The organism is Gordonia sp. AC31, from assembly GCF_031844505.1.
In the GTDB taxonomy this organism is placed as follows: domain Bacteria; phylum Actinomycetota; class Actinomycetes; order Mycobacteriales; family Mycobacteriaceae; genus Gordonia; species Gordonia hongkongensis.
Genome location: NZ_JAUZVK010000026.1, coordinates 1 through 49,965, shown reverse-complemented (window position 1 = coordinate 49,965; position 49,965 = coordinate 1). Strand labels below are relative to the sequence as shown.

48 protein-coding genes and 3 tRNA genes are annotated in these 49,965 nt (G+C 67.0%); 23 read left to right on the top strand and 28 right to left on the bottom strand.

Annotated features, from left to right (window positions below):
- Positions 1-738: 738 nt before the first annotated feature.
- The 5 genes from Q9R39_RS21585 to rpmH are packed head-to-tail and all read right to left on the bottom strand — an operon-like array spanning position 739 to position 3,762.
- Positions 739-1,443: a R3H domain-containing nucleic acid-binding protein gene (locus Q9R39_RS21585; RefSeq protein WP_311278224.1), complete on the bottom strand. Its 705-nt coding sequence runs from the start codon at positions 1,441-1,443 to the stop codon at positions 739-741.
- A gap of 45 nt (positions 1,444-1,488) precedes the next feature.
- Positions 1,489-2,694 (bottom strand): membrane protein insertase YidC, encoded by a 1,206-nt coding sequence (yidC, locus tag Q9R39_RS21580; protein WP_269554170.1) that lies wholly within the window; start codon positions 2,692-2,694, stop codon positions 1,489-1,491.
- 27 nt (positions 2,695-2,721) lie between these two features.
- Positions 2,722-3,144, bottom strand: coding sequence for a membrane protein insertion efficiency factor YidD (yidD, locus tag Q9R39_RS21575; RefSeq protein ID WP_311278223.1), 423 nt, complete (start codon positions 3,142-3,144; stop codon positions 2,722-2,724).
- Entirely contained in the window at positions 3,144-3,572 is a 429-nt protein-coding gene (gene rnpA, locus Q9R39_RS21570) for a ribonuclease P protein component (protein ID WP_311278222.1), read from the bottom strand. Before rnpA ends, yidD begins: the two co-directional genes overlap by 1 nt.
- A gap of 46 nt (positions 3,573-3,618) precedes the next feature.
- Positions 3,619-3,762: a 50S ribosomal protein L34 gene (rpmH, locus tag Q9R39_RS21565; protein ID WP_004020968.1), complete on the bottom strand. Its 144-nt coding sequence runs from the start codon at positions 3,760-3,762 to the stop codon at positions 3,619-3,621.
- 498 nt (positions 3,763-4,260) lie between these two features.
- Here rpmH and dnaA point away from each other — a divergent pair, with 498 nt between their 5' ends.
- The 9 genes from dnaA (at position 4,261) to Q9R39_RS21520 (ending at position 15,637) form a co-directional block, all read left to right on the top strand.
- The gene (gene dnaA / locus Q9R39_RS21560; RefSeq protein WP_311278221.1) at positions 4,261-5,769 is read left to right on the top strand and encodes a chromosomal replication initiator protein DnaA; all 1,509 of its coding nucleotides are present in this window, start codon (positions 4,261-4,263) and stop codon (positions 5,767-5,769) included.
- 654 nt (positions 5,770-6,423) lie between these two features.
- Entirely contained in the window at positions 6,424-7,593 is a 1,170-nt protein-coding gene (dnaN, locus tag Q9R39_RS21555; protein ID WP_058252995.1) for a DNA polymerase III subunit beta, read from the top strand.
- 42 nt (positions 7,594-7,635) lie between these two features.
- Positions 7,636-8,835, top strand: a complete 1,200-nt coding sequence (recF, locus tag Q9R39_RS21550) for a DNA replication/repair protein RecF (protein WP_078113877.1) — start codon at positions 7,636-7,638, stop codon at positions 8,833-8,835.
- Positions 8,828-9,412, top strand: coding sequence for a DUF721 family protein (locus Q9R39_RS21545; RefSeq protein WP_058252997.1), 585 nt, complete (start codon positions 8,828-8,830; stop codon positions 9,410-9,412). Before recF ends, Q9R39_RS21545 begins: the two co-directional genes overlap by 8 nt.
- A gap of 342 nt (positions 9,413-9,754) precedes the next feature.
- The gene (gene gyrB, locus Q9R39_RS21540; RefSeq protein WP_058252998.1) at positions 9,755-11,821 is read left to right on the top strand and encodes a DNA topoisomerase (ATP-hydrolyzing) subunit B; all 2,067 of its coding nucleotides are present in this window, start codon (positions 9,755-9,757) and stop codon (positions 11,819-11,821) included.
- 44 nt (positions 11,822-11,865) lie between these two features.
- Positions 11,866-14,355: a DNA gyrase subunit A gene (gyrA, locus tag Q9R39_RS21535; RefSeq protein WP_058252999.1), complete on the top strand. Its 2,490-nt coding sequence runs from the start codon at positions 11,866-11,868 to the stop codon at positions 14,353-14,355.
- Positions 14,356-14,472: 117 nt separating this feature from the next.
- Complete coding sequence (locus Q9R39_RS21530; RefSeq protein WP_078113907.1) at positions 14,473-15,363, top strand: DUF3566 domain-containing protein; 891 nt, start codon at positions 14,473-14,475, stop codon at positions 15,361-15,363.
- 66 nt (positions 15,364-15,429) lie between these two features.
- A tRNA-Ile gene (locus Q9R39_RS21525) sits at positions 15,430-15,503 on the top strand.
- A 61-nt stretch (positions 15,504-15,564) separates the two neighbouring features.
- Positions 15,565-15,637, top strand: a tRNA-Ala gene (locus Q9R39_RS21520).
- 30 nt (positions 15,638-15,667) lie between these two features.
- Here the strand turns inward: Q9R39_RS21520 and Q9R39_RS21515 are convergent.
- Positions 15,668-17,314 carry a DNA glycosylase AlkZ-like family protein gene (locus Q9R39_RS21515; protein WP_265969069.1) on the bottom strand — a complete coding sequence of 549 codons (1,647 nt, stop codon included), beginning with the start codon at positions 17,312-17,314 and terminating at the stop codon, positions 15,668-15,670.
- Positions 17,315-17,629: 315 nt separating this feature from the next.
- Here Q9R39_RS21515 and Q9R39_RS21510 point away from each other — a divergent pair, with 315 nt between their 5' ends.
- The gene (locus Q9R39_RS21510) at positions 17,630-18,562 is read left to right on the top strand and encodes a saccharopine dehydrogenase (RefSeq protein ID WP_311278220.1); all 933 of its coding nucleotides are present in this window, start codon (positions 17,630-17,632) and stop codon (positions 18,560-18,562) included.
- 8 nt (positions 18,563-18,570) lie between these two features.
- Here the strand turns inward: Q9R39_RS21510 and Q9R39_RS21505 are convergent, their stop codons facing one another.
- Entirely contained in the window at positions 18,571-19,137 is a 567-nt protein-coding gene (locus tag Q9R39_RS21505; protein WP_280360328.1) for a dihydrofolate reductase family protein, read from the bottom strand.
- Positions 19,138-19,211: 74 nt separating this feature from the next.
- On the opposite strand from Q9R39_RS21505, the gene Q9R39_RS21500 reads away from it, so the two are divergent.
- Together Q9R39_RS21500 and Q9R39_RS21495 are read left to right on the top strand one after the other, a co-directional pair.
- Positions 19,212-19,781 carry a TetR/AcrR family transcriptional regulator gene (locus tag Q9R39_RS21500; protein WP_137809129.1) on the top strand — a complete coding sequence of 190 codons (570 nt, stop codon included), beginning with the start codon at positions 19,212-19,214 and terminating at the stop codon, positions 19,779-19,781.
- Positions 19,782-19,848: 67 nt separating this feature from the next.
- Complete coding sequence (locus Q9R39_RS21495; RefSeq protein ID WP_165629298.1) at positions 19,849-21,126, top strand: serine/threonine-protein kinase; 1,278 nt, start codon at positions 19,849-19,851, stop codon at positions 21,124-21,126.
- A 19-nt stretch (positions 21,127-21,145) separates the two neighbouring features.
- On the opposite strand, the gene Q9R39_RS21490 is transcribed toward Q9R39_RS21495, so the two are convergent.
- On the bottom strand, positions 21,146-21,403 hold the full coding sequence (locus tag Q9R39_RS21490; protein ID WP_165629297.1) for a type B 50S ribosomal protein L31: 258 nt from the start codon (positions 21,401-21,403) through the stop codon (positions 21,146-21,148).
- A gap of 37 nt (positions 21,404-21,440) precedes the next feature.
- On the bottom strand, positions 21,441-22,790 hold the full coding sequence (gene mrf, locus Q9R39_RS21485; RefSeq protein ID WP_311278219.1) for a ribosome hibernation factor-recruiting GTPase MRF: 1,350 nt from the start codon (positions 22,788-22,790) through the stop codon (positions 21,441-21,443).
- A gap of 104 nt (positions 22,791-22,894) precedes the next feature.
- On the opposite strand from mrf, the gene rpmB reads away from it, so the two are divergent.
- The 4 genes from rpmB to rpsR are packed head-to-tail and all read left to right on the top strand — an operon-like array spanning position 22,895 to position 23,892.
- Positions 22,895-23,131, top strand: coding sequence for a 50S ribosomal protein L28 (gene rpmB, locus Q9R39_RS21480; protein WP_311278218.1), 237 nt, complete (start codon positions 22,895-22,897; stop codon positions 23,129-23,131).
- Positions 23,131-23,295 (top strand): 50S ribosomal protein L33, encoded by a 165-nt coding sequence (gene rpmG, locus Q9R39_RS21475; RefSeq protein WP_058253004.1) that lies wholly within the window; start codon positions 23,131-23,133, stop codon positions 23,293-23,295. The genes rpmB and rpmG overlap by 1 nt, the downstream gene beginning before the upstream one ends.
- Positions 23,295-23,600: a 30S ribosomal protein S14 gene (rpsN, locus tag Q9R39_RS21470; protein ID WP_165629295.1), complete on the top strand. Its 306-nt coding sequence runs from the start codon at positions 23,295-23,297 to the stop codon at positions 23,598-23,600. The genes rpmG and rpsN overlap by 1 nt, the downstream gene beginning before the upstream one ends.
- A 28-nt stretch (positions 23,601-23,628) precedes the next feature.
- The gene (gene rpsR / locus Q9R39_RS21465; RefSeq protein WP_311278217.1) at positions 23,629-23,892 is read left to right on the top strand and encodes a 30S ribosomal protein S18; all 264 of its coding nucleotides are present in this window, start codon (positions 23,629-23,631) and stop codon (positions 23,890-23,892) included.
- Between the two features lie 233 nt (positions 23,893-24,125).
- Here rpsR and Q9R39_RS21460 read toward each other — a convergent pair whose 3' ends face one another.
- The 3 genes from Q9R39_RS21460 to Q9R39_RS21450 form a co-directional block, all read right to left on the bottom strand.
- A complete protein-coding gene (locus tag Q9R39_RS21460) occupies positions 24,126-24,845 on the bottom strand; it encodes a type 1 glutamine amidotransferase domain-containing protein (RefSeq protein ID WP_311278216.1) in 720 nt (239 codons plus the stop codon).
- Between the two features lie 107 nt (positions 24,846-24,952).
- A complete protein-coding gene (locus Q9R39_RS21455) occupies positions 24,953-25,801 on the bottom strand; it encodes an SDR family NAD(P)-dependent oxidoreductase (protein ID WP_137809125.1) in 849 nt (282 codons plus the stop codon).
- On the bottom strand, positions 25,791-26,042 hold the full coding sequence (locus tag Q9R39_RS21450) for a hypothetical protein (protein ID WP_137809124.1): 252 nt from the start codon (positions 26,040-26,042) through the stop codon (positions 25,791-25,793). The genes Q9R39_RS21455 and Q9R39_RS21450 overlap by 11 nt, the downstream gene beginning before the upstream one ends.
- Positions 26,043-26,120: 78 nt before the next feature.
- Here Q9R39_RS21450 and Q9R39_RS21445 point away from each other — a divergent pair, with 78 nt between their 5' ends.
- Positions 26,121-27,605 (top strand): DHA2 family efflux MFS transporter permease subunit, encoded by a 1,485-nt coding sequence (locus tag Q9R39_RS21445; RefSeq protein WP_311278215.1) that lies wholly within the window; start codon positions 26,121-26,123, stop codon positions 27,603-27,605.
- Between the two features lie 133 nt (positions 27,606-27,738).
- Here Q9R39_RS21445 and Q9R39_RS21440 read toward each other — a convergent pair whose 3' ends face one another.
- Positions 27,739-27,984 (bottom strand): DUF4190 domain-containing protein, encoded by a 246-nt coding sequence (locus Q9R39_RS21440; RefSeq protein ID WP_137809197.1) that lies wholly within the window; start codon positions 27,982-27,984, stop codon positions 27,739-27,741.
- A 920-nt stretch (positions 27,985-28,904) separates the two neighbouring features.
- On the bottom strand, positions 28,905-29,084 hold the full coding sequence (locus tag Q9R39_RS21435; protein WP_211540287.1) for a hypothetical protein: 180 nt from the start codon (positions 29,082-29,084) through the stop codon (positions 28,905-28,907).
- Positions 29,085-29,194: 110 nt separating this feature from the next.
- Here Q9R39_RS21435 and Q9R39_RS21430 point away from each other — a divergent pair, with 110 nt between their 5' ends.
- Both Q9R39_RS21430 and Q9R39_RS21425 read left to right on the top strand, forming a co-directional pair.
- Positions 29,195-29,716: a peptidylprolyl isomerase gene (locus Q9R39_RS21430; protein WP_058253011.1), complete on the top strand. Its 522-nt coding sequence runs from the start codon at positions 29,195-29,197 to the stop codon at positions 29,714-29,716.
- A 209-nt stretch (positions 29,717-29,925) separates the two neighbouring features.
- Positions 29,926-30,639: a rhomboid family intramembrane serine protease gene (locus Q9R39_RS21425; RefSeq protein ID WP_311278214.1), complete on the top strand. Its 714-nt coding sequence runs from the start codon at positions 29,926-29,928 to the stop codon at positions 30,637-30,639.
- Positions 30,640-30,652: 13 nt separating this feature from the next.
- Here Q9R39_RS21425 and Q9R39_RS21420 read toward each other — a convergent pair whose 3' ends face one another.
- Together Q9R39_RS21420 and crgA are read right to left on the bottom strand one after the other, a co-directional pair.
- Positions 30,653-31,156, bottom strand: coding sequence for a PH domain-containing protein (locus tag Q9R39_RS21420; protein ID WP_311278213.1), 504 nt, complete (start codon positions 31,154-31,156; stop codon positions 30,653-30,655).
- Positions 31,157-31,271: 115 nt separating this feature from the next.
- Positions 31,272-31,562, bottom strand: a complete 291-nt coding sequence (gene crgA, locus Q9R39_RS21415; RefSeq protein ID WP_010843022.1) for a cell division protein CrgA — start codon at positions 31,560-31,562, stop codon at positions 31,272-31,274.
- A 149-nt stretch (positions 31,563-31,711) separates the two neighbouring features.
- Here crgA and Q9R39_RS21410 point away from each other — a divergent pair, with 149 nt between their 5' ends.
- On the top strand, positions 31,712-32,371 hold the full coding sequence (locus Q9R39_RS21410; protein ID WP_078114064.1) for an aminodeoxychorismate/anthranilate synthase component II: 660 nt from the start codon (positions 31,712-31,714) through the stop codon (positions 32,369-32,371).
- A 78-nt stretch (positions 32,372-32,449) separates the two neighbouring features.
- Here the strand turns inward: Q9R39_RS21410 and pknB are convergent, their stop codons facing one another.
- The 7 genes from pknB to Q9R39_RS21375 form a co-directional block, all read right to left on the bottom strand.
- The gene (gene pknB, locus Q9R39_RS21405) at positions 32,450-34,396 is read right to left on the bottom strand and encodes a Stk1 family PASTA domain-containing Ser/Thr kinase (RefSeq protein WP_311278212.1); all 1,947 of its coding nucleotides are present in this window, start codon (positions 34,394-34,396) and stop codon (positions 32,450-32,452) included.
- Between the two features lie 90 nt (positions 34,397-34,486).
- Positions 34,487-35,854, bottom strand: coding sequence for a protein kinase domain-containing protein (locus Q9R39_RS21400; protein ID WP_058253015.1), 1,368 nt, complete (start codon positions 35,852-35,854; stop codon positions 34,487-34,489).
- Positions 35,851-37,350 (bottom strand): penicillin-binding protein 2, encoded by a 1,500-nt coding sequence (locus tag Q9R39_RS21395; protein ID WP_311278211.1) that lies wholly within the window; start codon positions 37,348-37,350, stop codon positions 35,851-35,853. The genes Q9R39_RS21400 and Q9R39_RS21395 overlap by 4 nt, the downstream gene beginning before the upstream one ends.
- Complete coding sequence (locus Q9R39_RS21390; protein ID WP_311278210.1) at positions 37,347-38,780, bottom strand: FtsW/RodA/SpoVE family cell cycle protein; 1,434 nt, start codon at positions 38,778-38,780, stop codon at positions 37,347-37,349. Before Q9R39_RS21390 ends, Q9R39_RS21395 begins: the two co-directional genes overlap by 4 nt.
- On the bottom strand, positions 38,777-40,291 hold the full coding sequence (locus tag Q9R39_RS21385) for a PP2C family serine/threonine-protein phosphatase (RefSeq protein ID WP_068971405.1): 1,515 nt from the start codon (positions 40,289-40,291) through the stop codon (positions 38,777-38,779). The genes Q9R39_RS21390 and Q9R39_RS21385 overlap by 4 nt, the downstream gene beginning before the upstream one ends.
- Positions 40,288-40,752, bottom strand: a complete 465-nt coding sequence (locus Q9R39_RS21380) for an FHA domain-containing protein (RefSeq protein ID WP_058253019.1) — start codon at positions 40,750-40,752, stop codon at positions 40,288-40,290. Before Q9R39_RS21380 ends, Q9R39_RS21385 begins: the two co-directional genes overlap by 4 nt.
- A gap of 222 nt (positions 40,753-40,974) precedes the next feature.
- Positions 40,975-42,303, bottom strand: coding sequence for a DUF3662 and FHA domain-containing protein (locus Q9R39_RS21375; RefSeq protein WP_311278209.1), 1,329 nt, complete (start codon positions 42,301-42,303; stop codon positions 40,975-40,977).
- A 277-nt stretch (positions 42,304-42,580) separates the two neighbouring features.
- Between Q9R39_RS21375 and Q9R39_RS21370 the strand changes: the two genes are divergently transcribed.
- Positions 42,581-42,666, top strand: a tRNA-Leu gene (locus tag Q9R39_RS21370).
- A 65-nt stretch (positions 42,667-42,731) separates the two neighbouring features.
- On the opposite strand, the gene Q9R39_RS21365 is transcribed toward Q9R39_RS21370, so the two are convergent.
- On the bottom strand, positions 42,732-44,033 hold the full coding sequence (locus Q9R39_RS21365) for a DUF1254 domain-containing protein (protein ID WP_068970526.1): 1,302 nt from the start codon (positions 44,031-44,033) through the stop codon (positions 42,732-42,734).
- A gap of 52 nt (positions 44,034-44,085) precedes the next feature.
- Positions 44,086-44,466, bottom strand: a complete 381-nt coding sequence (locus Q9R39_RS21360; RefSeq protein WP_068970527.1) for an SHOCT domain-containing protein — start codon at positions 44,464-44,466, stop codon at positions 44,086-44,088.
- 507 nt (positions 44,467-44,973) lie between these two features.
- Between Q9R39_RS21360 and Q9R39_RS21355 the strand changes: the two genes are divergently transcribed.
- Positions 44,974-47,670: a LuxR C-terminal-related transcriptional regulator gene (locus Q9R39_RS21355; RefSeq protein ID WP_311278208.1), complete on the top strand. Its 2,697-nt coding sequence runs from the start codon at positions 44,974-44,976 to the stop codon at positions 47,668-47,670.
- Positions 47,671-47,691: 21 nt separating this feature from the next.
- Here the strand turns inward: Q9R39_RS21355 and Q9R39_RS21350 are convergent, their stop codons facing one another.
- Positions 47,692-48,123 carry a DUF6325 family protein gene (locus Q9R39_RS21350; protein ID WP_311278207.1) on the bottom strand — a complete coding sequence of 144 codons (432 nt, stop codon included), beginning with the start codon at positions 48,121-48,123 and terminating at the stop codon, positions 47,692-47,694.
- A gap of 113 nt (positions 48,124-48,236) precedes the next feature.
- Here Q9R39_RS21350 and Q9R39_RS21345 point away from each other — a divergent pair, with 113 nt between their 5' ends.
- Positions 48,237-48,671 carry a DUF309 domain-containing protein gene (locus Q9R39_RS21345; protein WP_311278206.1) on the top strand — a complete coding sequence of 145 codons (435 nt, stop codon included), beginning with the start codon at positions 48,237-48,239 and terminating at the stop codon, positions 48,669-48,671.
- Between the two features lie 6 nt (positions 48,672-48,677).
- On the opposite strand, the gene Q9R39_RS21340 is transcribed toward Q9R39_RS21345, so the two are convergent.
- Together Q9R39_RS21340 and Q9R39_RS21335 are read right to left on the bottom strand one after the other, a co-directional pair.
- Positions 48,678-49,226 carry a dihydrofolate reductase family protein gene (locus Q9R39_RS21340; RefSeq protein WP_311278205.1) on the bottom strand — a complete coding sequence of 183 codons (549 nt, stop codon included), beginning with the start codon at positions 49,224-49,226 and terminating at the stop codon, positions 48,678-48,680.
- Between the two features lie 79 nt (positions 49,227-49,305).
- Positions 49,306-49,734, bottom strand: coding sequence for a nitroreductase family deazaflavin-dependent oxidoreductase (locus Q9R39_RS21335; RefSeq protein ID WP_311278204.1), 429 nt, complete (start codon positions 49,732-49,734; stop codon positions 49,306-49,308).
- Between the last annotated feature and the right edge of the window lie 231 nt (positions 49,735-49,965).

The following is a 49,965-nucleotide window of genomic DNA, read 5'->3' as shown; positions in this document are numbered from 1 at the left end:
CGAAGCGAGCCTCGAAGGGTCTGATGACGACCGTTTCGATTGACACTCCGGTCCCGGAAGGAAGCGTCACGTGACAATTCGACCGGTTTGCATCCGGAACCGAGCAGCGAGCGGTGTCGTTGGCCAGTGGCGACGCGTGGCGCGGGTATGCCAACCCGCCGGAGAGTCACTGCCGCGGTCCGCGCTGCCAACACCCGGAACTGCCCTGGCGTCACAGCGGCCGCCGAGACTGCAACTCGGCAGCCGCTCGACCGACCGGGCCTCGACCCGGTCCGGGCAATGAACGGCTTCGGGCTCTCTCGTCCCGTCCGGCACACGTGGCCATCCACCGCGCTACGAGGACGTCCACGGTGCGAGTTGGCGCTACCGCCATGTGCAGCAACGTCGCCGACTGAGTCGGCCACCGGGCGCGGGGGATCGAGGCATCCGAAGGTGACGGTTACGCATTCCGCCGGCGACATCCCGGGACGCTCGGCCGCAACCCGAGTTGCAAGGGGCGCCGACCGTCGACTCGATCGTGCACAGCAACGCCCCGCGCGCATCCGTTCTGTTCGCCGACTCAACGGACGGGTCGTGTTTCACGTGAAACAACAACCGTGTAACTAGCCCACAGCGCGCAACGCCGACGAAGCGCCACCCGCTATCGCGGCACACAACCCAAGCAGTACCCGGAGACGAAGCAGGCCCCGACCGAGACGGTCGGGGCCTGTTCAGCTCCGTGGGGGAGGGGAGTACTTGCTACGAGGGGAGGACCACCACGCGACGTTTCGGCTCTGCACCCTCGCTCTCGCTGACGACGCCGTCGACGACCGCGACCGCATCGTGCACGATCTTCCGCTCGAACGGGGTCATCGGATCCAGCGCTTCGCGCTCGCCGGACGACAGGACTCGCTCGGCGACCTCACGACCGAGGCGTGCCAGCCGATCGCGGCGATCAGCCCGCCAGCGGGCGATGTCGAGCATCAGGCGGCTGCGTTCACCTGTCGCCTGCTGGACCGCAAGGCGGGTCAGCTCCTGGAGCGCGTCGAGGACCTCGCCCTTGCGCCCGACGAGCTTCGTCAGGTCGTCGCCGCCATCGATGCTGACGACTGCTCGGTCGCCATCCACATCCAGGTCGATGTCGCCATCGAAGTCGAGGACGTCGAGCAGCTGCTCGAGGTAGTCGCCGGCGATCTCGCCTTCTTCGACCAGACGGTCTTCGTCGTCTTCGTCCTCATCCGAGCCGTCGTCATCGGTCTCGTCGTCATCGGTCTCGTCGTCGACGTCGGTCGCGGCCGCCTCGTCATCGTCGGCGTCGCTATCCGCCGCTTCCGTGACGGCGTTGTCCGCCACCGCACCGTCGTCGCCGACAGCCGACGAAGACGTATCGGCCTGGTCCTCGGTCTGGGGTCCCGCCGTGGTCTCGGCGTCCGTACCGGCTTGAGTTGCAGTCTCTGCTGTCATCTCATTCACCTAACTTCTGTGCTTCATCGAACAAGTCTGGGGCGGTCATCGTTTGCCACCGCGTTTGTTTCCGCGTTTGGCTGTCGAACGGCTTCCGCGGTTGTGGTTCTGCTTCTTGCCCGGTGCGGCGCCGGCGCCGGGACGTGTGGGCTTCTGACCCGGCTTGGGTTTGGCTCCCGCCCCGGTGTCCGCTGCGGCCGTCGTCGACTCGTCGGGCGACGCATCTGCGTCGACACCGTCGGACCCGGCCTTGTCCGACGATCCATCCTTCGAGAGGGAGACGCTCGTCGAGTCGGCGCCGTTGGTGTTCGTCGCGGCGGGCTTCTTCTTCCGGTCGGGTCGCGCGCCCGGCTTCGGCGCATTGGCCTTCAGCTTCTCCTGCTTGAGGAGCTTGGCCTCTTCCTCTTCCTTGGCGATGTGCCCGAAGACGATGTGCTGCTGGCCGTAGGTCCAGATGTTGTTGCTCATCCAGTACAGGAGGATGGCGACCGGGAAGAACGGACCGGTGACGAGGATGCCGATCGGGAAGACGTACAGCGCGAGGTTGTTCATCATCCGGGTCTGCGGATTCTCCAGCGCCGCTTCGGGCTGACGGGCAACCGACGCACGCGAGTTCAGGTGCGTCGCGATGGAGGCGACGATCATCATGGGGATGACGACGAACGCGATCTGCGGGCGCGTGAAGTCGATGGGGGAGCCGGGCTCGACGAAGGCCTGGAACTCGGTCGCCGGCTCGACGAGGTAGGACGACAGCGGGACACCGAAGAGGCGGGCGTCGAGGAAGTTCTGCACTTGTTCGGCGCTGAACACGTAGTTGCCCTGGGACCGGGTCTCTGCCGCACTCATGCCGAGCTGACCCATGCCGGTGCCCATACGGTTGAACGAGCGCAGCACGTGGAACAGACCGATGAAGACCGGGATCTGGAGCAGCATCGGCAGGCAGCCGAGCATCGGGTTGAACCCGTGCTCCTTCTGCAGCTTCTGCATCTCCTCGGTCATCTTGACCCGATCCTTGGCGTACTTCTTACGGATCGCCTGGAGCTGCGGGTTGATCTCCTGCATCTTCTTCGTGGTGCGGATCTGCTTCACGAAGGGCTTGTAGAGAATCGCACGCAGGGTGAACACGAGGAACACCACCGACAGGGCCCAGGCGATGCCGTCGCCACCGGGGGAGTTCGGTGTGACATGGCTGAAGAGCCAATGCCAGACCCACATGATCCCGGAGACCGGGTAATAGATGAAGTCGAGCACGGGTCAGTTACCCCTCACTTGTTGTACTCACAGAGCACGCGTCTCGCCGGACGCGTGCTGATGGTTTCGAGGTCGGTGTGTGCCGGTCGCCGAGCGCCACAGGTCGCGGCACAGTTCGCCGAAGCCGCGTTCGGGAACCGGGTCGTAACCGGGTTTGTGCCAGGGCCCGCACTTCGCGAGCCGGATGACCGACAGCACCGAGCCGTAGAGGAAGCCGTGCCGGTCCAGTGCCTCGACCGCATATCCCGAGCAGGTGGGTTCGAACCGGCAGGACGGCAGACGCATCGGCGACACCCAGGTGCGATACAGCTCGATGAGGAAGATGACGGTGCGGCGGGGGAGGAGGCGGAGTCCGCGCCACAGGCGCGCGCCCGTTCCGCTCGAGGCCGCGTGCGGAGTTGTCGAATCCGCCTCGGTCTCAGGTGACGGCGTGGTGTCGGTGTTGCCCATCACCGCGGTCCCGCTCCGTCGGCCGACGCCGCGACGGCCTCGGACAGGGCGAGGACACGACGACTGGTGAACGCGTCGCGGAGCTGGTCGGCGAGCTCGTCGCTGGATCGCTCGGCCGCGCTTCGGCGGGCACGGACGACCACATAGGTCTCGTCGGGAAGCAAATGCGATGCGCCGGCGAATGCCGCGCGCAGTCGGCGGGCGACGAGATGGCGCGTCACCGCATTGCCGACGGATTTGCTGACCACGAGACCGAACCAGGGACCACCGGACATCGCCACGTTCCGTCGAAGGCCGCGGGGGTCGGGCCATTCACGACCGACCATCGCGAGATGGACGACGAAGTCACGACTGTTCACCCGCGCACCGGACTTGAGGGTGCGAGAGAAGTCGGATCCCCGTGAGATCCGATGAAGGGGCGCAGTCATCGAACAGCTGACCGGGCCCCGTACGGGACCCGGTGAGAGCCGACGATCAGGCGGTGAGCTTCGCGCGGCCCTTGGAACGACGGCCGCTGACGATCGCGCGTCCGGCGCGGGTCCGCATGCGCAGACGGAATCCGTGCACGCGCGCGCGACGACGATTGTTCGGCTGGAAAGTACGCTTGCCCTTGGCCACGGTGACTCCTTGTGCTCCCTGTGGGCACGCCGGTTACCCGGGCATGACCCACATGTTGTCGTTGGTCTGTTGATCCAGGACGGTGCCGAACTGGTGTCGGTGATGACTCGGCGAACACGGAAGTTCGCCGCGCAAATCCGCAACCTGGATGACCAGTCGAGACTACTGACACCGGGCGTCCAAATCAAACGACGACGTCCGTTCTCGGTGACCGTTCGCGACCAGTGTGTTCTGGGCCACGAAGGCAAGATTGTCAGCAGAATCGAGTCAAACGTCCCGATCGCTTTGTGGCCCTCCCCGACCTCTGTTACGTTCACTCACAGCGTCGGCCACCCCTCCCGTCGAGGTAGATCCTCGAGGACCTGGCTCCGACCGAAGTCCCCAGTTCGTCACCTTTGTACACAGGTGTGGATAACCCTGTGGAGAGACGGGGACTCCGGCGCAGATGCCACCGCTCTCGCGAACGCTGGTAGTTTTCCGGACCAGGAGGCCAGCCCCGTGACTTCAGACCGAGACACTTTCGGCGAGGTGTGGCAACAGGTCGTCGCCGAACTCAACGACGACGAAGCCGCACGCGACCACGAACCACTGACACGCCAGCAGAAGGCGTGGCTGTCACTGGTTCGACCCCTGACCCTCACCGAAGGCTTCGCCCTGCTGACCGTGCCGACGGCGCTGGTCCAGGAACAGATCGAGCGCAATCTCCGAGAGACCATCCGCTCGGTCCTCAGCCGCCACCTCGACGAACCCGTCGATCTCGGCGTCCGTATCGCCACCCCGCCCAACGACGAGCCGGTGGCGGAAACACCCGTTCCCGACGTACGGCCCATCGCCGGAGCGGCCGCAGCGGTCGACTACACGGCCGCCCCCGTCGGCGCGGGCCGCGCGCCGTCCCCGGTGCCGGAGTCGACGCGCCCGTCCGGCGACTGGGCGTCGTACTTCGCCGAGCGGCCGACCTCGACGCCGCCGGCCACCGGCGCAAACCTCAACCCCAAGTACACCTTTGACACCTTCGTCATCGGCGCGTCGAACCGGTTCGCGCACGCCTCGGCGGTGGCGGTCTCGGAAGCCCCCGCCCGGGCCTACAACCCACTGTTCATCTGGGGAGAGTCCGGACTCGGCAAGACGCACCTGTTGCACGCCGCGGGCCATTACGCGCAGCGCCTCTTCCCGGGCATGCGGGTCAAGTACGTGTCCACCGAGGAATTCACCAACGACTTCATCAACTCGCTCCGCGACGACCGGCGGGTGGCGTTCAAGCGCCGGTATCGCGACGTCGATGTGCTGCTGGTCGACGACATCCAGTTCCTCGTGGGCAAAGAAGGTATCCAGGAAGAGTTCTTCCACACCTTCAACACCCTGCACAACGCGAGCAAGCAGATCGTCATCTCCTCTGACCGGCCGCCGAAACAGCTTGCGACACTGGAAGATCGGCTTCGTACGCGGTTCGAGTGGGGCTTGATCACCGATGTCCAGCCGCCCGATCTGGAGACCCGGATCGCGATTCTGCGCAAGAAGGCGCAGATGGACAACATCGCGGTTCCCGACGACGTTCTCGAACTCATCGCGTCGAAGATCGAGCGCAACATCCGTGAACTCGAGGGTGCACTCATCCGCGTGACGGCGTTCGCGTCGCTCAACGACGCCGCTCTCGACAAGTCACTCGCCGACGTCGTCCTGCAGGCCCTGCTCCCCAACTCGGGGACCCTGGAGGTCAGCGCGGCGAGCATCCTCGCGATCACCGCCGAGTACTTCGACATCTCTGTCGAGGAACTACGAGGTCCCGGTAAGACACGGTCGATCGCCCAGGCCCGCCAGATCTCCATGTACCTGTGTCGTGAGCTCACCGACCTCTCGCTGCCGAAGATCGGCGAGACCTTCGACCGCGATCACACGACGGTGATGTACGCCGAACGGAAGATCCGCAAGGAGATGGCCGAGCGCCGCCGGGTGTACGACCACGTCCAGGAACTCACCGCCCGCATCAAGCAGCGCGCCGTGGGCTGACACGCGCACACCTACAGCTCTCCGCACCCCCGAGGCCACGACGGCCCGGGGGTGCGGTCGTCCGGGGGTGTTCCGCCGCCCGCAGTGGCATCCGATGGCGACTGCGATGGCCCCTTCGAATGCCAAGTCTGGTCCTCGGGTCGAGAGTCTTCGCCGCCGTGGACCGCCTTCCCACAGTCGGATTCGGCCGACATCGACCCTGCTCACGATCGATCACCAGCTGTGCACAATCCTTGGGATAACCGGGGTCGGCATGTGCATCGCCGGTGGACGCCGCGCGAACAACATGAGAACTCCACATCCCCGGACGGATCCGCTCGACGTTGCTCCACCGGTCATGCACACGTCCACACCCGCCCGGACTGGCCCGATGTCATGGTTGTCCACAGATTGCACAACTCCTATTACTGAGATGGATCCCTCTAGAAAGAGATTCTTTTGTAAGAAGGTCTGTGCACAGACCGTCGCCGATCGGGTCGCCCGCGGCCGGCTCCGACGACGGTCTGACTTGGCCCCAACCACTCCGGCTCGGGCGGCGGCGTTCTACAGTGGGATTCCCGGATGCGGGATCCCACTCCAGGCCGGCCGACCCGCTGCGGCGCCGACCCGGCGATCCAGGCGGGAACGAGAACGAGAGAAGGGCAACCTCCCAGCATGAAGTTTCGTGTCGCGCGTGACGAGTTCGCTGATTCCGTCGCCTGGGTGGCCCGCAGTCTCCCGTCTCGTCCGCCCGTCCCGGTTCTCGGCTGTGTGGTGCTCAACGTCGGCGAAACGGGCCTGACCGTCTCGGGTTTCGACTACGAGGTCTCGGCCCAGGAAAATCTGGGCGCGGAGGTCGCCGAGCCCGGACAGGTCCTGGTCTCCGGTCGGCTCCTCGCCGACATCACCAAGGCCCTGCCGAACAAACCGGTCGATGTGACCCTCGACGGTGCACGCGTCGCGATCACCTGTGGCAGCGCGAAGTTCTCGCTCCCGACGATGCCGGTCGAGGACTACCCGCAGTTGCCCGACGTGCCCTCCGTCACCGGAACGATCCCGTCGCAGCTCTTCGCCGAGGCGATCTCGCAGGTGGCCGTGGCGGCCGGCAAGGACGACACCCTGCCCATGCTCACCGGTGTCCGCGTCGAGATCGAGGGCAACTCCGTCGTCCTCGCCGCTACCGACCGTTTCCGCCTCGCGGTGCGTGAATTGCAGTGGGAGCCTTCCGATCCCGACACCAAGGGGGCCGTACTGGTGCCCGCGAAGACGCTCTCGGAGAGCGCCAAGACCGCAGGTGCCGAGGGCACCGGCGTCGTCTCGCTGGCGTTCGGTGGTGGCGCGGCCATCGGATCCGACGGCATCCTCGGCATCCTGGGAGAGACCAAGAAGACCACCACCCGCCTGCTCGACGCGGAGTTCCCGAAGTTCCGTCAGCTGCTCCCGGCCAGCCACACCGCCGTCGCCACCATCGACAGTGGCCCGCTGATCGAGGCGATCCGGCGTGTGGCCCTGGTCGCCGAGCGCGGCGCGCAGGTCCGGATGGAGTTCTCCGAGGGATCCGTGCTGCTCACCGCGGGCGGCGACGAGGCCGGCAAGGCCGAGGAAGAGCTGCCCGTGTCGTTCCAGGGTGAGCCCCTCACGATCGCGTTCAATCCCGGGTACCTGCAGGACGGGTTGTCGGCGATCAACGCCGACGCGGTGGACTTCGGATTCACCACCCCCAGTCGGCCTGCCGTCCTCCGCCCGGCCAGCGGAGAGGATCCGGTCGCGGACGAGTCCGGCGCCTTCGTCGCTCCCGAGAGCGCGTTCAGCTACCTGTTGATGCCCGTCCGCCTCCCGGGCTGACGGCCGCCACGGCCTCACCGTCCTCAGGATCGACGCCGACTCGTGTTCGTCCGTGAGCTGCATCTGCGCGATTTCCGATCGTGGCGGGCCGTCGACCTCGATCTGGCACCCGGGCCGACGGTCTTCACCGGCCGCAACGGCTTCGGCAAGACCAATCTGCTCGAGGCGCTGTTCTATCTCTCGACGCTGCGCTCACACCGGGTGAGTTCCGATGCACCGCTCGTACACGCGGGATCGGCGTCGGCGTCGGTAACCGCGACGGTCGAGAACGACGGCCGTGAGCTGACCGCCGAGCTGCGGATCAATGCCGAGGGCGCCAACAAGGCGACCATCAACCGCAGCCCGGCGCGGCGGCCCCGCGACCTGCTCGGCATCCTCCGTACGGTGCTGTTCGCGCCCGAGGACCTGTCCCTGGTGCGTGGTGACCCGAGCGACCGACGACGCTTCGTCGACGAGCTCGTCGCGCAGCGGGGTCCCCGATTCGCCGCCGCCCGCGCAGACTACGACCGGGTCCTGCGTCAGCGGTCGGCCTTGCTCAAGACTGCCGCCGCGGCGCTGAGACGTGGTGGGCAACAGGCAGATTCGGTGGTCAGCACGCTCGATGTCTGGGACGGTCAGCTCGCGGATCTCGGCGGTCAGGTGATCGCCGCGCGGTTGTCGGTGCTCGCCGAGCTCGAGCCGCACTTCACCGGCTCGTATGCGTCGATCGCGCCGCATTCACGGCCGGCCGTGCTCCGGTATCGTCCCGCCGGCGGTGTGGAGATCGAGGAACACACACCCGAGGCGATCGCCGACGTGCTGGCACTACGCCTGACGGAGTTGCGCGACAAGGAGATCGAGCGGGGCTTGTGTCTCGTCGGTCCGCATCGCGACGACATCGACATCGTCCTCGGCAGCGATATCGCGAAAGGCTTTGCCTCACACGGGGAATCCTGGTCGTTGGCACTGGCTCTGCGCCTCGGCTCCGTCGAGCTCACCCGCGCCGAAGGTGTCGAGCCGGTGATCATGCTCGATGACGTGTTCGCCGAACTCGACGCCAAGCGGCGCGCGCAACTCGTCGATTTCACCGCCGACGCCGAGCAACTCCTCATCACCGCCGCCGTCGCCGAGGACATCCCCGGGCGGATCGGTGGCCGGCGGATCGGCGTCGATGTGGTCGACGACGATGCGGGCCGGCGGTCGCACATCGTCGACTCTGCGCTCGACGATGTGACGGCAGCGGGGGAGGAAGCCCATGAGTGACGATCGCCCGTCCGGGTCCCCGGATCCTGCCGACCCCGCACCACGGCCGACACCGCCCGGCGAACTCGGCGGGTACGAGCGTGCCCGCAAGGCGCTCGAGGAGGCCCGGGCCCAGGCCCGCGCCGCGGGTAAGTCGGTCGGCAGGGGCCGGGCGTCACCCGTCCGTCGGGTCCCGCGCGGATCCCAGGGGCGTCGACGCTGGTCCGGCTCCGGTCCGGATCCGCGGGATCCGCAGCCCTTCGGCCGGCTCGTCGGAGGTCTGGCGAAGGATCGCGGGTGGCAGGAGAAGATCGGCGAAGGCACCCTGTTCGGGATGTGGGAACAGATCGTGGGTTCGGACATAGCCGCTCATGCGAAGCCGGTTGCGTTGCGCGACAACGTCCTCCACGTGCAGGCCGAGTCGACGGCATGGGCGACGCAACTTCGCTACATCCAGGCCCAGATCCTCGCCAAGATCGCGGCCGCCATCGGCAACGGCCAGGTCACCTCGTTGCGGATCAGCGGTCCGAAGGGCCCGTCGTGGCGTAAGGGTGAACGGCATGTGCGCGGGCGCGGCCCACGCGACACCTACGGCTGACGCGCCGCTAGCAGACTCGACCGCACTTTACTAGTTGCAGAGCCTCGTGGGCCGTTTTCCATCCCCAAGCCACGATCGAACCGGGATCGAGGCAAAAAAATCGTTCTGAGGGCCTGTTAGCGGCCCCGGATGCGCGTTCCAGGGCGAGTCAGGCAGTACACTGTGGAGAGTTGTCCCGACAGGGGTGCACAACAGCAGACAGACAGCGCCTCCAGGCTACCCGGATGTACCCACCGGGTATCCCTGTGCGCGCAACCGCCGTGTGCCCCGTCGAGAAGGATCGACGACGGATCCGGAGACCACCTGATCCGTCGATGAGCAGAACAGGAGCGGACGCACCTCGTGGCCGACACCAACGACACCGGACCGAAGAAGAACAAGAAGAAGCCGTCAGAGTATGGCGCCGATTCGATCAACATCCTCGAAGGTCTGGAAGCCGTCCGCAAACGGCCCGGCATGTACATCGGATCCACCGGTGAGCGAGGGCTGCACCACCTGATCTGGGAAGTCGTCGACAACTCGGTCGACGAGGCGATGGCCGGCTTCGCCTCGCGCGTCGACGTGACCCTCCTGGCCGACGGCGGCGTCCAGGTCGTCGACGACGGCCGCGGCATCCCGACCGGCATGCACCGCACGGGCGTGCCGACGGTCGAGGTCGTCATGACCCAGCTGCACGCCGGCGGCAAGTTCGACTCCGACGCCTACGCGGTGTCCGGTGGTCTGCACGGCGTCGGCATCTCGGTGGTCAACGCGTTGTCCACCAAGGTGGAGCTGGAGATCCAGAACGACGGATTCAACTGGGAGCAGACCTACACCTACGCGACACCCGGCGCCCTCGAGAAGGGGACCCCGACGCGCAAGACCGGCACCACGGTGCGGTTCTGGCCGGACCCCGAGATCTTCACCGAGACCACACGATTCAACGCCGAGACCGTGGCGCGTCGTCTGCAGGAGATGGCCTTCCTGAACAAGGGCCTCACCATCACGCTGACCGATCAGCGTCCACAGGCCATCGAGCCGCCGGGTGACGCCGACGGTGACGAGGAGAGCGGCACCACCGAGGCCGCCGAGGCGGTGAAGTCCGAGGAGGAGAAGGCCGCCGCCGCGGCCAAGCCGAAGACTCGGACCTATCACTACCCCGACGGGCTCGTCGACTACATCAAGCACCTCAACCGGACCAAGCAGTCGATCCACACCACCGTCGTCGGCTTCACCGGCCAGGGCACCGGCCACGAGGTCGAGGTCGCGATGCAGTGGAACGCAGGCTATTCCGAGTCGGTCCACACCTTCGCCAACACCATCAACACCCACGAGGGTGGTACCCACGAAGAGGGTTTCCGCGCCGCGCTGACCCTCACCGTGAACAAGTACGCGGTGGACAAGAAGCTCATCAAGGACAAGAAGGAAGACCGCCTCTCGGGTGACGACATCCGCGAGGGCCTCGCCGCGGTGATCTCGGTGAAGGTCGGTGATCCGCAGTTCGAGGGCCAGACCAAGACGAAGCTGGGCAACACCGAGGTCAAGGGATTCGTCCAGCGCGTTTGCAGTGAGCACCTCGGACACTGGTTGGAGGCCAACCCGGCCGAGGCGAAGACGATCATCAAGAAGATCGTCGAGTCGCAGCGGGCCCGGATGGCAGCACGCAACGCCCGCGATCTGGTGCGCCGCAAGACCGCCACCGACATCGGTGGCCTCCCCGGCAAGCTCGCCGACTGCCGCAGCAACGACCCGAGCAAGTGCGAGGTCTACATCGTGGAGGGCGACTCGGCCGGCGGCAGCGCCAAGTCGGGCCGCGACTCGATGTATCAGGCGATCCTTCCGTTGCGCGGCAAGATCATCAACGTCGAGAAGGCGCGCATCGACCGGGTGCTCAAGAACACCGAGGTCCAGTCGATCATCACCGCCTTCGGCACGGGCATCCACGACGAGTTCGACATCAGCAAGCTCCGCTATCACAAGATCGTGCTGATGGCCGACGCCGACGTCGACGGTCAGCACATCTCGACCCTCCTGCTCACCCTGCTGTTCCGCTTCATGCGGCCGCTCATCGAGCACGGTCACGTGTTCCTCGCGATGCCGCCGCTGTACAAGCTCAAGTGGCAGAAGTCGGCTCCGGAGTTCGCCTATTCCGACCGCGAGCGGGACGGACTGCTCGAGGCCGGTCGTGCGGCGGGCAAGAAGATCAACACCGACGACGGCATCCAGCGGTACAAGGGCCTCGGCGAGATGAACGCCAAGGAACTGTGGGAGACCACCATGGACCCGGCCGTGCGTGTCCTGCGCCAGGTCACCCTCGACGATGCCGCGGCCGCCGACGAACTGTTCTCCATCCTGATGGGTGAGGACGTCGCCGCCCGACGCAGCTTCATCGCCCGCAACGCGAAAGACGTTCGCTTCCTCGATGTCTGATCGCGGGTTCCTGCGATTCCGCTCCGATCGGAGAAAGTACACACATGACTGACACCACCCTTCCGCCCGCCGGCGGTGAAGGCGATCGCATCGAGCCCGTCGATCTCGGGCAGGAGATGCAGAAGAGCTACATCGACTACGCGATGAGCGTCATCGTGGGCCGCGCTCTTCCCGAGGTCCGCGACGGTCTCAAGCCGGTGCACCGCCGCCTCCTCTACGCGTCCTTCGACGCGGGGTTCCGCCCGGACCGCAGCTACGTCAAATCGGCGAAACCCGTTGCGGAGACGATGGGTAACTACCATCCGCACGGCGACACCGCGATCTATGACGCCCTGGTGCGCCTCGCCCAGCCGTGGTCGATGCGGTACCCGCTCATCGACGGTCAGGGCAACTTCGGCTCGCGGGGCAACGACGGCGCCGCGGCGATGCGTTACACCGAGGCCCGGCTCACCCCGCTGGCCATGGAGATGCTGCGCGACATCGGCGAGGAGACAGTCGATTTCGTCCCCAACTACGACGGCAAGACGAATGAACCGACGGTCCTGCCGTCGCGTATCCCGAACCTGCTGATCAATGGTTCCGGCGGTATCGCCGTCGGTATGGCGACGAACATGCCCCCGCACAACCTCAACGAGGTTGCCGATGCGGTGTTCTGGGCGCTGGAGAACCACGACGCCGACGACGAGACCACCCTCGCCGCGTGCATGGAGTGCATCAAGGGACCCGACTTCCCCACGGCCGGACTGATCGTCGGCAGCCAGGGGATCAAGGACGCCTACACCACCGGGCGCGGCAGCATCCGGATGCGCAGTGTCGTCGACATCGAGGAGAACAAGGGATCCACCACGCTGGTGGTCACCGAGTTGCCCTACCAGGTCAACCCGGACAACCTGATCCAGTCGATCGCCGAGCAGGTCAACGAGGGAAAGCTGAAGGGCATCAGCCGGATCGAGGATCAGTCCTCGGACCGCGTCGGCATGCGGATCGTGGTGACGCTGCGTCGCGACGCCGTCGCCAAGGTCGTCCTGAACAACCTGTACAAGCACAGCCAGTTGCAGACCAGCTTCGGTGCGAACATGCTGTCCATCGTCGACGGCGTGCCCCGCACGCTGCGTCTGGACCAGATGATCCGCTACTACGTGGCGCATCAGATCGACGTCATCGTGCGACGGACGCGGTACCGGTTGCGCAAGGCCGAGGAGCGCGCCCACATCCTGCGCGGTCTGGTGAAAGCCCTTGACGCGCTTGACGAAGTGATCGCGCTGATCCGCCGCTCGGCCAACACCGAGACCGCGCGTACCGGCCTGATCGACCTCCTCGACATCGACGAGATCCAGGCCGATGCCATCCTCGCGATGCAGTTGCGCCGTCTGTCGGCCCTGGAACGTCAGAAGATCGTCGATGAACTCGCCGAGATCGAACTCGAGATCGCCGATTACAAGGACATCCTCGACCGGCCCGAGCGTCAGCGCGCCATCGTGCGCGACGAGCTCAAGGAGGTCGTCGAGAAGTACGGTGACGAGCGTCGGACCAAGATCATCGCGGCCGACGGCGATGTGAGCGACGAGGATCTGATCGCCCGCGAGGACGTCGTCGTCACGATCACCGAAACCGGATACGCCAAACGCACGAAGACCGACCTGTACCGCAGCCAGCGTCGCGGCGGCAAGGGTGTGCAGGGTGCCGGGCTCAAGCAGGACGACATCGTCAAACACTTCTTCGTGTGCTCGACCCACGACTGGATCCTGTTCTTCACCACCAAGGGTCGCGTCTACCGCGCCAAGGCCTACGAGCTGCCCGAGGCTAACCGCACCGCCCGTGGTCAGCATGTCGCCAACCTCCTGGCCTTCCAGCCGGAGGAGCGGATCGCCCAGGTCATCCAGCTGAAGACCTACGAGGATGCGCCGTATCTGGTGCTCGCCACCCGCAACGGCCTGGTGAAGAAGTCGCGACTGGTCGACTTCGACTCCAACCGCTCCGGCGGCATCGCGGCGATCAACCTGCGTGGCGAGGACGAATTGGTCGGCGCCCAATTGTGCAGCGCCGACGATGATCTGCTCCTGGTGTCGCAGAAGGGACAGTCGATCCGGTTCCACGCCGACGACGAAGCCCTGCGGCCGATGGGCCGGCAGACCTCCGGCGTCCAGGGCATGCGGTTCAACACCGACGACACGCTGTTGTCACTGAACGTCGTCCGCGAGGGCACCTACCTGCTGGTCGCCACGTCCGGCGGGTACGCCAAGCGGACCGGTATGGACGACTACCCGGTGCAGGGTCGCGGCGGCAAGGGTGTGCTGACGATCGCCCACGATCGTCGACGCGGTGAACTGATCGGCGCGCTCATCGTCGACGACGACTCCGAGCTCTACGCCATCACCTCGGGGGGCGGCGTCATCCGCACCACGGCGAAATCGGTGCGCAAGGCCGGACGCCAGACCAAGGGTGTCCGTCTGATGAACATCGACGAGGGCACCACGGTCATCGCCATCGCCCGCAACGCCGACGAGCCGGACGAGACAGAGGTCTCTTCCTAGGCGTTAGGGTGAAGGCCACTGTTGCTCGACCCGTCGCGAGTCGACGGGTCGGGAACGGTGGGTTCGGACCCGGCGCCGAGCGAGCAACGTCAGGAACGCCTGAGTGAGGGAATGTCTGTGAGCACACCGAACGAGCCGCATCAGGACCAGAACGGGCGCCCCGCCGGGGGACCGGCGGGACCCGGAACGGGAACCCCGACCGGGGGACTGGTGCCGCCGTGGCAGCGGGGGCCGGCCGACGATCCGTCAGCCGCCCCGACCGAGACGTTCAACCGCGACGCCGCCCAGCGTCCGAGCACCGGTGAGGGCCCGGCAGGCCCGCCGCTGAACAACCCGGGCGGCCCGCCGCCGCGTGGCGTCGTGACGAACAGCGGCACCGCTGCCGCCAGCATGAGCGGCCAGCAGGCCCCGGTGACCAAGCTCGAGAGTCCGCGACGGGCGGGTGCCGCGACGGCGACCGAGGAACCCGGCTTCGTCGAGTCTCCCACCAGCACCATCGATCGGGGACACCTCCCGGAGAACGACCTGCCCGACCTCGATCAGATCCACCACACGGCGGACCTGAAGCGACCCGAGACGGCACAGGCGCCGGGATCCAAGCCCTCCGCACCGCGGTCGGCGCCTCGCCAGGTACTCGCCGCCGGGACCGCGCTGCGCGCCTCGGTGCAGGTGCGTCGGATCGACCCGTGGGCGACGTTCAAGGTCGCGGCCGTGCTGTCGGTGGTCGGGTTCTTCATCTGGATGATTTCCGTCGCCGTGCTGTACCTCATCCTCGACGGCATGGGCGTGTGGGATCAGGTGAACAACAGCTTCGGAACGCTCATGGCGGAGGAATCGGCCGCGAGTAACGACGTGATCGGGGCGGGCACCGTCTTCGGCGCCGCGGCGCTCCTGGGCGCCATAAACGCGATCCTGCTGACCGCGCTCGCGACGATCGGCAGCTACATCTACAACATCTGTGCCGACCTCGTCGGCGGCGCCGAGGTGACTCTCGCCGACCTCGATTGAGCGAGCCCCTGACCAGCCGTTTTGTTTGTTGGGGCATCGGTCGGGTAATCTCACTCCTCGGTTCAAGGGCCTATAGCTCAGGCGGTTAGAGCGCTTCGCTGATAACGAAGAGGTCGGAGGTTCAAGTCCTCCTAGGCCCACTGCGACAGATGTTTTCGGACATCGGAATCTCGCATCCCGCCGAACCGATCGGTACGGCACGGGGCCTTAGCTCAGTTGGTAGAGCGCTGCCTTTGCAAGGCAGATGTCAGGAGTTCGAATCTCCTAGGCTCCACAAATGCTGGCCCGCGGAGTTATCGCTCATTCAGTCTGGTAGCACATAGCGTGAACCGCGACGTTGCCCTACCAGAATCAGTCGGCCGTCTTCCACCAGCCGCTTCAGTACCGAGCGGGCTTGAGGCGGGATGGTCTGGCAGAGCTCGGCGGCCTGACTACGGGTTATCGAACCGTACGCGGTCACATAGTCTAGGATCATTCGTTCCTGCTGGAGCGGATCGACGCCTTTCACACGCACGTAGGCGTTGCGATCTTGCGCAAGATCGTAGAAGCGCGCGGTCAGGTGGTATTTCCGACTGCGACCGACACCGCGAGACTCGAGGATGCCCCTCTCGACGAGCTGCCCAAGGCTAGTCCTGGTGCTCGCAGGAATGAGATGCAACTCCTCAGCGACTTCGCTACTCGTCGCCGAGCCCGAAGTCTTCACCTCGTGGACAATCCGCAACTCGTCGAGGCTCAGTGGTTGCTGGTGTTCGTTCTCCCATGTGAGTAAGAAACGAACCAGATCCAGGTCTGCGTTTCCGAGGGGGACGGTGACCACAACCGAGTCGCTGGTGCTGTGTGAGTAGTCAGGGACGTCTCGTCCGGCCCTTAGCTGCTGTTCGAACATGTCATTGACACCCTTGCCCTTCCTCTCGACCAAGCCGGCGCGTTTGAACGCTCCAGCGAGAATCAGGCTTCGAGGTCTGGACTGGTCAAGAATGTTCTGCGTGGTGACGCCCGGTGGAAATCCGCCCGGACTGGAGACCACGAAACTGCCGTCCGTCAGCTGCAACCGTATGGGACCAACAGCGGTGTAGTCGCGGTGTACCAACGCATTCGCGACAGCTTCCCGACGAGTGATCGATGGGATGAGTGGAACTTCAACACGCAGGAGCCCAGCCATGACTTCCGTGACTGTGTTCTGTGCATCTACGAGGTCGCGCAGCTTCTCAGCCGTCTTTAGTAGTGGTTCCACCATTTGGATGTTTGTGGGTGGGTGCCCGCTGCGTACGTCTTGGAACAACACTTCAGCGTTTGGGACCCATCGTTGCACCGCGGACCCAGTTCCGAAGAGAAGGACTGCCCCGATGCTGACCGGGGCGGACAAAGGTACGAGCCCGAGAGCCCGGAGTATATCTGGGTCGGAGAGGTCTGCAAGATCGTCTCCCGACGCAAGGCACATCCGACGAAAACGATTGAACTCAAACGGATCGAGGTCAGTCAGGGTTGCGTCCCACGCTGCAGAGGCTGCGAAATCCTGACCGCGGGTGATCATGCCCATGCTGACAATCTCATGCGCGGTCATAGGGGCGCATTCTGGCTCGCCCGTAGACTTGATCACGCGCTTGGTGAAGACTCCCAACTTCGTGCCGACGGGGCCAGGGTCGGCGCGGGGAACATCAATCCGGATGATCTCTTGACCGTCGACGCTCTCCAACCGAACGCCCACCGCGAGCGCAGGCTCGGTATTGGCTTGGATGTATGCACCAACCCGCGCCGGGTCGGTAGTCCGGCCGTGACGCGGTTGTGCACCAACCACGATGCCGTTGTCGTCTACGCCAACCAACAGAACGCCTCCGTCGCCGTTGGCGAGACAGGCGACAGCCTTCGTGAGCTCCTTGTCGTTGATATCCGAACGCTTGAACTCAGTGGTGAAGTTCTCGCCGTCGGCTATGAGAGCGCGCGTGTCCATAAGAAGATTATGCATAAGTATGACATGGGAGAGCCTGTACCTACTGGAGTCATAACTTTTAAACGCTATGGCGCGCCGTACAGACCGCCCTTCCGAAAGGACGACACCGTGCCGTTAGCTCTACTTCCATCGACAAAGCGCGACCCCGGCCGGTCGCGGTACGACCAAACAGATGCAGGATCTCGACCGGGTTGTCGTCAGCCGCTCCGTACCAGTAAGGAGTCGTCGGATCGAACTGGGCCGTCTCGTCGGGTCCTAGGACGTGCTCGGCGTCGAGCATGATTGTCAGGCAATCGCGAACTGGAAGTGGTGTCTATGAGCGAATCGAACAACCGTGAGGACCTGCGGGTCCTCCTGCTCGGCGGGCGCGGTGCGGTGGGCGCCGTCGTAAGACGCGAGCTCGAGGTGGATGGCCATCTCGTGACCACGACGAGCCGAGCAGCGAGCGCCGATGTTCGGCTCGATCTACGCGAGGATCTCGCGGCACTACGCGACCTCGCCGCTGGACATGACGTCGTCGTCAATGCGTCCGGCGTCGAACGCGCGGAACTCGGCACCGCGATCGGACCAACGCCGCTCGTGGACATCTCGGCGTCTGGCGCCTACCTCGATGCGTTGCGTGCGACCGCGGCCGGACCCATCGTCCTGGGGGCAGGCCTCGCGCCCGGGCTCAGCACGATCCTGACCGCCGCACTCGATTCTCGGCCCGGCGACGACCTCGACGTGCTCGTGATGCTGGGGGCGGGGGAGAAACATGGCCCGGCGGCGGTCGCGTGGACGGTCGGTCTGATCGGCACCGATGTCCACCGCCCGCCCGAAGGCGGGAAAGTCCGCAACCTCGGTGAGACCCGGCGCGCCACCGGACCCGACGGACATGGCAGACGATATCTGCGCGCGGACTTCCCCGACCATGTCCTTCTCGACAACCGGCCGGGTCACATCCGCTCGTATCTCACTCTCAGCTCGGCCCCGATGACCGCGGCGCTCGGCCTGATCGGGCGGGTGCCGGCGTTGCGCGGCACGCTGACGTGGGCGCCTCCCCTTGGTTCCGATGCCTGGCACGTCATCGCCGAGAATCGGCGCACCGGTGAGCGTCGGGAGGCCTCGGGGGCCGGACAGTCCGACGCCACGGGCCGACTGACGGCGCTGGCCGCCATCCGCGCCGCGACGGAACTCCATGGCGCCAAGAGAATAGTGACGATGGCCGACCTGGTCTCACTCGACGACGCGCTCACGGTGCTGAGGTAGGTCCGCTCCTACGCTGCGGCGTATTCGACGATCGACACGCCGGTGTCGAAGTCGTGTGCGCTGACGCGTCGAAACCTCCTGGGCGCGTACCGGCCGGGCGCCATCAGCGGAATGCCGCTCCCGAACATCACCGGCTGACGCTTGAGGACAAACCGGTCGATCTCGTCGGCCAGTTGAGTCGCGAGATCGCCGCCTCCGCAGAGCCAGATGTCTTTTCCCTTGCGCTGTTTGAGCTCACGCACCACCTCGACCGGGTCGCGATCCGTGAACGTCACGCCGTCCACCGGGTCGCGTCGACGATGGGTGAAGACGTACTGGTCGAGGTGGCGATACGGACTCGTCACCTCTGGCAACCCGGCGGCATAGGTACCGGCTCCCATCAGGACGGTGTCGAAAATCCCTGTGCTCTGGTCGATCCCGAGTGCGGCGGCGTAGTCCGTCGGGATGGTGTCGGCGAACCGCTCGTTGATGCCGTCCATGTGATCGCCCTCCATCAGAAAGGCGTCGAACTGGCCGTCCGGTCCGGCGATGTACCCGTCGAGACTCACGGCCACGTAGTACACGAGTTCACGCATGCTGATCCCCAATCACTTCAGATGTAGTGGTTGAGAAACTACAGCACATGTAGTGGTTGCGCTATCGTTTTCTCATGGCCCGTAACGACGACCGTCGACGCGCCCTGGCCGATGCGGGTCTCGAAGTGCTCGCCGACGCCGGCGCGCGGGGGCTCACCCACCGCGCGGTGGACCGTGCCGCCGGCGTGCCCCTCGGTACGACGACGAATTACTTCCGTTCTCGCTCAGCACTTCTCACCGGATTGGTGGAGCGCATCTACGAGCGACTGGCACCGAGTGACGAGTTCATCGCCGAGCGAGCCGGACGCACACCGACGCGGGAGCTCTTCGCCGAGTATCTCCGCAACATCGTCGAGCGTCTGATGGCAAACCGGACTGTCACCATCGCACTGATCGAACTCCGGTTGGAAGGAATTCGACGCCCCGAGGTCGCGGAGATCATCGGCGAATGGCGTCGGACCGGGTTCACCGGGGACGTGGCGTTCAACGAACAAGCCGGCCTGCCGGGGACGGCCCGGGAGATCGCCCTCTTCCACTACGCCGTCGACGGACTCCTCCTCGACCAGCTGACCGGCCCACTGCTCCCGGATGTGCCTGTCGACGACATCGTCGACGCGCTGGTCGACGGGTTGCTGCCGGGCTGAGATCACGCCGTTCGACTCCGGCTCCGGGTCGACGATGGCCGGGAATGGCACCCGCTACCGTGAACAAGTGGACCGAGACCTGCTCGACGGACGCTACGAGATCCGGGGAGTTCTCGGACGCGGTGGCATGGCGGTGGTCCACGACGGGTGGGACCGGCGACTCCACCGGTCGGTCGCCATCAAGCTACTGCGCTCAGAGCCGGAGACCCCGACGGTCGCACGTGACCGGTTCATTGCGGAGGCGCGGGCGGCCGCCGCGCTCAACCACCCCAACATCGTCGCCGTCCACGACTTCGGCGAGCACGACGGAACGCCGTACATCGTGATGGAACGGCTGAGTGGCACAACGGTCGGCGATCTCATGGCCGGCGGGCCGTTGCCGCCCCACCGCGTCGCCGCGATCCTCGAGGACGTCCTGGCCGCCCTGTACGCCGCCCATTCCGCCGGGGTGCTGCACCGCGACATCAAACCCGCGAACTTGCTGATGTCCGGCGACCGGGTGAAGGTTGCCGATCTCGGCATCGCCAAGACGGCCGGGATGGCGCACACGGCGACGGGAGAAGTGGTCGGAACCATCTGTTACCTCAGTCCCGGTCGCGTGTTGGGCCGGGCGGCGACACCGGCCGACGATCTCTACGCGGCTGCGGTCGTCGCATATGAGGCTCTGACGGGTCGCCGAGCGTACGACCACGACAACCCTGCCGCCGTCGCGCACGCGATCCTGCACGCGCCGCCGCCACTGCTGGCCGACATCCGTCCGGATGTCGCGCCGGCACTGCGCGAGACGATCGACCGGGCCATGCGTCCGGGTGACACCGTGCCGTTTCCGAGTGCTGCGGCGATGAGCGCGGCGCTGGCCGGGCATGGCGACCACATGGGCCCGGACGGGACGAGTCGGCTCACGGCGCCGATGCCGCCACCGTCCCCGCCAACTCGCACCGCCTCGGGGACGGCTTCGCTTCCGGGAGGGCCGAACCGGTCCCGACGTCGAACGTCGATGGCCGTGCTGGGTGGCGCCGCCGCTCTGCTGACCGCCCTTCTCGTCGCCGTCGTCGTCATCGCCACCGGATCCGACGACGACACCCCAGTTCCGGCGACCCCGACCTCCCTGCCGGCCGCCGAGTCCTCGACCACCGAATCACGGCCGACTCCACCGCCGAGCACGATCGACGCGCCCGCGCCGATCCCCCTGCCGACCGGCGCGACGGAGATCGACACCCCCCAGACCGAGGAGGGACCGGCCGGAAGCGGCGGAAACGGGCGGGGCAACAGCGGTGGTGGCAACGGCGGTGGTGGCAAGAGCGAGAACAAGGGGAACGGGAAACCGAAGGACGACAAGAACTGACGTCGCCCATCGACGTCCCTCAGTCGTCCTTGTTCAGGTGCGCGTAGCGCCGGCGGAACTTCTCGACCCGGCCGGCGACGTCGGGGATCGTGTTCACCCCGGTGTAGAACGGGTGCGAGTCGCTGGTGACATCGACGGTGATGAGCGGGTACTCGTTGCCGTCGGACCAGGTGACGGTCGTCGACGATGTCGCCGTCGATCGGGTGAGGAACTCCTTGCCCGTCGAACCGTCGCGGATGACGACGGGGTGGTAATCGGGGTGGATGCCCTTCTTCATGTGGGTGCCTTCCGGTGAGATGTGGGTCGGTGCGGGTTCAGTTGTCCCGGGGATCAGCGTCGACGCCGGGGAATGCGTCCACGGTCGACTCGCCGACGTCGAGGTCATCGCACGGGTCGGCGTGGAACTGCCCGAACGGATCGTCGAAGGTCGACCAGAACTGTTCTCCGGCAGCGAATTCGACCTCGTTCAGGCAGGCGCCGCGGAGGGCCTCCTCGATCTCGGCGGGGTCGCCCTGATGGACGAGCGCGACGAGCGAGGTGTGCCGGTCGCCGAAGGTCTCGTCCCAGCGCAGTGCACCGAGAGCCCGACGCTCGTCGGGTACCTGCGCGAGTTCGTCATCGGTCATCGAGGCGAGCCAGGGACCTCCGTGCGCGACGCGCAGTCCGCCGCCGGCCGACTCGAGCCAGAGCGCCTCGTCGGGCTGGGTGGCGATCCAGAGTCGCCCGCGGGCACAGACGACCCCGTCGAGGAGGGCGTCGATCGCCTCGTGGAAGCGACCCGGGTGCAGCGGTCGATCGCTGTGGAACTCGACCCACGTGACCCCGCAGTCGGAGTCCAGTGGCGGTTCGCCCGCGAGGAGAGGGTCGTGCGGACCGTCGATGCGTCCGCGACGTGAACGGGGCGGTACCGCGGCGAGCAGTTGCTCGGCCAGGACGGGAGTGATCGGGCGCTGCGGCAACTCGAACATCATCGGGACGTTCGGCGCGAGCCGTTTGAGGACGGCGACGAGTCGCGCGGACGCCCAGGCGTCGCGGACGGTCGGGTCGCATGCTGCGACCACCAGTGCGTCGGCAAAAACGACCTGACCGACCGCCACCTGGGCAAGGGTGCGGTCGTCGTCGAGCGCGACATGCCCACCCTCGGCGAGTGAGAGATCGCCGGTCGCCGACGTCAGCCAATCCTCCTCGGCCACACAGGCAACGGTGAGATCGACGCGGACGTCGGCCGCCGCCGGGGCGTCGTCGAACCCCGGCATGTCCGAGACGATGACGTTCTCGATCGACCAGGCGACCTGCTCGGGTTCGAGGACGGGATCGAGTGTGAGGACGATCCGGTTCACCGACGGTCGACGATGCAGCCGCCGCAACAGAGGGAGCAGATCTTCGCGAAGGGTGCACGAGATGCAACCGTGGGCCAGTTCCATGATGCAGACGTCATGGTGGCTGCGACCGTCGGGGCCCCGCCAGCTGAGGGTCCGGACGACGCGGCCGTCCTCGACCTGTGTCAGGTCGTGGTGGACCTGGACGCTGCCGACGCCGCCGCACTCCAACGCGTCGCCCACCCGGTGGATCGACGACGCGTCGAGCCCGGTGACCAGCACGACCGGGGTCCGTTGGTCGCCCGGGGCGTCCTGCGGGTGGTTCGCGGGTTGATCGTCGAGCACGACTCCACTCCGTTCTATTGAGAATGATTTCCATTTGTGCTTGGACGACGGTACCGTGGCCGCACAGTTAATGCCAATCATTGTCGATAAGAACAGGAGGCAGCATGTCCAAGAGGTGCCAGGTCACCGGTCGGGTACCCGGCTTCGGCAAGCAGGTGTCGCATTCGCACAAGCGGACGTCGCGCCGGTGGGACCCGAACATCCAGCGCCGTCGCTACTACGTGCCCAGCGAGGGGCGGTACGTGACGCTGCGCGTGAGCGCCAAGGGGATCTCGACGATCGACAAGCACGGCATCGAGTCGGTGCTGCGCAAGATCCACGCCCGAGGGGAGAAGGTCTGATGGCGCGCAACGAGATCCGGCCCATCGTCAAACTGCGGTCCACCGCCGGGACCGGATACACCTATGTGACCCGGAAGAACCGCCGCAACGATCCCGACCGGATGGTGCTGCGCAAGTACGACCCCATCGCCCGCGCCCACGTCGACTTCCGAGAGGACCGCTGATGGCCAAGAAGTCCAAGATCGTCCGTAACGAACAGCGCCGCGAGGTCGTCGCGCGGTATGCCGACCTCCGCGCCGAACTGAAGCGCGCGAGCGTTGCAGCCAGTTCGTCGCCCGAGGAGCGTTCGGAAGCGCTACGACGCCTACAACGGCTGCCGCGCAACGCCAGTCCGACTCGACTGCGCAACCGGGACGCCGTCGACGGCCGGCCCCGCGGGTACATCGGCAAGGCGGGCCTGTCCCGCGTGCGGTTCCGCGAACTCGCGCACCGCGGCGAACTACCCGGAATCCAGAAGTCCAGCTGGTGATCCGGACCCACGAGAACGAGGAACAGTGATGGCCAACAGAAGACAGCGTCAGCGCGAGGAAGTGCCGGCGAAGCGCAAGCGGAACCTGCTCATCGCACAGGGCGTGCGGGCCGACGGTCGTAATCCCGTGGACTACAAGGATGTCGCGCTGCTGCGGCAGTTCTTGTCCGACAAGGGCAGAATCCGCAGCCGATGCCTCACGGGGCTGAGCCCGCAGGAGCAGCGCCAGGTCGCCACGGCGATCCGTAACGCGCGTGAGATGGCGTTGCTGCCGTACGACTCTCGGCATTGAGAATTTAGGGTATCTCGGCCCGGCGGCCGTCGTGGGCCACGAAGAAACTCGTGTGCGTCGATTTTTGCTCCCTGAGGTGCGAGCGGAGCGAGCCACGAAGGGTGTGGCAACGTACGTCGTCAGCCCTTCGTGGCTCGTCGCTTGCGCTCCTCGCACCTCAGGGAGCAGGGGTGTGCTCCTCGCACCTGAGGGAGCAGAGGGTGTGCTCCTCGAACCTCGAGGGGCAAGAGGTGCTACTTGGAACCCTGCGGCACGTTCTCGAGGCGATCCAGCAGGGTGCGTGCCAAGGATTCCGACGACGCGGGGTTCTGGCCGGTCAGCAGGTTGCCGTCGGTCTCGATGTGGACCGTCCACGGTTCGGCGAGGGTGACCTTGAAACCTGCCTGGGTGAGCCGATCCTGGAGGAGCCAGGGAGCCTTGTCGGCGAGTCCGGCCTGTTCCTCCTCGGCGTTGCTGAAGCCGGTCACCGTGCGGCCGGCGAACGCGTTGACGCCGTCGGAGTTGTTCGCCGCCAACAGGATCGCCGGACCGTGACAGACGATTCCGAGCGGCAGTTGCGCCTCGTCGGCCGCTATCAGCAGAGCTCCCGCGTCCGCGTCGACGGCCAGGTCCTCCATGGGTCCGTGGCCGCCCGGGACGAACACGGCGTCGTAGTCGGCGATGCGAACGTCGGTGAGCGCGATCGGCTTCTGCAGCTCCGGAGCGGTCTCCACGACGTGGCGGATCTCCGCGGCGCGCTCAGGTGTGCCGATGCTCTCGACCGAGAGGCTCGTCTCGTCGACGGGTGGTTTCGCGCCGTTCGGAGTGGCTACGGTCACCTTGTAGCCGGCTGCGCGGAACACTTCCAGCGGCGCGACGGCCTCCTCGGCCCAGAACCCGGTCTTGTGGCTCGAGCCGTCATTCAGCGTCCAGCTGCCGGCGCCGGTCATGATGAAGAGGATGTTGCGTGTCATCTGAACCTCCTGTGTCCAGGTAGACGGTGTCGGTCTCCGACCGCCAACGTAGAGAACAACCGCGGCTTCGGCCACGGCCCAGGTCAGGGCGGGGGAGACGGGTCAGGTCACGTCAAACCGGTGAGTTCCGCCGATCGCTGCCACAACCCGTCGATCAGCTTCTGGTCATGGGCCTGACGGTTCTCCCGACCATTGGCCTTGTGGCGATCGAAGTACACGCCGTTGACCGTCGGGTCGGCGCCGCGCTCGGCCAGGGCGATGAGCGGGGCGGCTCCCTGCTCGGGGGTGATGGTCACCAGGCGCGTCAGCGGAGACCGGTAGGCGAGCCCGACGAAGCGCGAGTCGCGGCCGAAGCTCGTCGCCGCCGGTCCGGGATGCACTGCGGCGGAATAGATCTTGTCACCGGTCCAGCGCTGCGCGATCCCGCGTGTGAACAGGATGTTCATCAGCTTGGCCGTACCGTAGGGCCGCATCGCGAGGGTCCGGCGCTTCTCGAAATCCAGGTCGTCGAGGTCGACCTTCCCGAAGAGGTTGCCGACGCTGGACGTGTTCAGGACGAGCGATTGCGGGGCCGCGGCCAGTCGATCCCGCAGGAGGTGGGTCAGCAGGAACGGCGCGAGGTGGTTGATCTGGAAGTTCGGTTCGTGTCCGTCGGAAGTCCGCTGCGACGCGTCGAACGTCCCGCCCGCGTTGTTCATCAGGACGTCGATGGTCCCGACGGCGGAATTGATCTCGGCGGCTAGATCCCGCACCTCCGAGAGCGCGGAGAAGTCGGCGGTGAACTGCCGCGCACCGGTCTCGGCGGCGATCGGCGCCAGCTTCTTCGCCGAGCGTCCGACGAGGACGAGGTCGGTGTCGGGTCCGGCCAGGGAACGCGCGGCGATCGCGCCGATCCCGTCGCTGGCGCCGGTGAGGACGATGGTGCGTTTCTGTCCGGAGGGGGTGTCACTGGCCATCGGTCGTGCCCTCCGATCCGCCGACCGCGTGACCCTCGTCAGTGTGGTCGGCCGGTGGCTGTGCTCCGTCGTAAGACGCCTTGTCTTCCCGGATTCGGTCGGTCTCGCCGATCTCGGTGTCCCGTGCGGTGGGCAGTGCCGAGGCCGGCCCGTCATTCTCGTCGGGGTCGCTCCGCATGTCGGGGTCGGCCTTCACTTCATCGTCGGTCGTGGTCCAGGTGGGCTTCTCGTTGTCCGGCATCTCTCCACCTTGCCCCAAGACGCAGGATTTCACACCGCCCTTGACTTCAACTGAACTTGAGGTTGTGTGCTCGTCGTCGTGACCACACTCGACCCGGCGAGCCGGCGTATCGGCCTCATCCTCGTCGTCCCGACCCTCATGGCGATGCTCGACGTGACGGTCGTGACCGTCGCGCTGCCGCAACTGACCACCGAATTCGACGCGCCGCTGTCCAGCGTGCAGTGGGTGACCACCGCGTATGCACTGGCCCTTGTCGCGGTCATGCCGCTGTCGGCCTACGCCAGCAACCGCTTCGGCGGCCGACGGGTCTACTGCGCCGCCCTCCTGGTCTTCGTTCTCGGTTCGCTCCTCACCGCCCTGTCCTGGAACATCGGCAGTCTCATCGTCTTTCGTGCACTCCAGGGGCTCGGTGGTGGGATGCTGCAACCCGTCGGCATGGCCATTGCGCTGCAGACCGTGCCGGAGGCGCTGCGCGGTCGGATGATGGCCATCCTGGGACTACCCACCCTCGTCGGTCCCGTGCTCGGTCCGGTGCTGGGCGGCGTACTCGTCGACCACGGCAGCTGGCGTGTCGTCTTCGCGGTGAACGTACCCCTCGGCCTGATCGCGGCGGTCCTGGCGTGGCGGTTCTTCCCCCGAACCGCCACGCGCGGCATGCCGCGAATCGACCTGCGAGCCGTGGCGGCGCTGTCACCGGGCGGGGCGTTCCTGGTTCTCGGCCTGGCCCGCGCCGGGGACACCGGGTCGCTGCTCGCGGCATCGATACTTGTCCCGGTCGGTATCGGCCTGGTCCTGCTGGGCTACTTCGTCCGACGATCGCTGCGCAGCCGCACGCCCGTCCTGGATCTCCGGTTGCTGGCGCACGCGCGTCTGCGCGGTGGCGTCGTGGTGATGATCTTCTTCGCCGGGGCGTACTTCGGATCGATGACGATCCTGCCCATCTACGTCCAGTCGGTCCGATCCGATTCGGCCACGACCGCCGGCATGCTGTTCGTCCTCCCCGCGCTCCTGAGCGGCATCACTCTCCAGATCGCCACGCGGGTCGCCGATTTCGTGGACCCGCGACGGGTTGCGATCTGCGGCATCGTGCTGTCGACGACGGCGATGATCCTGATGGCCACGCTGCTCGACGAGTCGCTGCCATACCCGGTCGTCGTCGCGATCCTCGCTCTCATGGGGATCGGAGTCGGCGCGACGATGCTGCCCACCATGACGGCCGCCACCCGCGACCTCGAGGGCGCAGACACCCCGGGCGGCACGACCATCCTCACGACCTCGAACCAGTTCGCCGTCGCGCTGGCGTCGGCCGCGATCACGGCCACCATTGCGGCCCTGATGAATTCGCGCAGCGCGGCGGTCAACGGTCGGGGAGTGGCGGGTGCGATGTCGTTGAGTCCCGCCGAACGCATCGACGCTGCGCCCGAGTTGGCCTCGGCGATCGCCGACACGTACCTCCTCACGGCAGGTCTTCTCGTGTGTGCCCTCCTCGCGACCGTGTTCGTGATGCCGGCGCGGCGGACCCTTCGAGACGCTCGCAAGCTCGCTCCTCAGGGGGCGGGGTGATGTGCTCGCACGCTCGCTCCTCAGGGGGCGGGGTGAGGTGCTTGCACGCTCGCTCCTCAGGGGACGGGGTGAGGTGCTCGGAAGCTCGCTCCTCAGGAAGCGGATGGGCGACTCACCGCTCGTCAGTCCGGCCTCAGGCGATGAAGAGTATCCATCCGTAGACGAGCAGTCCGAAGACGAAGACCCCGAGGTAGGCCCAGCCGACCCAGATGGCGGCGGTGGCGAACGGGAGGCCCACCTCGCGACGCTGCCGGATCTGGGTGCGCGCACGGTATCCGAGGACCAGTCCCACGATGAAAGTGATCCCGAGGATCGACAACGCCAAGGCCCACAACGCCATCCGATTGACGCGCGGACCGGCACCGGACTGGGGAGCCACGCTGTCCTCCGAACTTCTGGCGGGTTCGACTGCTGAATAGGCCGGGGTCGCCGGGGAGGCAGGGCCCGAGGTCCCGGTGTCCGGGCGGTCGGCGGCGGCAGGTGCGCCGGCCGTGCCGGGACCGTCCACGACGCGGGTATTAGGGGACGGATCGCCGGACAGACCGACTGCCAGTCCGCCCGCACCCACCACCTGCGTCGCGTGATCGTCCCGGTCGGAATCCCGACCGGAGGAGTCCGGTCGTCCGCCCGGCGCTGCACCCGGCCGGGGTCCGGCGAAGGGTGGACGGGAGCCATCGGTAGGCCTATCACCTTGCGGCGGAGCGCCTTTGACAAACGGCGATCCACCCGGGCCCGGGCGTTGACCGGGTGGGGGTCGGCGTCCGGGCGGACCGGATGGCATCGGCGGTCGCGGACCCGGGCCGGACGGATTGCCGGCTGGGCGCTGCACGGTGGGGTTGGCGCCCGCCACCGGCCCGGCCGGCGCGGGCCCGGGGCCATTCTGCCGCGGACGCGGCGCACCGGGCGGGTGCGGTCCCCCGGAGGGACCAGACGTCCCGAACGAGTCACCGCGCGGCGGGGCCGGTCGCCGGCCCGGCGGTGGCCCGGGTCTGGTGGGCGGTCGACCCCCCGGCGGCGGCGTGAAGTCACCGCGGGGCGCCGGCCGGCCGTCGGAACGGTCGGGAGCGTCGGTTCCCTGCGACGAGGTCGGCGAGCCCGCAGGTCGTGCGGGGGACCGTTCCCACGGCGCCGGGTTGCTCGTCGGTGCGGAGCTCTCGGGCGCCGACCAGGACTCGCGGGTCCGGTCGTCTGCGCCGCCGGACCCCGGCGGCGGGTTCGGGGAGCGCTCGTCGTCTGAGGTCACGAGACCAAATTACCCGTGCGTGGCGAGCGGCCCGGTGTCGCGTCGGCCGCGGCGGGTCACGAAGCCTGCGTCTCGGTGCTCTCGGCGAGCGCCTCGCGGACCTCCTCGATCCGCGGGACGGTCGGGGACACCGGGGCCACCACGCGTCGGGCGCGACGCAGCGAGCCGGCGACGACGGCGGCGGTGACGGACGCGGCGACCACACCCAGCGCGGTCAAGAGGTAGTTCTTGGACATGGGCTCAAGAGTGCCAGCCGGTGTGCGGCGCTGCCACCCCGCCCGGTGCATCTGCGCACCTCGGGGCCATGTCCCGACCAGCGGATCCGGGTGAGTGGTTGGATGGAGGGATGACTACACCGAAAAGCTCCGCAGTCATCCACACCAATCGCGGCGACATCAAGGTCGACCTGTTCCCGAACCATGCACCCAAGACGGTCGAGAACTTCGTCGGGCTGGCCGACGGCAGCAAGGAGTACAGCAAGCCCAACGCGTCCGGCGGCAACTCCGGCCCGTTCTTCGACGGCTCGGTCTTCCACCGCGTCATCTCCGGTTTCATGATCCAGGGCGGCGACCCGACCGGAACCGGCATGGGCGGCCCCGGCTACCAGTTCGGCGACGAGTTCCACCCGGAGCTGCAGTTCGACCGTCCGTACCTGCTCGCGATGGCCAACGCCGGCCCGGGTACCAACGGCTCGCAGTTCTTCATCACCGTCGGCCCGACCCCGCACCTCAACCGTCGCCACACCATCTTCGGTGAGGTCACCGATCCGGCTTCGCAGCAGGTCGTCGACGCGATCGCCACGACGTCGACCGACCGCAGCGACCGCCCGCTCGACGAGGTCGTCATCGAGAAGATCGAGGTCAACTGACCTCTCCGGAACACACCGCCCCGCAGCGGGCGGTGTGTTACCGGCATCCCGACCGTCCCACCGGCCTGTCCTGCAGCCGGTGCGGACGGCCGGCGTGTCCCGAGTGCCTGCGTCCGGCATCGGTCGGCCAGCACTGTCTCGAATGCCTCCGCAACGACGGCGTGCAACGGTCGCCGTCGCTCGGCGGCCCACGCCGCGGTGTCCCCGTGATGGCGCGCACCCGCGCGGCCCCGACGCAGCCCTACGCCACGTACGCGCTCATCGCGGTCAACCTGCTGATCTTCGCGCTGTGCGTTCTCCAGGCCGGAGTGGGCGATCCCGGCGGTGCGGCGATCTTCGGCGCCGGCGACCTCCTCAAGAGCGACGTCGCGGCCGGCGAGTACTGGCGACTCCTCACCGCGGGCTTCCTGCATTTCAGCGTCATGCACGTGGCCGTCAACATGCTGTCGCTCTACATCCTCGGCCGCGATCTCGAACTCGCTCTCGGCATCGGCCGATACCTGGCCGTCTACCTGATCGCACTGCTCGGCGGCAGCGCTGCCGTCATGCTCTTCGAGGACGACCGCGCCCTGACCGCCGGAGCCTCCGGAGCCATCTACGGACTCATGGGCGCGATGCTCGTGATCATCCTCAAGGCCCGCGTGTCCCCGGTCCCGGTTCTGCTCATCATCGGCTTCAACGTGGTGCTGTCGTTCTCACTGCCCGGCATCTCGGTCCTCGGGCATCTCGGCGGGCTCGCCTTCGGAGCGGCCGCCACCGCGGCGATCGTGTACCTCCCCGACGCCGTGCTGCCCGCGGGTCGTCGGACTCCCCAGGCCGCGAGTCGTGTCGGCTGGATCGCGCTCGCCGCACTGTTCGTCGTGGCGCTGGGGCTCGGCATCGGCGCGGGCGTCGCGTACGACGGGCTCGTCTACATCCGCTGAGCTGCGGCGCGACCTATCCCTCGTCGACGACGAAGCCGGCGTCGCGCAGCGCGTCGACCACGGTCGGCAGGTCGGTCCCGAGGTCCCAGCGGCTGAAGACCACGAGTCGGGTGTCGTCGCGAGGGCCGACGCCGCGGTCGTGCGCGGTCGTGCCGGCTGCGTCGTCGTCGAGAACGTCGATCTCCAACTGTCCGACCCGCCGGCCGACCCGACGGATCGACAGCGTCCGAATCCGTTCGATGCGTTCCGGGGGGTACGTCCGTTGGCCTCGCAAGGTCCCGAGGACCAGAGCGGGGTTCGGCCCCGATGTGATGGCCAGTCGGGGACGCACCAGCAGGGTGTAGGCGCCGAGCACGAGAAGAAGAATCCCGGCGACGCCCATCAGGACTATGCCGGCCGGATCGGCAGCGGCGACGACCGCCGCCACCACCAACGCCACGCCGCCGAGGCAGCCGGCCAGACCGGCGCCGACGGGGGTCGCCCACGCGTGTGTGTAAGAGACCTCGGAGTTATCCACAGGAGTTACTCACAGTGGGGATGACTTACACACATGTGATTTCCACAGTGTGGATAACTTACACGCGTGTGTTTCAGCAGCTCAGCGCATTCGACACGCGAACGACCGTCGGCGTCTACCGCCAACGCATCGTCATCAACAGGCCCGCCACCATCAGCGAGAAACCGATCAGGAAGTTCCACGAGTTGAGCTCGGCCATCCAATGCAGGACCTGGCCCTCGCCGCCGTACGCGGTGGGCGTGGCGGCCAGGTAGTAGACGACGAGCCAGGCGAGACCCAGCACCATCAGGCCGAGCATGACGCCTACATAGATGGTGCTCGAAGGGCCGGCCTTGACCTTGACCGGCGTCCGGCTGGCCGGGTTGATGGTGTAATCGGTCTTCTTCCGGACTTTTGACTTCGGCATGACTTCCTCTGTTGTGCGGCACCGCCGGGGCGGTCGTACGCGGGCGGGAGAAGGTGAGCTCGTCCCCGCCACTGGCAAACACTCGAGATCTACGGTATCTCACCAGGTCGCCGACGCCGACCACCCGCTTCGGCGGTAGCCTTTCTCGCGTGAGTCGCATTCTGGTGGTCGACAACTACGACAGCTTCGTCTACAACCTGGTCCAGTACTTGGGCCAGCTGGGCGTCGAGGCCGTCGTGTGGCGCAACGACGACCCGCAACTCTCCCCGGCCGATCCCGACCATCTGCGCGAGGCCGTTGCCGGATTCGACGGCGTCCTGCTCAGCCCCGGTCCCGGCACGCCGCAGCGGGCCGGCGCGACGATGCCGATGGTCCGTGTCGCCGCCGAACGGGAACTGCCGCTGCTGGGTGTGTGCCTGGGACACCAGGCGATCGGTGCGGCGTTCGGCGGCACCGTCGACCGCGCACCGGAACTCCTGCACGGCAAGACCTCACTGGTCTTCCACGACGACGCGGGCGTGCTCGAAGGACTGCCGGATCCGTTCACCGCCACGCGCTATCACTCGCTGACGGTGCTCCCCGAGACGATCCCTGATGAACTCGTCGTCACCGGACGCACCGAGTCGGGCATCGTGATGGCGATGGCCCACCGTGAACTACCCATCCACGGCGTGCAGTTCCACCCGGAGAGCGTCCTGACCCAGGGCGGTCACCGGATGCTCGCCAACTGGCTCAAGACATGTGGGATCGAGATCGACGAGACCCGCGTGGCCGCCCTCGAAGCCGAGATGGCGACCGCGGTCGGCTGACTTCGGTGGCGAGGTCACCGAAGTGGTTTCGACTCGGTTCCTCGCTCCGCTCGGTGCCGGCTCAACCAGCAGAGACGATCAGTTGGGCAGCAGGCTCGCCTGGCCGACGATGATCGTGATCGAACCGCTCTTGCGGGCCTGGGACCCGGGATTCGGCTCCTGGCCGACGACGCGACCGTCGTCGGGGCTGCCGAGCGGCACGTTGCGGGTCTGCCGCGTCAGCGTCGACCGCTCCCAGCCGGCCCGCTCGAGATCGGCCTGGGCCTCGGCAGGCGTCTTGCCCCGGAGGTTCGGGACGGTGAAGAGGTTGCCCCGCGACACGCTGATCTGCACGGTGCTGCCCTGCTCTGTGGTCGACCCGGGACCCGGTGAGGTGCTGATGACCTCTCCGGCCGGACGCTCGGAGTCGGCCGCGACCACGACGACCATCATGCCAAGCTCTTCCAGCACGGCTCGTGCCTGACTCTCGGACATGCCGACGACATCGCGGACCGTCACCTCGCGCGGGCCGTTGCCCACGTTGACGACGACCGCACCGTTGACCGGGACCTCGGCGCCGACGGCCGGTGCCGTCGAGACCACCTTGTCCTTCATCTCGGTCGTCGAGTCCACGCGGTCGGTTCGCACGTTTGTGAACCCGAGCACCTTGAGCTGATCCAACGCCTCGGCCGGCGTCTTGCCCACGAGATCCGACGGCAATCGAACACGCTGAGGACCCGTCGAGACATAGAGCGCGACCTCGGAGCCCTCGGCCGCCATCACGCCCTCACCCGGGGTCGACCGCGTGGCGAGACCGACACCGACGTCGAGGCTCGGTTCCTCGAGCACACGCACCTCGAAGCCGGCCCGTTCCAACGAGGCCTGCGCGTCGTCGGAGCTGAGTCCGGAGACCGCCGGCACCGACACCTGCGCCGCCGAGCCCGAACCCCACGGCGACCACAGGAAGAGACCTCCGACGAGCACCATGACGGCGAGCAGCGCGCCGGCCATGAGGAGCCGTGAGCGGCGTCGGGGTGTCTCCTCGGTGTCCTCGTCACGCCGGTGGTTTCCGCCGTTGCCGTTCGAGGTGCGGCCCGCGATCGGCCGACGCGGACCGGTCGTCTCCGTCCGGGTGGGCCGGCGCGGTCCGGTGTCGATGAACTCGGTGCGTTCCTCGTCCGAGAGCAGCATCGGCGCCGACGGTTTGCCACCGGCGAGCACCCGGATCAGATCGGCGCGCAGGTCGGCCGCTGATTGATACCGGTTGTCCTTGTTCTTGCTCATCGCCTTGAGGACGACGGAATCGAGTTCGCGCGGGATCTCCGGCCGGACGTGCGACGGCCACGGGGGATCCTCGTGCACGTGCTGGTGTGCGACCGCCACCGGCGAGTCCCCGGTGAACGGTGGCTCGCCGGTGAGCAGTTCGAAGAGCACGCACCCCATCGAGTAGATGTCGCTGCGCGGATCGACCTTGATGCCACGGGCCTGTTCGGGCGACAGGTACTGCGCCGTACCCATGACCGCGGACGTCTGGGTCATCGTCGACGTCGCGTCACTCATCGCCCGCGCGATGCCGAAGTCCATGACCTTGACGGCACCCGACTTGTCGATCATCACGTTCGCCGGCTTCATGTCGCGGTGGACGATCCCGTTGCGGTGCGAGAAGTCCATGGCGGCCGCGACGTCGGCCATCCACGTCATCGCCTGCCGCGGCGAGATGGGGCCGTTGGCGCGCAACACATCTCGCAGGGTGTCGCCGTCGACGTACTCCATCACGATGAACGGCAGCGGGCCGTCCTCGGTCTCGGCCTCGCCGGTGTCGAAGACCTGCACGATCGTGGGGTGGTTCAGCTTCGCCGCGTTCTGGGCCTCGCGGCGGAACCGGAGATAGAACGACGGGTCACGGGCGAGGTCGGCACGCAGCACCTTCACCGCGACGTCGCGGTGCAGCAACAGGTCGCGCGCGTAGTGCACCTCGGACATGCCACCGAAACCCAGCGTTTCGCCGAGTTCGTAGCGGTCGGAGAGGTGGTGTGGTGTCGACATCGGCCTCGGTGGTTCGCCCCTCAGGATCTGTGGTCAGAACGGGTCAATCGGAAACTATCGGCTCAAACGCACGGCTCGTACACAGCACCATCAGCACAGCGGTGAGAACGGTACGCCGGGGAAACACGGGGTGCCGGTGGCGGCACCGGGGTCCGGCGGCGGCTCGGAGGTGTCGGTCTGCTGACGCGGCGTGGTCGTCTCCGTCGTCGTTTCTTCGCTGGACGTCTCTTCGCTGGTGGTCGTACGGGTCGTGCGTCGAGTCGTGGTCGGCTCGTCGGGCTCCTCCGTCGGTTCCACCGCGGTCGTGGTCTCGACGACCGTCGTCGACGGCGGCGGTGGTGTCGCCGCGTCCCCGTTCCCGCTGTTCACCAGATAGAACCCGATGAGCCCGATGGCACCGACGAGAAGGGCGGCCGCGATGCCGGCCAGGACCTTCTGACCGGTGGTCCAGCTGTTGTCCGGCGGCGGTGGCGCCACCGCGGTCCGCGACGTCGGCCGAGGGGTCACCGGCCGCGAGGCCGCACCCGTCGGGGTGGCCCCACGAGCGACTGCGGCGCCGAGCGCGGCGGCTCCCGCTGCGCCTGCCGCGGCACCGGCGATCGCGCCCGGTCGCGGCGGACGACGCCCGGCACGCACGGCGGCGACCGCGTCGGCGAACTCGCCGCCGTTCGCGTAGCGCTGCCGCGGGTCCTTGGCCATCGTGATCTCGATGAGCTCGCGGACCCCGGACGGCAGGTTCGTCGGCAGGGGTGGCGGTGCTTCCCGGATGTGCTTCATCGCGACGGTGATCGCACCGTCGCCGAGGAACGGACGACGCCCGGTGAGGGCCTCGTAGCCGACGACACCGAGCGAGTAGACATCCGACGCCGCGGTCGCCTCGTCGCCGGTGGCCTGCTCCGGGGAGATGTACTGCGCGGTACCCATGACCATCCCGGTCTTGGTGACCGGGGCGGAGTCGACGGCCTTGGCGATGCCGAAGTCGGTGATCTTCACCTGGCCGACGGGGGTGATCAGGATGTTGCCGGGTTTGACGTCGCGGTGGACGAGACCCTGGCTGTGCGCGGCCTGCAGGGCGCGGCCGGTCTGCTCGAGCATGTCGAGGGTGTTGGTCAGCGACAACCGCCCGAGGCGGGAGATCACCGAGTTCAGGGGCTCACCGTCGACGAGTTCCATCACCAGGTACGCGAGCGGGTCGCCGCCGTTGTAATCCGGGGTCTCGCCGTAGTCGAAGACGTTCGCGATCCCGGGGTTGTTCAGCTTCGCGGTGGTCTGGGCCTCCGCGCGGAACCGCGCGATGAACTCCGGATCGCTGGTGTACTCGGCCTTGAGGACCTTCACCGCGACGCGACGATTCAGGCGCGTGTCGAGCGCCTCCCACACCTGGCCCATGCCGCCCGTGGCGATCAGGCGGATGAGTCGATACCGGTCGCCGATGGTGGTGCCGTTCTGCAGGCTCATCGACTGCCACCTCCCACCAGTGAGTTGATCACTTCTCGTCCGATCGGCGCCGCGACGGTCCCTCCGACCGAGTCCGCGCCGAATTGTCCATTCTCCACCACGACGGCCACCGCGATCTGTGCGTTCGACGACGGTCCGAAGGCGATGTACCACGAGAACGGGGTGTCCGTGCTCGATCCGCTCTCCGCCGTACCGGTCTTCGACGCGATCGACACCGGGCCGCCCGCGCCGGCCGTCGACCGCTCCGACTCGATCATCATCGACGTCAGCTCGGCGGCCTGCTCGGGCGTGATCGGCTTGTTGGCCGTCGTCGGCGGTGTGGTCTGCAGGGTCCGCAGGTCCCCCGCCTGCAACTTGTCGACCAGGTACGGCTGCATGCGCACACCTCCGTTGGCCACCGTCGCGGCTATCATCGCGTTCTGTAGCGGGGTGAGCCGGACGTCACGCTGGCCGATGGACGCCTGCGCGAGGACGTCGAGGGACGGGATCTGCCCGACCGTCGAGTCGACGACGGGCATCGGGATGTCGGGGCCGGGCTGGTCGAGGCCGAACAGGCTCGCGGTCTCGGTGAACTTGGGGATCGCGTCGGACATCTTCTCGGTCACCAGTTCGGCGAAGGCGGTGTTGCACGAGTACTTGAACGCCGTCTCGAGCGACACGGTTCCGCCCGACGACCCGGGGCAGGTCTCGCCGCCGTAGTTCGGGAGGGAGACGTCGGTGCCCGGCAACGGGAAGGTCGGAGCTGCGGTGAGGCGGATGCCCGGGGTGATGTTGTCGCGCAGGGCCGCGGCCGAGGTGACGACCTTGAAGGTCGAGCCGGGCGGGTAGAGCTGGCTGATCGCGCGGTTGAGCATCGGCTGCGCGGTGTCGCCGGGCCGGTTCCACGCCTCCCAGCTGCTCTCGCGGACCTCCTGGTCGTGGCTCGCGAGCCGGTTGGGGTCATAGCTCGGCGTCGAGACCATTGCCAGGATCTTGCCGGTGTTCGGCTGCAGCGCCACGACGGCCCCGCGGCACGGACCGTCGCACGGCCCGTTGAGCATGGCCTGGTACGCGGCCTGCTGCACCTTGGGGTTGATCGTCGTGACGACGTTGCCGCCGCGCGGGTCGCGCCCGGAGAACATGTCCATGAACCGCTGACCGAAGAGCCGGTCGTCGGAGCCGTTGAGAATGCTGTTCTCGTAGTGCTCGATCTGGCTCGCGAGGTACTGGAACGAGTAGAAACCGGTGACCGGGGCGAACGCCTCGGCGCCCTCCCGCGGGTACTGGCGCAGGAACTTCAGGCGGCTCTCGATCGGCACCGACAACGCGATCACCGTGCCGTCGGCGGTCGTGATCAGGCCGCGCTGCCGGGAGTACTCGTCGAGCAGCACCCGATTGTTGCGGGGGTCGGTCTTGAGGGCGTCGGCCTTGAACACCTGCACGTAGGTGGCGTTGGCGAGCAGGGCGATGATCATCACGATCACCGCCATCGACACATTGCGGATCGGCTTGTTCATCGGCGCTTCACCACCTGCGTCGGCAGTGCCTCGACGGGCTTGGCCGCGGGCCGCTTCTTCCCGGGATCGGGCTCCCGCGCGGCGTTCGAGATCCGGATGAGCAACGCGACCAGGATGTAGTTGGCCAGCAGCGACGATCCGCCGTAGGACAGGAACGGCGTCGTGAGACCGGTCAGCGGGATCAACTTGGTGACGCCGCCGACGACGACGAAGATCTGCATCGCGATGGTGAACGCCAGACCGGTCGCCAGGAGTTTGCCGAAGCTGTCGCGGACGGCGATGCCGGTCCGCAGCCCGCGGTGGATGAAGATCATGTACAGCAGCAGGATCGCGGTGAGGCCGGCCAGGCCGAGTTCCTCGCCGATGGTCGAGATGATGAAGTCGGTGTTGGCGAACGGCACGATGTTGGGCCGGCCCGAACCGAGTCCGGTGCCGAACAGTCCGCCCGTGGCCAGACCGAACAGGCTCTGCCCGATCTGGTAGCCCGAGCCGTCGAAGTCCTCGAAGGGGTTCAGCCACACCGAGACCCGGGTCTGCAGGTGCGAGAAGATCGACCACGCGAAGACCGCGCCGATCGCGAAGAGCCCGATGCCCAGCACCAGCCACTCGACGCGCGAGGTGGCCACGTAGAGCATCGTCAGGATGGTCGCGAAGATCAGCAGCGACGTACCCAGGTCTTTCTGGACCACCATGACGGCGATGGCGATGGCCCAGGCAGCCAGCAGCGGACCGAGGTCACGGGCGCGCGGGAGGTCGACACCGAGCACGTGCGGACCGGCGGTGATGAACAGATCACGCTTGGAGACCAGCACCGCGGCCGCGAAGATGATGATCAGGATCTTGGAGAACTCACTGGGCTGGATCGAGAAGAACGGCGTGATGATCCAGTTCTTCGACCCGTTGATCTCCGAGAACGCGCTGGGCAGGATCGCCGGGATGATCAAGAAGACCAGTCCGCCGAGGCCGAGCGTGTAAGCGTACCGCGAGAGCGTGCGGTGGTCGCGGATGAGGATGAGCACCGCGGAGAACGCCACGATGCCCAGCACTGCCCACAGCAACTGCTGATCGGCGTTGCGGGTCGCCTCGGTGGCATTCACCGACTCCCCGGTGTTGCCCGTGCCGAGGTCGAGACGATGGATCAGGACCAGGCCGAGACCGTTCAGGACGGCCACGACGGGCAGCATGATCGGATCGGCGTGGGGTGCGTAGCGGCGAACCACCAGATGGGCGACCCCGAACAGTGCGGTGTACGCGGCGACGTACTTGAGGATGTCCCAGGTCAGGTTCTGGCCCTGGGCGGCTTGGACGATGAGCAGCGCCACCGTCACCAGGCCGATGGCGAATCCCAGGAGCAGCAGTTCGGCGTTGCGGCCGGTGCTCGTGGCGGGTTGGCGTGGCGGGGCGTGCGGGGCGGGCGCGGCTCGAGTCATCTCACCTGCTGCCGGCAGCTCGTGACGGCGTCCTGGTCAGGTGCGGGCGTGTCGGCCGGCCCGGCGTTGCCGGTGGACGGTGCCACCGATTCGGTGGCGCCCTGCTGCGGGATGCCCGGTGCCGGCGCCGCGGTGGCGCGGGGTGCCGGGGCGGACGGATCGGTGCTCGGCGTCGACTCCGACGGTGCCGGTGCCGGGGGAGTCGGCGCGGGGGAGGGCGACGAGGGTGCGTTGTCGCAGCGGAAGGTGAGCTCGTCGGTGACGACGCCTTGGATCTGTTCTTCGCTCTTGTTCCGGATCATCACGTTCTTGACCGACTGGGCAGGTCCCGACACCAGGTCGTCGACGTTGAGCGGGAACTCGCAGGAGGCGTCGTAGGAGATGAACGTGTAGCTCGGTTCCGCCTGGTCGAGATCTTCGACGCAGACGCGCTGCACCGGGTTGCTCATCGACAGGAAGAAGACCTTCTCCGGTGAACCCTGGTAGATGAGCACATCGCCGGTGTCGTCGGCGGCCACGTAGTAGTTGCTGCGCACGATGGCGCGGACGACGAAGATTCCGACGACGAGCGCGGCGATCACGGCCAGCGCGACTCCGGCGACGATCCAGCGGCGGTACTTGCTCTTCTGCTTGGCGGGGGGCTCGTCCTCGGTCAGCACCGTCGGACGCTGCGGTTCGGCAGGCGGCGGGCGTAGTGCCGCGGCGCGTCCCGCGGCGGTGGCGGGATCGGGGGTGTAGATCTCCTCGTTGCCGCCGGCCGCCCCGCCGACGATCGGTCGCGAGTCGCCGTACTGGGTGTCGACGACGTCGGCGAGGACGACGGTCACGTTGTCGGGGCCGCCGCCGCGCAGTGCGAGCTCGATGAGGCGGTCCGCGCACTCCTTGGGGTCAGCGATGGAGCCGAGGGTCTCGGCGATGGTGTCCTCGGTCACAACGTCCGACAGGCCGTCGCTGCAGAGCATGTACCGGTCACCCGCGCGCGCTTCCCGCATGGTGAGGGTCGGTTCGACCTCGGTGCCGGTCAGCGCACGCATGATCAGCGAACGCTGCGGGTGGGTGTGTGCCTGTTCGGCGGTGATCCGACCTTCGTCGACGAGGGTCTGGACGAACGTGTCGTCGCGTGTGATCTGGGTCAGGGCACCGTCGCGGTACATGTAGCCGCGGGAATCGCCGATGTGGCACAACCCGATTCGGCTACCGGCGAAGAGGATCGCGGTGAGCGTGGTGCCCATGCCGTCGAGTTCGGGTGACTCCTGCACCTGCGCGGCGATCGCCTCGTTGCCGGCGCGGGTGGCGCTGTCGAGCTGGGTGAGCAGGTCGCCGCCGGGCTCGTCGTCGTCGAGCGTGCTCAGCGCGCGGATGACCAGTTGGCTGGCGACTTCGCCGGCCGCGTGGCCGCCCATGCCGTCGGCGAGTGCGAGCAGGCGCGGACCCGCGTAGAAGGAGTCCTCGTTGTTGGACCGAACGAGACCGCGGTCGCTGCGCGCGATGTAGCGCAACACAAGTGTCACGGGCGCAACTCGATCACGGTCTTGCCGATGCGGATCGGCGTGTTCAGCGGCACCTTGACCGCGGTCGTCACCTTGGACCGATCGAGGTAGGTGCCGTTGGTGGAGCCGAGGTCTTCGACGTACCAGTCGTCGCCGCGTCGCGAGAGCCGCGCATGCCGCTCGGAGGCGTAGTCGTCGGTGAGCACGAGCGTCGAGTCGTCCGCGCGTCCGAGCAGGACCGGCTGCTGGCCGAGGCTGATCCGAGTGTTCGCCAGTGCACCGTGGGTCACCACGAGATAGCGGGCCGCGCCGCGGACGCCACCACCGCGGCGTCGTTTCTCCGAGCCGCCCGAGTACCGGGGCATACGCAGACCGCCGGCCGACGCGATGTCGGCGCGCAGGGTGCGGATCACTGCGAAGACGAACAACCAGAGCAACAACAGGAACCCGATGCGGGTCAGTTGCAGCACCAAGCCCTGCATGTCGTGTTCACCTCCAGCGCGTTCCGTCTCGGTCGGGTCGTACCCGCGGCAGCAGTCGTCGGACCGCCGATCGAAAGGAGCGGACCCGACTGCATCTTATGGGCAGATCCGCCGAACCCGGTCATTCGGATATGACAGTTCAGTATCAACCGGCCGGAGTGGTCTCTGGCCGGTGTCGACTGCCGCGCGCCCGCGGTGGGCGTGCGCTCGGCGTATGCGGGTCTACTGGAACCGAACGGTGATGTCGGAGTGTCCGACGCGGATGCGGTCGCCGTCGGCGAGTTCCCAGGTGTTCACCTGGAGGTCGTTGACGGTGGTGCCGTTGGTCGAGTTGAGATCGGTGAGCATGGCGGTCGCGCCGTCCCAGCGGATCTCCACGTGCCGGCGCGAAACGCCGGTGTCGGGAAGACGGAACTGCGCGTCCTGTCCGCGGCCGATCACATTGGATCCCTCGTGCAGCTGGAAGGTGCGGTTGCTGCCGTCCTCGAGCAGCAGCGTGATCGACGACGGGGCGTACCCCGCTGCCGGCCGGCCCGCGCCGTAGCCCTGGTCGTAACCGCCCTGGTAGTCGTACCCGGCGGGCTGCTGGCCATAGGCCGGCTGGCCGTAGTCCTGCTGCTCATAGCCCTGCTGGCCGTAACCCTGGTCGTAGGCGGGCTGCTGGCCGTAGCCCTGGTCGTATCCCTGCTGGCCGTAGCCGGGCTGCTGGCCATAACCCTGGTCGTAGCCGGGTTGTTGGCCGTAGCCCTGGTCGTATCCCTGCTGTCCGTAGCCGGGCTGCTGGCCATAGGACTGCTGGTCGTAGCCCTGCTGGCTGTAACCCTGCTGTCCGTAGCCGGGCTGCTGGCCGTAACCCTGGCCGTAACCCTGGTCGTAGCCTTGCTGGTCGTAGCCCTGCTGGTCGTATCCCTGGTCGTAACCGGGCTGCTGACCGTACTGGTCGTAGCCCTGCTGGCCGTAACCCTGGTCGCCCTGCTGTCCCGATCCCTGGCCGTACTGGTCGTACGCGGGATCGGCGCCCCTGCGCTGGTCGTATCCGGGATTCTGAGTCATCTTGGGGGCTCCTTGGTCGGGGGCGTCGGTAGGTGGGGGAACAGGGGCCGGGCGTCCGGCCGGCGGGCCGGGGACCGGTGCACCGTGCGGCTGTTCCGAACGTGCTGCCACCGGGCGGGGCCGCGCGTCCGGGTTGACCGTGCCGCGTGCGCGGAAGATCCCCGTGTGCAAGGACGGCGATTGCTCGAACTCTACGACGACCTTGCCGTAGGTCTGCCACCCGTTGTCCTTGATGAAGTTTTCCAAATGCTTCGAGAAAGTCTTGCGGTTCAGCTCGTATTCCGCAGCGATGTGCTGATGATCGGTGGGACTGAACAGCAGGGTGTAGCTGTTGGCCGCAAGGACCGTACCGTCACCGAGGTTCTCGAGCGACTCCTCGGCTTCTCGCTGTAGCCCGTTCTCGATCTCCTGCGGGGCCACCTGACCACCGAAGACACGGGCAAAACCGTCGTCAACTGCACCTTCGAGCTTGCGTTCCAGTCGTTGCAGGATCCCCACCGAGACCTCCTTTCGCGGCAATAGAGCGTGTCGCCGTGCATCTGGCCTTGTTTGATGATAGCGACATCAACGGCCAACTGTGCCACCAAGGCAACTGGTGCACCGTCTGCAACACCTGTCCCAATGGTGTGTATTCGGCATCTGACGTAACCCGACGTAGTGCGCAAATGCAACGTCGGAGATCGAGTTTTGTTTCGGTGGCGGCGTGCTGCTATCGTCGTCCAGTCGCCGGACACACCCAGTTCGACGACATGCCCACCGGAACTCCGGTGGCCACGGGCGAGTGGCGGAATGGCAGACGCGCTGGCTTCAGGTGCCAGTGTCCTTCGGGACGTGGGGGTTCAAGTCCCCCTTCGCCCACCAGAGCAGAGCTCATGAAAAAGGTCAGGTCGCATGCGACCTGACCTTTTTCGTCGGTGTGGATCGTGTCAGACCCGCCGCACCGGAGGCGGGGTCCAGGCCCCGGTGAGCGCCGCCCGTTGTGGCGCGTACAGGCGCAACGTCACACCCAGCGGCCCGCGGGGGGTGGGCAACCAGTTGTCGACGAGCTCCGGCCCGGGGTTGACGTGCTGGAGGTACAGGTCCAAAGAGCCGTCGGCGTTGAACCGCAAGTTGTCGCGGTCGCCGATCGCGAACCGGTCGATCTCGTTCCCGACCTGGTAGCCCTCGGCGTCGTACATGGTCACCGACCAGAACGCGTCGACCGGGGGTAGTTCTCCGGCGGCGAAGTGAAGTCGGTAGTCGTGTTCACCGGACAGCGGTTGACCATCGGAGTCGGTCAACAACAGCGGGTAGATGGCGTCTTCGGGCGGATTCGCGCCCAGCCCCACCAGAGTCACCTGTGATCGCGCCAGATAGTCGTTGCCGTACACCCCGATCGATTTCGTGACCACTTCCCAGCCGTTGGCGACCGTGCCGAGGCGCATGACATCGCCGATGGACGCGAGAGCCGACTTCGCTCCCCGTTCGATCTCGGCGATCTCGTCCGAGCCGAAGCGACTCGCGTCGAAGCTGCGGCCGGGGACGAGTCCGAGTCCGGCGATCCGCATCAGCACGGAGTTGTCGGTGGCGTGCGGTGGGACGACCCTCAACACCTCGGCCGCCCGGGTGAAGAACTCGACGGCCGACATCGCGTTCACGATGCGCAGCGGCTCGGCAGTCGGGTCCACCGGTTCCTCGGATGAGGTGGTCGGCGACCCCAGAGCAGTCACCGACAGACCCTTCTGGAACTCGTTGACCGACGCGTAGTCGGCGGGCCCGTTGGTCTGGGTGCGGCCGATCACCCAGACGTAGGGAGTCGGCGCCACGATCACCTCGGCGTCGTCGATCTGCGAGGTGTCGTGCTCCCGCAGGGCGACGACGTACCGCTGAGGGCCGGTGCCGCTGGTTCGTTTGCCAGGGGAGGCGAAGACGTCGGTCCACATGTCCAGCATTGGCATCATGTAATAGCGGTCTTGACTGTCGGGGATCTCGATGATGACCGGGCCCCCGGTCAGATCCAGCCAGGCCGACGAATACAGCGTGTCGAAGTTCGGCCGGACCACCGCGCGGAAATCGGCCGACGGGAACTCCGACAAATGGTGGAACTGATTGGCGGGTCCGAAGCCCGGACGGTCGGACGCGCCGGGAGCCGTCTGTTGGCGACGACTGACGTCCATCGTCACGAGTGAGTAGAGGTAGGTGTACGCGTCCGCACTGAGAGACGCGAGGTCGTCGGACAACCGTGTCATGACGAAACTCCTTGTGTGAGTCGGCTACACGCCGGGTGGCAATGCTCCTCGATCAGGCGAGTGCTTTGGCCTTGAGCGCGGAGAATTCGTTGTCGTCGATCGCGCCGGAGTCCAAGAGCGCTTTCGCGTCGGCGATCTGCTCGGCGGACGACTTCGGACCGACCGACCGGATGTAGTCGTCGGTCTGCTGCTGTAGTTGCCGCTGCGCGTCGAGAGCGCGGGTGTGCATGCCGCTGCCGCGGGCGATGAGGTACACGAGCGCGGACAGGAACGGCACGAAGACGAGCGCCACGACCCATACCGCCTTCCACCAGCCGGACAACTCACGGTCGCGGAACAGGTCGGTGAGGATGGTGAACAAAATCATCAGGTAAGCGACGAACGCGAAGATCACCAGCGTGTACCAGATGAAATCCCAGAACGAATCCCACATGAATTCTCTCCTTCGGGCCAGGTTCAGAACAGGATGAGTGTCGGCAGCCGGGAGGCAGGTACCCGGAGTCAGGATGACGTCTTCGGGTGCCGATCGGATCACCCGCCTCGTATGAGTTCCGGCAGTCGGGAGGTCACCGTGAGACGCGGCATGTATCGCGGCTCAGTTGTGTCCCTCGGGTGATGGCGGTGTCTCGGATTTGTTGTGCGGCAGCGTCATTTGGGCAGCGAGGCCTCGGGCGTATCGGTCGACCAGATCCGCGGATGCCGGGTGCGGGAGCACCCGGACGACGGGATGACCGATGACGGCCCGACGGCCGGACCGGCCGGGACGAAGGGGCATGAGATCTCCGGTGGTCGACGAATGCTGCTCTCGATGCTCCTTCGTCGTCGTCGAGCCGTCGTCATTCGAACCGGACGATTTCTACGCGCGCGCTCGTGTCGCCGCGACTACTATTTGCGGCACCCTCATGACGTCGGTCCGAGGGAATCGACGAAGGGCAGCGAGGTGAACGACGCGAGCCGACGCCTCCCCCCGTCTCTTCGGCTTCGCATCTCCCGTCCCGAGCTTCCTCCGGGATTCGTCCCGCGGCCCCGGCTCGACACGCACCTGCTACCTCGGGGACCGCGCCACGTCACCGTCGTCGCGGCGGGACCCGGATACGGCAAGACACTTGCGGTCGCAGCTCACCTCGCCGCCCGCGGCGACCGGCACCGGGCGGTGTGGCTGGCCGTCAGCGACATCGACGGATTGTCGACGTTCTGGGGTGACCTTCTCGGTGCACTGACCGCAGCGCATGTCCTGGCCGGTGGCTCGTTCTCCGAGATGGTGCCCGGCAACGACTTGGGGCCCGCCGAGGTCGGCCTCATCGCCGACGCCCTTGCGTCGCATCCGGAGCCGCTGACCATCGTCCTCGACGATGTCCAGCGAATCACTGATCGCGACGTGCTGGAGTCGATCGCGCATTTCATCGCGGCGCAGCCCGACCAGGTCCATCTGGTGGTCATCTCGCGCACGACGCCACGTCTCCACCTGCGACGACTGCAACTCGACGGGCGTCTCACCGAGGTCGGCGCAGACCTGCTGACGATGACCAGGGGGGAGGTGGGTCAGTTCGCCGAGCTCGCCGGCGCAGAACCCATGTCCGACGACGATCTGGTCGGCTTCTGGGTCCGCACCGAAGGCTGGGCGGCGGGTGTACGACTCGCGCTGCTGAGTGCGGGATCCTCGGGACTAGGCGCTTGGTTGAAGAGAGGACCCGATCGGCTGATCGCGTCCTACCTGTTGGAGGAAGTCCTCGAACAGATCCCGCCGACGGACCGCAAGTTCCTGCTGGCGACCAGCGTCGCGGAGGCGCTTGATCCGGCACTGGCCGGGGCGATCACGTTACGACCAGACTGCCGCCGAATCCTCGAATCGCTGGCCGACGCGAACCTGTTCACCGTTCGAATGGAAGGTCGCCGGGACTGGTATGCCTACCACCCGCTGTTCCGGCAGTTGTTGGCCGAGCGGCTGGCCGCCGAGAGTCCGGACGCGCCCGCCGAACTGCATCGTCGGGCGGCGGCCTGGTTCGGTCGTACCGGTGACCCGATCTCGGCGATCCGGCATCTGGCGTCGGCGCAGGATTGGGCCGGGCTCCTGGAGGTCCTGGGTGGATCCGCAGTTCCGCTCGTGCTGTCCCCGCACGCGGGTGAGCTGGCGGCCGCGTTGCGGCCCGCGGTCGAGCACGCAGCGCGACAACCCACTGCCGAGACGCTTCTCGCCTCCGTGATCGCCTCGTTCCACGACCGGGATTTCAGCGTCATGTTCCATTACGCGGAGGCGGCCTCCGACGCGGTGGCGCGACGTGAGGACGTGAAGACGGCTGCCGCGGAGATCATCCTGGCGCTCGCGGCCATGGTGCGCGCCCGGGCCGAGGCCGTCGACGACGTGGTGTCCCGATGCGAAGCAGTGTCGAGGGTGGCGACCTCACCATCGGGCAGCACCCTGCCTGCGGCTCCGGCCTACGCGTTGATCGCTCGTGCGAACCGTGCCATGGGACTGGTCCACCGCGGTGACTTCGGCGGGGCCGCGGCCGAACTGGAGGGCGCGCACGCGGCCGCGGAGGCGGCCGGGATGGCGTTGATGGCGATGGCGACGCAGGCGCACCTGGCGTTGACCGATCTGATCGTCGGAGATCTGCCACGAACGGCCGACCGCGTTGCGACCGTCGAATCGACTGCCCGGCGCCGCGGTTGGACGCAGCAACCCCAGATGATGGCGATGTATGCGGCGCAGACGCTGCTCCTGCTGGAACGTCACGAGCTCGATGTCGCCGACGCCGCCATCGACGCGGCTCGCCGAATTGTCGGGCAGGCCCCCGACAGTGCGGCGTTGTTGCTGGTGGAGATCGCGTCGGTGGGCGTCGCCGTCTCGCGTCGGGACGCGTTCGCGGCGCGGGCGGCCCAGCGTCGGATGGCGGTGGTCGTCGAACGATGTGGCCCGCTGCCGCCGCTCCTGCGCAGTTGGTGTGCCGTGGTCGCGGCGGAAGTGGCCATCCTCGCAGGTGACGCCGCTTCGGTCGCGCGGGCACCGTTCGATGATGGCCACGACTTCTCGGGTACGCGATCGGTCGGCGCCTACCCGGATGTGCTCCGGCGAACCACTCGTGCCAGGGCCTTCTTTGAGCTCGGCAGGCCGGCTGACACGATTGCGCAGTTGGGCCGGTTGACCGACTACGCGCCGTTCCGGTTGCAGGCGGTCGACGCCGGGGTGCTGTGGGCGGTCGCGGCTCATCAACTCCGTCGTGAATCCGATGCGCTCGATCAGATGGCTGCTGCGGTCGCGCTGGCGGCCGAGGTCGGTCAGGTCCGTCCGTTCGCGGCGATGGGCGAACCCGCACGGGTGCTGCTCGCCCGGCATGTCCGGATCGCCGGACCGCACGTCGATCTCGGTTTCGCTCTCGATCTGCTCGGAGTCCTCGGCGACGATGCCCCGCAGACCGGCGATCTCGACGTCGCCGAACCGGTCGGCGAAGCGTTGACCGAACGCGAGTTGGTGATTCTCCGGTACCTGCCGACGATGTACAAGGCGGCAGAGATCGCCGCGGATCTGTTCGTGTCGGTCAACACGGTCAAGACCCACCAGCAGGCGATCTACCGCAAGTTGGGGGTGTCGTCGCGCCGGGATGCCGTCGACCGTGCCAGAGAACAGAACCTGTTGTAGCGCAGTCGATGACGAAGTCGTTCACGACGACTCCCTGGCGGCACGAAGCGATGCGACGATGGCTCGTTCAGGTATTCGTCCGTGCGCGGTGACGTGACCGCCGGCCGACGCCACCGCCGAGAAGAACGACGCGGTGCAGATGTACTCCCAGACGATGGCGAGACCGGAGCCGCCCGGTGAGATGGCCATGGCGAGGTTCTCGACGTCCTCGAGGGAGAGCAACTCGATCATGGAACTGCCGAGTGAGTCGAGCTCGTCCAGGTCCGAGTCCTCGAATTCCGCAACCGCGACGGTTCCGTCCGCGCGGCGGCTGACGACGAGCAGATCCAGCACCCGGACGAGGTGGTTGTCGACCAGCCCGGCGAGTTCGACGCGCACGTCCCTGTCGACGGACGATGCGCCCGCCGGGAGTTCCACCACCACGTAGTCGACCGGGCCGAGCTCTCTGGTCATCGTCACTCCTTCCGCGTTGTGAGGAGAGTGTGCGCGGCAGGACGGGTGATGTCGTCATGCTGAATGGGTGAGCGACGCCAGTTCTGGCGGTCGCGACGAACCGGAGGTGATCCATGGACAAGCCCCGCGACCGCGACCCCGATGGTCGCGCCCGCCAGGCCCGGCCGCGCGACGAGTTGGGCCGGCCGTTGCCGTATGGCGCGCAGGGCGTCGAACCGGTGTCCGAGGAACCGTTGCCGCCCGATGAGACGATCGCGCTCGCGTGCCAGTTGCTCGAAGAGGGGCGGCCGTTCTCCGCGCACGAGGTGTTCGAGACCCGGTGGAAGTCATGTCCGCCCGAGGAACGGCCGCTGTGGCAGGGACTCGCGCAGCTATGCGTCGGACTGACGCACCACCGTCGGGGTAACGCTGTCGGTGCCCGCCGACTTTACGACCGGGCGGCTGCGCGGTTGGAGGAATACGAACAGTCTCATGGACTGACGTACGGGATGGATCTCGCGGCGATCCGCGACCGTGCGTTCGCGGAGATCAACTCTGACCCGGCCTGAATCGGGTCACGCCGTCCGGTAACGCAGCAGCGAGACGCCCAGCTCGAAACTCTTGGTGTCGACGAGCAGCAGCGCAGGGATCTCGAGGCCGTCCGGGAACAGGCGGCGTCCCGCGCCCTGCACGGTCGGGTAGACGAAAAGCCGGTACTCGTCGACCAGACCGGCTCCGATCAGCGTGTGGCAGAGGCTGATGCTGCCGGTCACGACGATGTCCTTGCCGTCGGCGTTCTTCAGTGCGGTCACCTCGTCGACGACATCGCCGGACAGAACGGTCGAGTTCTGCCACTCCGGGTCGGTCATCGTGCTCGACACCACGTACTTGTCGACGGTGTTGAGATAGTCGGTGATCCCGGTGGCGTCGTCGGTCTGGTGCGGCCAGAAGCCGCGGAAGTCCTCGAAGGTCTGCCGGCCGACGAGCAGCGCGTCGGCCTCGGCGTCCTGCCGGTGGGACTCGGCCATGAGGTCCCGTGCCTCGACGGTCGGGTCGAACCAGTTGGTCAGCATCTCGATCGAACCGTCGAGCGTCATGTTCTGGGTGATCGCCAGCGTGCGCATGCTTCTCCCTGGGGTCGTTGACGTGGTCTCCCAGATACCGACCGGCGGGCCGGTCGATAGTCATCGGAACGGCACGCTGTTAGCGCGGCGTCATCTCGACGATGGCGAGTGGGCGTGTCGTCTTATTCTGATAGCCGGCGTAGCGACCCTTGTTGACTTCGTCGACGAGAACGAAGCGCCGGGCGTAGTCCGGGTCGTCCGGGTAGGTCGCCCGCGCGGTGACCTGAATCCGACGACGACCCACCTGGACTTCGACGTTGGGGTGCGCTTTGAGGTTGGCGAGCCACCCCGGTGGTCGCGGCGATCCGCCGTTCGACGCGACCACCAGGTAGGCCTCGCCGTCGCGCGCATAGGTGAGCGCATTGCACCTCGCCTCACCGGTGCGGCGGCCGATCGTGCGCAGCAGCAGCGTGGGATTGCCCATCAGCAGCCGGTGGCCGACGAGTCCGCCGGAATGCTCGTAGAGCCATTGGTGGGTCTGCAGTGCTCGGATGAACAGCGACGTCATGGGTCCACTATCTCGGATGTCGAGCCAAGAGGGGACCCTTCGAGGCCCGGCGGCTTGCGCTCGTCGCACCTCGGTAACTCCGGTCTGGCGGCCGTCGTGGATCACGAAAGAACTGTTCGGTGCGGGCCCTTCTATTGCTCCCTGAGGAGCGAGCTTGCGAGCGTCACGAAGGGTCTTGGTGAGTCGGGTTGCGAAGACCCTTCGTGACGCGCCCTCCGCAAGCTCCGGGCG

Excerpts from the sequence above, each read along its gene's own strand:
- gyrA (WP_058252999.1), top strand. The coding sequence starts at position 11,866 with ATGACTGACACCACCCTTCCGCCCGCCGGCGGTGAAGGCGATCGCATC.
- Q9R39_RS21455 (WP_137809125.1), bottom strand. The coding sequence starts at position 25,801 with ATGGCCAGTGACACCCCCTCCGGACAGAAACGCACCATCGTCCTCACC.
- Q9R39_RS21500 (WP_137809129.1), top strand. The coding sequence starts at position 19,212 with ATGGCCCGTAACGACGACCGTCGACGCGCCCTGGCCGATGCGGGTCTC.
- Q9R39_RS21345 (WP_311278206.1), top strand. The coding sequence starts at position 48,237 with ATGGACAAGCCCCGCGACCGCGACCCCGATGGTCGCGCCCGCCAGGCC.
- Q9R39_RS21380 (WP_058253019.1), bottom strand. The coding sequence starts at position 40,752 with ATGCAGGGCTTGGTGCTGCAACTGACCCGCATCGGGTTCCTGTTGTTG.
- Q9R39_RS21505 (WP_280360328.1), bottom strand. The coding sequence starts at position 19,137 with ATGCGTGAACTCGTGTACTACGTGGCCGTGAGTCTCGACGGGTACATC.
- rnpA (WP_311278222.1), bottom strand. The coding sequence starts at position 3,572 with ATGACTGCGCCCCTTCATCGGATCTCACGGGGATCCGACTTCTCTCGC.
- Q9R39_RS21340 (WP_311278205.1), bottom strand. The coding sequence starts at position 49,226 with ATGCGCACGCTGGCGATCACCCAGAACATGACGCTCGACGGTTCGATC.
- Q9R39_RS21585 (WP_311278224.1), bottom strand. The coding sequence starts at position 1,443 with ATGACAGCAGAGACTGCAACTCAAGCCGGTACGGACGCCGAGACCACG.
- rpmG (WP_058253004.1), top strand. The coding sequence starts at position 23,131 with ATGGCGCGCAACGAGATCCGGCCCATCGTCAAACTGCGGTCCACCGCC.
- rpmB (WP_311278218.1), top strand. The coding sequence starts at position 22,895 with ATGTCCAAGAGGTGCCAGGTCACCGGTCGGGTACCCGGCTTCGGCAAG.
- Q9R39_RS21360 (WP_068970527.1), bottom strand. The coding sequence starts at position 44,466 with ATGTGGGATTCGTTCTGGGATTTCATCTGGTACACGCTGGTGATCTTC.
- Q9R39_RS21350 (WP_311278207.1), bottom strand. The coding sequence starts at position 48,123 with ATGACCAGAGAGCTCGGCCCGGTCGACTACGTGGTGGTGGAACTCCCG.
- Q9R39_RS21425 (WP_311278214.1), top strand. The coding sequence starts at position 29,926 with ATGGCGCGCACCCGCGCGGCCCCGACGCAGCCCTACGCCACGTACGCG.
- Q9R39_RS21490 (WP_165629297.1), bottom strand. The coding sequence starts at position 21,403 with ATGAAGAAGGGCATCCACCCCGATTACCACCCCGTCGTCATCCGCGAC.
- Q9R39_RS21395 (WP_311278211.1), bottom strand. The coding sequence starts at position 37,350 with ATGAACAAGCCGATCCGCAATGTGTCGATGGCGGTGATCGTGATGATC.
- Q9R39_RS21365 (WP_068970526.1), bottom strand. The coding sequence starts at position 44,033 with ATGACACGGTTGTCCGACGACCTCGCGTCTCTCAGTGCGGACGCGTAC.
- Q9R39_RS21400 (WP_058253015.1), bottom strand. The coding sequence starts at position 35,854 with ATGAGCCTGCAGAACGGCACCACCATCGGCGACCGGTATCGACTCATC.
- Q9R39_RS21335 (WP_311278204.1), bottom strand. The coding sequence starts at position 49,734 with ATGACGTCGCTGTTCATCCGAGCACTGCAGACCCACCAATGGCTCTAC.
- crgA (WP_010843022.1), bottom strand. The coding sequence starts at position 31,562 with ATGCCGAAGTCAAAAGTCCGGAAGAAGACCGATTACACCATCAACCCG.
- yidD (WP_311278223.1), bottom strand. The coding sequence starts at position 3,144 with ATGGGCAACACCGACACCACGCCGTCACCTGAGACCGAGGCGGATTCG.
- Q9R39_RS21460 (WP_311278216.1), bottom strand. The coding sequence starts at position 24,845 with ATGACACGCAACATCCTCTTCATCATGACCGGCGCCGGCAGCTGGACG.
- Q9R39_RS21515 (WP_265969069.1), bottom strand. The coding sequence starts at position 17,314 with ATGGACACGCGCGCTCTCATAGCCGACGGCGAGAACTTCACCACTGAG.
- Q9R39_RS21545 (WP_058252997.1), top strand. The coding sequence starts at position 8,828 with ATGAGTGACGATCGCCCGTCCGGGTCCCCGGATCCTGCCGACCCCGCA.
- rpsN (WP_165629295.1), top strand. The coding sequence starts at position 23,295 with ATGGCCAAGAAGTCCAAGATCGTCCGTAACGAACAGCGCCGCGAGGTC.
- Q9R39_RS21430 (WP_058253011.1), top strand. The coding sequence starts at position 29,195 with ATGACTACACCGAAAAGCTCCGCAGTCATCCACACCAATCGCGGCGAC.
- Q9R39_RS21390 (WP_311278210.1), bottom strand. The coding sequence starts at position 38,780 with ATGACTCGAGCCGCGCCCGCCCCGCACGCCCCGCCACGCCAACCCGCC.
- pknB (WP_311278212.1), bottom strand. The coding sequence starts at position 34,396 with ATGTCGACACCACACCACCTCTCCGACCGCTACGAACTCGGCGAAACG.
- rpsR (WP_311278217.1), top strand. The coding sequence starts at position 23,629 with ATGGCCAACAGAAGACAGCGTCAGCGCGAGGAAGTGCCGGCGAAGCGC.
- dnaN (WP_058252995.1), top strand. The coding sequence starts at position 6,424 with ATGAAGTTTCGTGTCGCGCGTGACGAGTTCGCTGATTCCGTCGCCTGG.
- Q9R39_RS21450 (WP_137809124.1), bottom strand. The coding sequence starts at position 26,042 with ATGCCGGACAACGAGAAGCCCACCTGGACCACGACCGACGATGAAGTG.
- Q9R39_RS21510 (WP_311278220.1), top strand. The coding sequence starts at position 17,630 with ATGAGCGAATCGAACAACCGTGAGGACCTGCGGGTCCTCCTGCTCGGC.
- Q9R39_RS21435 (WP_211540287.1), bottom strand. The coding sequence starts at position 29,084 with ATGTCCAAGAACTACCTCTTGACCGCGCTGGGTGTGGTCGCCGCGTCC.